Source organism: Pleomorphomonas sp. JP5 (assembly GCF_023721815.1).
Classification (GTDB): domain Bacteria; phylum Pseudomonadota; class Alphaproteobacteria; order Rhizobiales; family Pleomorphomonadaceae; genus Pleomorphomonas.
Genome location: NZ_JAMDLI010000021.1, coordinates 282,736 through 330,281 on the forward strand (window position 1 = coordinate 282,736; position 47,546 = coordinate 330,281).

Consider the following 47,546-nt stretch of genomic DNA (forward strand, 5'->3'; position numbering starts at 1 on the left):
AGAGACGGGACACCTCTACAATCTCGAGGCGACGCCGGCCGAAGGGACGACCTATCGCTTCGCACGAGAGGACAGCAAGCGCTTTCCCGGCATTCTTCAGGCCGGAACGCCGGATGCGCCCTATTACACCAACTCCAGCCAGCTTCCCGTGGGCTTTACCGACGATGCCTTCGAGGCGCTCCGCCGGCAGGAGCCGCTTCAGAGCCGCTACACCGGCGGCACGGTGCTCCATCTCTACATGGGGGAGCGCATTTCCTCGGCCGAGGCTTGCAAGAAACTGGTCCGGCGATCGCTCGAAAACTTCCGTTTGCCCTACATCACGGTGACGCCGACTTTCTCGATCTGCCCAAAGCATGGCTACATCGCCGGCGAGCATGAGTTCTGCCCGGTCTGCGATGCCGAGCGGCTGGCCGAAAAACGTGCCGCCGCCGAGTGACTTCAGCGAGGAGACCCGACATGAACAAGCCGCTTTCCACCGTCGATACCGCCGCCTCCATCCACTTGTCGGATGACGAGCGCCAGCCCTGCGAAATCTGGACGCGGGTCATGGGCTATCATCGCCCCGTCTCGTCCTTCAACAAGGGCAAGAGATCCGAGTTCTCCGAACGCGCGTCCTTCACGGAGGCCAAAAGCCTGAACCATGTCGATCGCTGATCTCGCGGTGGGCGGCTTTTCTCCGCTTTCCACCTGCGATTGGCCGGGCGAGCTGGTTGCCACGGTGTTTTGCCAAGGGTGCCCCTTCGCCTGCCGCTATTGCCATAATAGCGACCTGATCCCGCCCGGCCCTGGTGCCGGGCCGGACTTCGGGGCGATTTTGGCATTGCTCGACAAGCGGCGCGGCCTTCTCGACGGCGTGGTGTTCTCGGGCGGCGAACCGACCCTGCAGAAGGCTCTGCCTGAGGCCGCCGCTGCCGTGAGGGCACTGGGGTTTCGAGTCGGCCTGCACACCGCCGGCCCCTACCCGGAACGGCTCGTCCGGCTGCTGCCGCTCGTCGATTGGGTGGGCTTCGACGTCAAGGGGCCATTCTCCGACTATGGCAGGATCACTGGCGTGCCGGAGAGCGGCGAGCGAGCGAAGGCAAGCCTCGTTGCGCTGGTGGAGAGCGGTGTTGCCGCCGACATCCGCACGACGGTACACGCATCGTTGCTGGGGGAGGGTGATCTCGCTCGTCTCGACGGCGAGCTTGCTTCCCTCGGTCTCGGTCCGTCCCGGCGACAGCCGTTTCGGGCCGAAGGGTGCCGCGATGAGGAGCTGCTTGCCGGCTGACGTGCTGATCGTCTCTCGGAAGGCGGCCTACTTGCGATTGATGTCTGCCTTGCGGCGAGGGCGGTTCGCCGTCGGGCGCCGTGCCAATCGGTCCGCACCGTGTCCGCCGGCTGCGGTATGCCCTATGAAGTCACCATAAAGGGCGGACACCGCGCTGAGGCGCGCTTCCACCTCGGGGCCGAGCTCGGCGAACACCGCATTGACCATCAGGCCGATCAAGCTCGCCATGGCCGACGTCGCGTCCCAGAACTGATCGAAGTCGGTGCGAACGACGAATGCTTCGTCAGCAGCCTCACGGCCCCAGGTGCAGTAGGGATCGGTGATCAGCGTCACGTGGGTTCCGGCTGCTCGGGCGGTGATGCCGAGATGGCGGGCGAGGCGGGAGTAGCGGCGGCCATCGATGATGACCAAAGCCGCTTCCGAGGGAGCGTCGAGCAGGAGGTCTGCGAAGGTGCCGTCGGCGGCGTCCATAAGATGCACCCCCGGCCTGAGATAGGAGAGGCCATGGGCGAGATAGGCGGCATGACCGCGTTCGGTCTGAAAGCCGGCGACGAACACCTGCTCGGCGTGAGCAAGCCGCGCTGCCACCGCCCGGAAAGCGGGGGTCGCCGCCAGCTCGTGATTGGCGACGATCGCCGCGATTTCCTTTTCCAGTGCGCGGCTCTCTCCAGTCCGGCTGCGTTCGGCGAAATCGCGTAACCGTTCGCCGATCAGGAAGGCCCGGTCGCCGAGATCGCCGCGGAGCGAAGCCTTGAGATCCTTGAAATGGCGAAAGCCGATGGCGCGACAGTAACGACCGACCGAGGCCTCGGAAACGCCAATCCGGCGAGCGACCGAGCCGGCGGTTTCGAAAGGCAGGCTGGCAAGGTCGCTCAGGAAGAAGCCGGCGATGGCCGCTTCTGTCCGCGTGGCGGCGGCAAGGCTCTCTTCGATGCGGCGGCGCAAGTCGGCACCCAGTTCCGTCGGTTCCTTTGCGCCGCGTCGCTCCTTCACGCCCAACTCCCTTTCTCCAATACTGATGACGCTGACAGGGAAATTGCGAACTGTCAATCTTGCAAAGAAACTTGCAGCAGCCTAGGGTCCCCAAGCATTTTTGGAGGTCCCGCCATGACCCGTTCCCTCCCGCCGATCGAGCGTGCCGAGCTGAGACTCGTCCGGTTGCCGCTGATCAATCCCTTCACCATCTCGACCGGTACCATGACCGAGCGCGTCTTTCCGCTGGTAACGCTGTCCGCCGCCGGGCTTGAGGGTTACGCCGAAGGCGTGATGGATCCCCTTCCGGATTTTCTCGAGGAGACGATTGTCGGCGCCGTGGATCTTCTCGGCGAAACCGTGCTTCCGTCGATGATGGGGCGATCCTTCGACAATCCTGCGGCTGTGGAGAGATTGCTGTCTCCCTGGCGCGGCAACCGCATGGCGCTCGCCACCGTCGAGATGGCTTTCTGGGACCTGTGGGCCAAATGGCTCGACCTTCCGCTCAAGACGCTGATTGGCGGTTCGGGCGATGCGATCGACGTGGGAGTATCACTCGGCATCGGCCCGATCGACGGCACTCTGTCGCGCGTCGAAAGCCATGTGGCGCAGGGCTACAAGCGGATCAAGCTGAAGATTATGCCGGGCCACGACATCGAACTCCTGGAGGCCGTGCGGCGGGCCTTTCCGAGCATCCGGCTGTCGGTTGACGCCAACAGTGCCTATCGTCTTTCCGATTGGGCCGTTCTCGGCCGCCTTGACGATTTCCAGCTCGAATATATCGAACAACCGCTCGCCCACGACGACATCGCCGATCACGCAACGCTGCAAAGCCGGCTCAGGACCCCCATCTGCCTTGACGAGAGCATCCGGAGTGTCGGCCACGCCCGCCGGGCTCTCCAGGCCGATGCGACCCGCGTCATCAACATCAAGGTCGGCCGCGTCGGCGGCATCGCGGAGGCGATCCGTATCCACGATATCGCCGCCGCCTTCGATGTTCCCGTCTGGTGTGGCGGCATGCTGGAATCGGGTATCGGCCGCGCGCACAACATCCATCTTTCGACGCTGCCCAACTTCAGGAAGCCCGGCGACACATCCTCGGCGAGCCGGTATTTCCATCGCGACATCATCGTCGAAAAACTCGAGACCCGGGATGGTCGCATGCCGGTGCCGGAGGGGGCGGGGATCGGCGTTCATCTCGACCGAGACGCCCTTGACGATGCCACTCGTTCGGTGCGGAGCTTTTCGGCATGAGCGCCGAGACCACGCAGCCTTTCATTCGCGATCTCAAGGGCATGGCGGAGTTTCACGCCGCCGAAGACTTGCAGCGTGATGTCTGGGGTCCGGACGACAAGATCGATCCTGGCGACCTCATGATGGTGATCCAGGCCGAGGGCGGGCTAGCAGCCGGCGCTTTCGTTGGGGATCGTCTGATCGGCTATGTCTTCGCGTTTCCGACGGTGACGCCCGGCGTGCAACACTCGCATCGTCTTGCCGTGCGCGCCGAAGCGCGCGGTCTGGGGCTTGGCTTGAAACTGAAGCTCTACCAAGCCGAATGGTGCCTGGAGCGTGACATTCGGCTTGTGCGCTGGACCTACGATCCGCTCAGGCTTCCAAATGCCGCCCTCAACATTGCTCGTCTGGGTGCTACGGCAGCTACTTACCACCGCGACTACTATGGCGAGATGGGGGGGATTAACGCCGGGACAGCCTCCGACCGCCTCCTTGCCGACTGGCGTCTCGATGGCGAGCGTTACGCGCGTTGCCGGGCCGGAACGGCCATGCTGACCGCTGCCGAGGCCGCCGCCGCTCATCGGATCGCTTTGCCTGCGGATTTTGGCAGCTTGCTCAAGGCTGATTCCGGCGCGGCCAGTGCCGAACGCCTTCGGGTGCGGCACGAGATCGAGGCGGCCTTCTCTGCCGGCCTCGTCATCGTTGGGGTCGATGCGAGGGAACCGGCCTATCTCCTGGGGCGTTCCTCCTCCAACAGGGCGGAGTGACAGGCAACGAGCGAGCATTGCCTCCAGCGATCCGCTAGACTACATAGTTGTTGTGCGAGGTTTTCTTGTTCTTTCGATAGATTCCAACAACTTCCTTCGATTGTCGTCCTCCAGATTGTGAGAAGCCATGTCCGTCAGTTTTGGAACGTCGGGCCTCCGTGGCCCCGCTATTGATTTCACCGGTTCCACGACCGCCGCTTATGTTCGCGCCTTTTTGGAAGTCATTTGTTCGGGCGTATCATCGCGGACGGTTTATCTCGGCGCCGATCTCAGGGCCTCGAGCCCGGAGATCGCCACCTTTGCCGCAGCAGCCATTTCCGCCGCCGGCTGGACCCCGGTCTATGCAGGCAACGTACCGACGCCGGCATTGGCCGCTTACGCGCTTGCTCGCCAGGCGCCGGCGGTGATGGTCACCGGCAGCCACATTCCCGAAGACTATAACGGCATCAAGTTCTATCGCCCTGATGGTGAGTTCCTGAAAGAGGACGAGGCACCGGTGCGCAACCGGGCGGAAGTTCTTCTTGGCGACGGACTTTCCGAGGATGCGGGCGCTCTGCCGCCGGTCGATCCGGCTATCGCAGAGGCCTATGTCGCCCGGTACACCGACGCCTTCGCCGGCCGGCCGCTGAAGGGGCTGCGCATCGGGCTCGATCTCCATTCCGCGGTCGGTCGCGATCTGACGGCCCGTATCATCGAGGGCCTCGGCGCCGAGGTCTTCTCCTATCGTCGTTCCGACCGCTTCATCGCCGTCGATACCGAAGCATTGGATCCGGCAGATCTGACCCGAGCCAAGGATCAGATCTCCACCCATCGGCTCGATGCGGTTGTGTCCACCGATGGCGACGGCGACCGGCCGCTCGTCATCGACGAGGCCGGGAGGCAGGTGAATGGCGACGTACTCGGTATCCTCACCGCCCGTCGGCTCGGTGCGAAGACGGTGGTGACGCCGATTTCCTCGACATCGGCCATCGAGATGACCGGCTGGTTCGAGGCGGTGGTTCGCACCCGCATCGGCTCGCCCTATGTGGTGGCCGGCATGGCCGCGGCGACGGCCGCTCCGGTGGTCGGCTTCGAAGCCAATGGCGGTTTCCTGACGGAAAGCGATATTGCGTTGTCCGGCTGTTCGCTTTCGCGGCTGCCGACACGCGATGCCATTCTGCCGATGGTCGCCGCGCTTGTCGCCGCTGCCGACGCGAAGAGGCCCTTGTCAGCACTGGTGGCCGACTTGCCGCCGCGCGTCATGAAAGCCGACCGACTCAAGAAGATCGCACCGGCCGAAGGGGCGAAGCTTATTTCCGCCCTCGACGCCTCGCGTGAGGCGCGTGTTGCGCTTGATCCGCGTCTCGCGGCGCCGGTGGCGGTGGACCACACCGATGGTCTCCGCTTTGTCCTTCAGAACGGGGATATCGTCCATTTCCGGCAGTCCGGAAATGCGCCGGAGCTTCGCTGCTATGTCGAGACTGACGGCGCCGAAGCGACGGATGCCCTGCTTGGCGACATGCTGGCCGCCCTCAACCGCCATTTCGCAGCCTGAGAGGCCATGATGTCGCAAGGATCCCCGAAGATCGTTCCCGTCATTCTGGCTGGTGGTTCCGGTACCCGCTTGTGGCCGGCATCGCGCGATGCTTTCCCGAAGCAGTTCCAGCCCCTGACCGGCGACCTCTCGACCTATCAGGAAACGCTGAGGCGTGTTGCCGCCCCTGAGCTGTTCGATGATCCCGTCGTGATCACCTCGGACGCCTTCCGTTTCTTTGCCCGTCGACAGGCCGCCGACGTCGGAATCAAAGCAACGGTGGTGTTGGAGCCGGCCCGCCGCGACAGTGCGGCCGCCGTCGCAGCGGCTGCCGCCTACGTCGAGAAGACGCGCCCGGGCAGTGCGGTGCTGGCGCTCGCCGCCGATCATGTGGTGCTCGACGACGATGTGTTTCGCGATGCCGTGCGGCTTGGCCTTACGGCGGCGGAGGCCGGCAAGATCGTGGTGTTCGGCCTCGTTCCGACCGAACCGAAGACCGCCTATGGCTACATCCGCCCCGGCGCGGCGCTGGATGACAACGACGACCTTTGTCTCGTCGATGCTTTCGTCGAAAAGCCGAATGCCGAGACGGCGCTCGATTATCTCCGACAGGGCTACCTCTGGAACTCCGGCAACTTCCTGTTCAAGGCGAGCAAGATGCTGGCCGAGTTCGCCAAGTATGCGCCGGACATCGGTGCCGTCGCTTCTGAAGCCGTCGACAAGGCTTCGGAGGATATCGGCTTCGTGCGCCTTGATCCCGAGGCCTTCTCGGCGGCGCGCAAGACGTCGATCGACTACGCGGTGATCGAGAAGACGACCGAGATCGCCGTGGTCAAGGGCCGCTTCCGCTGGTCGGATGTTGGTGCCTGGGACGCCATCTGGCAGGTGAGCGAACACGACGGGGAGGGTAACGCCATCCATGGGGACGGCGTGATCCTCGCCTCGCGTGATTGCCTGGTTCACAGCCAAGGCATCCTGACGACGGTCGTGGGTGCGGAAGGGCTTCTCGTTGTGGCAACGCCCGACGCGGTGATGGTGGCGCCGCGCGAGCAGGCGCAGGCGGTCAAGGGACTGGTCGACGCGCTGAAGGACGGCGGTCGCAACGAGGCGACGCTGCATCGTCGCGACTATCGTCCCTGGGGCTATATCGAAGCGCTGGTTGGGGGCGCGCGTTTTGCGGTGAAGCACATTGTGGTCGATCCAGGTGGCGTGTTGTCGTTGCAGCGGCATCAGCACCGGGCCGAGCATTGGGTGGTGGTCAACGGCACGGCGACCATCGAGATCGAAGGCGAAGAGCCCCGCCTTCTCACCATCAACCAGTCGGCCTACGTGCCGCTCGGTGCCAAGCACCGCCTCTCCAACCGGGGCAAGATCCCGCTGGAGCTGATCGAAGTGCAGTCCGGCGCCTATCTCGGTGAGGACGATATCGAGCGCCTTGAGGACATCTATCGAAGAGACTGAAAAAGCCGATTGGCGATCAGGTGTGTTTCAGATCACGGGCAAGCGACACGTTTTGGGTCGCTTGCCCGTTGTCTTTTCAGCCTTTCCAGGCCCGGTACCACTCGACGAAGTTTTTGACGCCTGTCGGCACGTCGGTTTGCGGCACGTATCCGGTCAGGGCCTTGAGGAGATCGGGTGCCGCGTAGGTCTGGGGGACGTCGCCCTTCTGCATGGGCAGGAGGTTGCGAACGGCCGGCTTGCTGAGCGCCTGTTCGATCGCCGCGATGAAATCGAGAAGGCCGACCGGCTGGCCGCCGCCGATGTTGACGATGCGGAACGGCGCCTGCTTCGACAGCGTGTCGGTGATGCCTTCGGCCGTGACGCGATTGTCCTCGCTCGGAGCAACTGGCACCAGGCGGATGATCGCCTCGACAAGGTCCTCGACGTAGGTGAAGTCGCGCCGCATGTTGCCTTCGCCGTAGACGTCGATCGCCTCACCCTTCTCGATGGCATCGACGAACTTGAACAGCGCCATGTCCGGTCGGCCCCAGGGACCGTAGACCGTGAAGAAGCGGAAGGCGGTGGTCGGGATCTTCCAGAGATGGGCGTAGGAGTGCGCCATCGCCTCCATCGCTTTCTTGGTGGCGGCGTAAAGGGTCAGCGGCTCGTCGGTCTTGTCGCTTTCTGCGAAGGGAACCTTGTCGTTGGCGCCATAGACCGACGAGGTCGAGGCGAGCATCAGATGCTTGACCTCGCATTGCTTGGCGAGCTCCAGCACGTTCCAACTGCCAACGAGGTTGGCATCGACATAAGCCTTGGGGTTCTCAAGGCTGTAGCGGACGCCGGCCTGGGCGGCGAGGTGGATGATCACCTCGGGCTCGGCAAGCTCGGCAGCCTGCTGCAGCGCCGCCGCATCCTCAAGCTGACCGATCACCGCCCGGAAGCCGTTCGAGCGCTCGAGGAGGGCGTGACGCGCTTCCTTGAGGCGGACGTCGTAATACTGGGTCATGCCGTCGAAGCCGGTGACGAAGTGACCGGCATCGAGCAGACGCTTGGCAAGGTGGAAGCCGATGAAGCCGGCGGTCCCAGTGATCAGGAAGCGCATCACTCGGCCGCCTTGCCTGCGGTGTCGGCATGCGTGGTTCCGCGACCGACGCTGGTGTAGCTGAAGCCGTGCTTTTCGACCTCGTCGGCACGGTAGATGTTGCGGAGGTCGACCAGCACCGGCGCCTTCATCACGGCCTTGAGGCGGGGAAAATCAAGCGCCCGGAACTCGTTCCACTCGGTGACGATGCAGAGCGCATCCGCCCCCTCGGCGGCTTCATAGGCGCTGCCGACATAGGCGATGCCGTCGATCAGCTTCCTGGCGTTGTCCATGCCCTCGGGGTCGAAGCCGCGCACCTTGGCGCCGGCGTCCTGCAAGGCCTGGATGATGGAGATGGCCGGGCTGTCACGCATGTCGTCGGTCATCGGCTTGAAGGTCAGGCCGAGCACGGCCACCGTCTTGCCGCGCACGTCACCGCCCACCGCTTGAACCACCTTGCGCGCCATCGCCCGCTTGCGCGTGTCGTTGACGGCAACGGTGGTTTCGATGAGACGGATCGGGCTGTCGTAATCCTGGGCGGTCTTGACGAGGGCCAGCGTATCTTTCGGAAAGCAGGAGCCACCGTAGCCGGGGCCGGCGTGCAGGAACTTGCCGCCGATGCGGCCGTCGAGGCCGATGCCGCGCGCCACCTGCTGCACGTCGGCGCCCACCTTCTCGCAGAGATCGGCGATCTCGTTGATGAAGGTGATCTTCATGGCCAGGAAGGCGTTGCCGGCATACTTGATCAGCTCGGAGGTGCGGCGCTTGGTGAACAGAAGCGGCGCCTGGTTGAGATAGAGCGGCCGGTAGACCTCGGTCATCACCTCGCGCGCCCGCTCGTCCTCGTAGCCGATGACGATGCGGTCGGGCCGCTTGAAGTCGTCGATGGCCGCGCCTTCGCGCAGGAACTCGGGGTTGGAGACGACGGCGACGTCGGCATCCGGGTTGGTCTCGCGAATGATGCGCTCGACCTCGTCACCGGTGCCGACCGGCACGGTCGACTTGGTGACCACCACGGTGAAGCCCTTCACGGCAGCGGCGATCTCGCGAGCGGCGGCGTAGACGTAGGACAGATCGGCATGGCCATCACCGCGCCGCGACGGCGTGCCGACGGCAATGAACACCACGTCGGCCTCGGCTACCGGACCGGCAAGGTCGGTCGTGAAGGTCAACCGACCCGCCTTGACGTTGGCGGCGACCAAAGCATCGAGACCGGGCTCATAGATGGGGATCTCGCCACGCTCCAGCGCGTCGATCTTTTCCGCAGCCTTGTCCATGCACACCACGTCATGGCCGAAATCGGCGAAGCACGTCCCCGATACAAGGCCGACGTAGCCAGAACCAATCATCACGATCTTCACGGCAAGCTCTCCTGAAACGGCGCGTCGTCTGGCCTTCAGTTCGGCGCCGAAGTGGCTCGGTGTCTATTGCTCTACTTCGGGGCCGTCATTTCACGGCGGACCGTCATTGTCGAGTGGCTTTGGGCAATGTCGCTCTGCCGTTGTGTAGCTTGACCAAACGCTGATGGTCGATGCGAGCCGAAAACGGTAGAGAACGTTTATGGCAAGACGGTCCTGGCACAAAAGCGCCGATACGCGCACCGAAATACTCGACGAGGCAGAGCGCCAACTGCAGGCGGTCGGCTATGCCGCCATGACCATCGGATCGATCGCCAAGGCGCTTGGCATGTCGCCGGCCAATGTCTTCAAGAACTTTGGCAACAAGTCCGGACTGATCGACGCGGTCGCGCTTCGCTGGGTAATGGAAATGGACGCGGCCATCGAGACCACGGCCCATATACCATCGGCGTCGAAGAGGCTTCGGGCGATGGCGCACCTTATTCTCAAGACGCATCTCGATCGGGGCGATACGCCGGCGCGTCTCGCCATCATGATCGGTTTCGGTTCCACTCCGCCGCCAAGTGCGCTCGCTTTCTTTCATCGTTTGCTGCAACGGCTGGAGAGGTTGATCGAGGAAGGCGTTTCCGCCGGCGAGTTCGCGCCCTGCGATGGCCCCGTAACCGCAGCCGCCGTATGTGATTGTCTGATCACCATTCTCGACCCGGCCGCCGTGTTGCGCGGGCGGAGCATTTTCACGGTGGAGGAGATGACGAGAAAGTGTGATCACCTGATCGATTTCGTGATCCGAGGGCTCGCCCATCGCGCTTGAAAAGTGATAATCCGCCGAATATGGTACTTTTTGCCGGTTCGCTACAGTCGGCGGGCGAGGTCGGGCTCCTTGGATTGTTCACATTGTCGTTCTGGCTTTGCTCGCGGATTGACTTTGGGGTCTGGCGAACGTCTTCTCCGATTCCGTATGCAATCACGACTTTTGGTCGCTATCGCCGGCTGGTCGGAGTTTTCTGGCCCTATCATACGAGCGGTCGATCGTGTGGTCGTCTCTTGGTTGTGTTATGACCGTTCGGGGCGCATATCCCGTCGGATGTTTCGTCTTGTGGGGTGGGGGCGTTGATGAGACCGGCTCGGCTTGTTTCTCTTTTTCTGTCGGTGACGATGCTCGCCGGCTGCGCGGTTGGTCCGGATTTCGAGCGCCCCGCGCTTGATCCGGGCGCTGGTTATCTGGGATCGGGTGATGCCACGGCCGGTCGTGCGACCGGTACAAACATCGCTTACGCCGCAGAAGTGCCGGGCCGCTGGTGGGAGCTCTTCCGCAACAAGGATCTCGACGCCCTCATGAAGCAGGCGATCGAGAGAAATCCCGATCTGGACGCGGCAAGGGCGACTCTCAAGCAAGCCAACGAGACGGCACTCGCAGCAGGCGGCAGCCTGTTCCCCAGTCTCTCGCTATCCGGTAGTGCAACGCGCGCCGACTCCACCGGTTCCACGAACGTCGGCATCTACACGCTCTATAGCGTCGCGCCGTCCCTGTCCTATCCCCTCGATATCTTCGGCGGGACTCGCCGATCCGTGGAAGCGGCGCAGGCGGCAGCCGAGGCGCAAGGCTTCACCGCCGAAGCAACCTACCTGACGGTGACTTCCAGTCTGGCGAAAGCGGTCATTCAGGAAGCTTCGTATCGCGAACAGATCGCCGCCTCGCAGGAGGTGATTGCTTCCTACAGGGAGCTGCTCGACGTTCTCAACAATCAGGTCAACGTCGGTACGGCCGCGCGGGCGAACGTCCTGCAGCAACAGGCGGCGCTGGCGCAGGCCCAGGCTTCCTTGCCGGCTCTTCAAAAGGCCTTGGCGCTACAGCAGAACACCATCGCAACGCTGGTCGGCGATTTCCCGAATCAATATGCGTCCCGCAAGTTCCGCATCTCGGGTCTCCGGATGCCGCATGCGCTGCCGCTCAGCGTGCCGTCGGCCCTTGTCGAGCAGAGGCCGGACATAAGGGCGGCGGAGGCGCAGTTGCATCGCGCGTCGGCCGAGATCGGCGTTGCAACCGCCGCCATGTTGCCGCAGCTTACGCTCTCTGCCTCGCTTCCATCGTCGGCCGCGGAGATTGGCGATTTGTTTGCGTCCAGCACGACTGGCTGGAGCATCGCCGCCGGTCTCGCACAGCCGATCTTCCGGGGGGGTACGCTTGTTCACAACAAGCGGGCGTCCGAAGCGGCCTATGAAGCTGCCCTTGCTAATTATCGCTCTTCGGTGCTCGCCGCCTTCAGGGACGTGGCCAACGCCCTCCGTGCCTTGCAGCATGATCGGCAGGCCCTGGCCGGGTACTTCGCGGCCGAAAAAGCAGCCAAGGATAGTCTCGACCTTTCGCAGACCTTGTTCAAGGCGGGGACCGCTTCCTACACCGATGTTCTGACGGCGCAGACGACCTACCAGTCCGCGCGGCTTGCCCGTGCTTCGGCCGAGGCGTCACGCTACCTCGATGCGGTGGCGCTGTTCGAGGCTCTCGGCGGTGGCTGGTGGAACAGGCCGGACAACCTCGCCTCGCTGGCCAATACCGATCCTCAGAAAACGATGCCTTCCGTATCCGGAGAGAAGAAGTGACGAACCTCAAGAAGCTGGCTGGCGGCGTGTTGCTGCTTGGCCTCGCGTTGCCGCTGGTCTCCGGCTGCGAACAGGTAGGCGCCGTTCTGCACAAGGCCGGCGACATGCTGGGTGCCAAGAGCGGTGGCGCGCCCGCCGGCGCACCCGGCGGCGGAATGCCGCCCGGAATGCAGATGCCGACTCCGCAGGTCGGTTTCATCGTCGTTCATCCCACCTCGGCGCCGATCGTCGAGGAAGTGGCCGGTCGCACCACGGCATCCGCTGTGGCGGAGATCCGCCCGCAGGTCGGTGGCATCATCGAAAAGCGGGTTTTCGAAGAGGGCTCACGCGTAAAAGCGGGAGACGTGCTCTATCGGATCGACGCCCGATCGTATCAGGCGACCCTTGATGCCGCCAAGGCAGAGCTCGAACGGGCGGAGGCCAGTGTGCCGAGCGCTCAGGCCAAGTTCGATCGCTACCAGGAGCTCGCCAACGTCAACGGCGTGTCCAAGCAGGACATCGACGAAGCCCGTTCGGCGCTTTTGCAGGCCAAGGCTGCGGCGGCCGCCGCAGCTTCGGCTGTCCGCACGGCGGAGATCAATCTCGGTTATACCGAGGTAAAGGCACCTATCTCCGGATTGATCGGCCGCTCTTCGGTGACCGAGGGCGCCCTCGTCACGGCGGGGCAGGCCACCGCGCTTGCCACCATCCGCCAGATCGACCCAATCTACGTCGACCTCAGCGCTTCAAGCACCAGCATGAGTCACATGCGGCAGGTAATCGAACGCGATGGTGTGTCGGCGGGCAAGGAGGGGCCCAAGGTTACCCTCAAGCTCGACGACAACTCGATCTACGAAAAGGTTGGTCGGATCATCTCGACGGACGCCAACGTCGACGAGACCACTGACACCGTGACTGTTCGGTCGAGTTTCGCCAATCCCAAGCTCTTGCTTCTGCCGGGCATGTATGTGCGAGCCGCCGTCGAGATCGGCACCGAGAACAACGTCTATCTGCTGCCACAACGGGCTGTGAGCCGTAGCGTGACGGGACAGGCTACGGCCTATTTCCTGACGCCCGACAACAAGGTTGAGGCCCGAACCCTGAAGGCCGACCGGGCTATCGGATTCAACTGGGTGGTGGACGAGGACGTGTCGGACGGTGATCGGCTGATCATCGAAGGTGTGCAGAAGATTCGCCCTGGCATGGAGGTCAAAGTTGCCGAGGTGGAACTTGGCGCCGACGGCCTCGTGAAGCCGAAAGCTCCCGAGGCGGCACCGGCCAAGGCTCCCTGATTTATCCATTCGGGTCGGTTGGCGGCCTAGGTCGCCGCCGATCCGACCCGCAGCGCTCGCGATGCGCTCATCGATTTCGCTTCCGGATTCGCCCTGATGCGGCGGACCGACCTCGTCGAGGCAAGACATGGCCCAGTTTTTCATCAATCGTCCCGTCTTCGCCTGGGTGATCGCCATCACCATCATGCTGGCGGGCCTTCTTGCCATATCGACGCTGTCGATCTCGCAATATCCGGAAATCGCACCACCAACGGTGCGCATATCCGCCACCTATCCCGGTGCCAGCGCCGAGACCGTCGAGAATGCCGTGACCAAGGTCATCGAGCAGAACATGAACGGTCTCGACAATCTCACCTACATGGAATCGTCGTCGACATCCGACGGCTCGGCTTCGATCACCCTGACGTTCTCCAATAATGCCGACGGCGACATCGCGCAGATGCAGGTGCAGAACAAGCTGCAACTCGTCGAGTCACAGTTACCCGATGCGGTGATCGATCAGGGGCTCAGAGTCACCAAGTCGACCAGTTCCTTCCTTATGGCGGTGGGCCTGGTTTCCACCGACGGCAAGCTCACCGGCACTGATCTTTCCGACGTCGTTTCCACACGCCTCGAGGATCAGTTGCGCCGCGTTGAAGGTGTCGGTGACCTGATGACCTTCGGCGGTGGCTACGCCATGCGCCTCTGGCTCGATCCGGACAAGCTCAACAAGTTCACGTTGACGCCGAGTGATGTGAGCGCCGCCGTTCGCGCTCAAAACACGCAGGTTTCGGCCGGACAGCTTGGTGGCCGGCCTGCTGCGCCAGGGGTGCAGCTCAGCGCGACCATCACTGCCCAGAGCCAGCTGCAGACGCCCGAGCAGTTCCGCAACATCATTCTGAAGACGCAGAGCGATGGTTCGATCGTCCGCCTGGGGGATGTCGCCCGCGTGGAGATCGGCTCGTCGAGTTATGCGGCCGATGCCTTTTATAACGGCAAGCCGGCGGCCGGCTTTGGCGTCAACCTGCAAAGCGGCGCCAACGCGCTGCGTACCGCGGAGAACGTGCGTACCACCCTCGAGCGGCTGAAGCCGTCACTGCCGCAGAATGTCGATTACGTCTACGCATACGACACCACCCCCTTCGTGCAGCTGTCGATCGACAAGGTGGTCGAGACGCTGATCGAGGCGGTCGTGCTGGTCTTCCTTGTGATGTATCTCTTCCTGCAGAACCTCAGGGCAACGCTGATCCCGGTCATCGCGGTTCCGGTTGTGCTGCTCGGTACCTTCGGCGTTCTGGCGGTGATGGGCTACTCCATCAACACACTGACGATGTTCGCCATGGTTCTGGCCATTGGTCTGTTGGTCGACGACGCCATTGTCGTGGTCGAAAACGTCGAACGCATCATGACCGAGGAAAAGCTGCATCCGAAGGCTGCGACGCAGAAATCGATGCGCGAGATCACCAGCGCGCTGGTCGGTATCGCACTGGTGCTGTCGGCCGTGTTCGTCCCGATGGCCTTCATGGGTGGATCGACCGGCATCATCTACCGCCAGTTCTCGGTCACCATCGTGTCGGCCATGCTTTTGTCGGTCATTGTCGCCCTGGTTTTGACGCCGGCTCTTTGCGCCACGATGCTGAAGCCGACACATGGCGTCCACCGTGGGTTCTTCGGCTGGTTCAATCGTCGTTTTGACGACTCCTCCTCGCTTTTCCAGCGAACGGTTCGGGGCATCATCGGCCGTCCGATTCGTATGATCGTGGTTTTCCTGGCGTTGGTCGGCGGCGCCGCGTTCATGTTCGACAAGCTGCCGAGTTCGTTCATTCCACAAGAAGATCAGGGTGTTCTGCTCGCCATGATCCAGTTGCCCACCGGTGCCACCATGGAGCGCACCAAGCAGGTGACTGACCAGATGACCGACTACTTCCTGAAGAACGAGCCGGACGCAGTTGAAAGCGTCATGGGGATCACCGGTTTCTCCTTCGCCGGTTCGGGGCAGAACGCAGGTCTCGCCTTCATTCGTCTGAAGGATTTCGAGAAGCGCACCGATCCGCGACTGTCGGCCCAAGCGGTCGTCGGCCGAGCCATGGGTGCGCTGTCGCAGATCAAGGACGCCATGATCTTCACGTTGCTGCCGCCGGCCATGCCGGGCCTCGGTATCTCCGGCGGCTTCGACATGTACCTGCAGGACAACGCGGGCAACGGCCGCGCCGCCCTTGAGGCGGCTCGTGACCAAATCCTGATGCAGGCGAATCAGAGTCCCAAGCTGATGGCCGTTCGCGAGAACTCCCAGGCCAATCAGATGCAGCTGCACGTCAACATCAATCAGGAAAAGGCAACGGCGCTCGGCATCAGTCTGGCGGATATCAACTCGATCATCACCACCGCCTGGGCCGGTTCCTACGTCAACGACTTCATCGACCGCGGCGAGATCAAGCCGGTCTACCTTCAGGGTGACGCTCCCTTCCGCATGACGCCCAACGACTTCAATCGCTGGTACGCTCGCAATGCGTCCGGTGAAATGGTGCCGTTCTCGTCCTTCGTCGATACGAACTGGTCCTATGGGCCGCCGAAGCTGTCGCGCTTCAACGGTGTCTCGGCCATCAACATTCAGGGCTCTGCCGGCTTCGGCACCTCCTCGGGCGAGGCCATGAACCAGATGGAGACCCTCGTGGCCGAACAAGGGGGAGGGTACACTACGGGCTGGATCGGGCTTTCCTATCAGGAGCGGCTTTCCGGCGCCCAGGCGAACATGCTTTACGCGGTGTCCTTCCTGGTGGTGTTCCTCTGCCTCGCGGCTCTCTACGAGAGCTGGACGATCCCGTTCGCGGTCATGCTGTCGGTGCCGATCTCTGTTCTCGGCACCCTGCTCGCCGGGTACCTTTTCGATCAGTCCAACGACGTCTATCTCAAGGTCGGCCTGCTGACGACGATCGGTCTTGCGGCGAAAAACGCCATTCTGATCGTCGAGTTTGCCCGCGATCTTCAGCGCCAGGGCGAGGGGCTGATCGAGGCGGCACTGCACGCCGCGCGGATCCGTCTCCGTCCGATCATCATGACGTCGCTAGCCTTCATTCTGGGCGTGACGCCTCTGGCCATTGCTACTGGCGCGGGCTCAGCTGCGCAGAACGCCATCGGCATCGGCGTGATGGGCGGCATGATCGCCTCCGTCACGGTCGGATTGTTCTTCGTGCCGCTGCTGTTCTATATCGTCATGCGAACGAGCGAGCGTCTTGGCTGGAACAACCGACCTCCGGAAGACGAGGCGGCGGCCGAGATCTGAGGTCAAAGAGAGCGATGAACAGAAAACCCCGGCAGTGTCCGGGGTTTTCTTTTGAGTCAGCATGGTTGGTCTCCGAAGAGGGAGTCGGACTCCTCCAAAATCGATGTATGTCGCTCGAAAATGGGTATGCTGCGTACCGGGGAATTTGTGTGATAAATAACCGAAGCCCGGATTGCTTGGGGAGCATGTCGGGTTCGATTTCTGGGAAAGAAGCCGGAGGAGCTCCATGGAATATCGCAAACTCGGTCCAAGCGGCACCGTCGTGTCGGTCCATTGCCTAGGCACCATGACGTTTGGCGCCGAATCCGACGAGGCGACGTCGTTCCGCCTGGTCGATGATTTCTTCTCCGCTGGAGGCAACTTCATCGATACGGCGGACGTGTATTCGGCCGGCGTTTCGGAAGAGATCGTCGGACGCTGGCTCAAGGCCCGGCCGACCGAGGCCCGGCAGGCGGTCATTGCAACCAAGGGGCGCTTTCCGATGGGAGCGGGCCCCAACGACGTAGGCCTGTCGCGCCGCCATCTTGGTGACGCTCTCGATGCCTCACTGCGCAGGCTCGGCGTCGAGCATGTCGACCTCTACCAGATGCACGCCTGGGACGCACTGACCCCGATCGAGGAGACGCTGCGCTTTCTTGACGACGCAGTCAGCGCCGGAAAGATCGCCTACTATGGTTTCTCCAACTATGTCGGCTGGCATATCGCCAAGGCGTCCGAGATCGCCAAGGCAAAGGGATACAGTCGGCCGGTGACGCTGCAACCGCAGTACAGCCTGCTGGTTCGCGACATCGAGCTGGAGATCGTCGATGCCTGTCTCGATGCCGGCATGGGAATGCTGCCTTGGTCGCCGTTGGGTGGTGGCTGGTTGTCGGGCAAGTACAAGCGCGATCAACTGCCTTCCGGCTCGACGCGCCTCGGCGAGAATCCCAACCGAGGCATGGAAGCCTATGGTCCGCGCAATGCCGAAGAGCGTACATGGGCGATCATCGGGGCGGTCGAAGAGATTGCCAAGAGCCTTGGTGTCTCGATGTCACAGGTGGCGCTGGCCTGGCTCGCGGCTCGTCCGGCGGTCACGTCGGTCATTCTAGGGGCTCGCACGCCGGAGCAACTCGCCGACAATCTTCGCGCGGCGGACCTTCGTCTTGCCGATGAGGCAATGGAGCGCCTTACCGCCATCAGTGCGCCGACGCCGCCCGATTATCCGTACGGTGTTCAAGGCGTCGCCCAACGCCATCGCAAGCTTGTCGGTGGCCGTTGAAAACTCCGGGGTCGGGCGGGTGAGGCCCATCCGACCCTTTGGTTTCATTCCACCTGCTGGATTGGCCGGCTCTGCGCGAATCCGAGAGCAAGGATCAGCAGCATCATCAGGACGATGGCCGGAATCTGCAGGCTGAAATCGACCAGCGAGTGAACGCTTCCGGCGAGCACGACGGCTGCCGCCGCTGCCGGGATCGTCCAGTTCTCGCGTCGCATGGCGGCGATCGCGGTGGTGCCTGCAAGAAGCAGAACCGACAGCACCACGGCGATCATGGCGGGGATGCCGAGTTCCGCAGCAAGTTCGAGATAGAGGTTGTGGGCGGCGTCGAATGTCACGTCCGGGCTGATGGGGTCGGATTTGACCGCACGGAATGCGTCCTCATAAGTGCCGCCGCCATAGCCACTCATCGGTCGTGCCGCGATCAGGTCGAGCGTCTGCTCGTAGACCGCCAACCGGACGTCCGCATCGCGATCGACCGAGGCCATGCGCTCGAACAGGATACCGCTCGTGTTGGCGAGTACGGCGCCTGTGACGAGACCGGCGACGATCAGCATGCCGGCGAGAATGCGCCGCGCGCCAGTCGCCCTGAAGACCGCGATCAGGGCGACGAATCCGGCGCCCAGAGCGGCGACGAACATGCCCATGCGCGAGTGCGAGAAGGCCAGCGCCAAGCCGATCAGGGCAAGTGGCGCCACGTTGAAGCCGAGCTGCGTCAGAATGCGGCTGAGCTGCGAGCGCGATACGTCGTCCTCGTCAACTCCGAAGATCAGCGCTACGCCCATGATGGCGCCGAAGGCGGCAAAGGTGGCGAAGCTGTTGCGATTGACGAAGGTGCCGGTGGCATCGCCGATGTAGGCTTCCTTGGGTAGGAACAGCAGAACATCGCCAAAGAAGCTCAGCGAAGCCAAGGCGATGAGCGCATGGGCGGCAATGCCCAGATAGATCACCCGAAACAGGGTCTTCGCCCGCTTCTTCTCCACCGCGACCTGCAAGGCCAGCACGAAGAACAGACCGTAGGTCAGATACCGTACCAGCATGTCGAAGGTGGCGCCTGGCCCGATGCTGATCCGCCCCGTCAGATCGGCCAAGGGTGAAAGCGCCGCCCATTCGGGCGCGGCAGCGAGCCCGAGCGGCAGCAGTGTTACCAGCATCCAGACGATGACCAGACTGAACAGGATGACCGGAACCGCAAAGGCGGACAGTGGCAAACGCGGCCGAACGTGACCCCGATAGAGGCCGATGGCGTAGGAAAGGCCCAACACGGCAACGACGACCGCATAGAGCATGAAGAAGAACGCGCGAATGCCGCCCCAGGGCATGGGGGCCAGCAGCGCCGTTACCACCAAGGCCCATCCGAGATAGTCGTGGCCTTTCGATCGGCGGGACATGCTGCTCCGGTGTACCCTGTGCTGACGGTTGGCCAAGTTCGGCGATCCTCCTCAATGACGGCGGCACTCTAGCGATTTCGCCAATCGGGAGCTAGAGGAGCGATCTTGATAGTTGCAGCCTTCTCGACGGCAAACGTTCGTGCCGTGACGATACTTTGTGTGGTCGGAGGTTCTGTTTTCTTGGCCATACCGGTCATTGACCCCTACGACTCCCGGAGCGCCCCGGCCGCCTTCAAAGCCGCCGAAGATCGGTTCTCGACGCCGAGCTTCGCATAGATCTGTTCGAGGTGCTTGTTGACGGTCCGAGGCGACAGGCCGAGGATCTCGCCGATGTCCTTGTTGGTCTTGCCGCGACCGATCCAGAGAAGCACCTCCGCCTCACGCGCCGTGAGGCCGAAGCTGGATTTCAGGAGATCGGCTTCGCCCGCTTCGCTGCGGGCGAGCCGGTAGAGACGTTCGCCGGGCCCGGCGGACCCCACCGGTGCCAGGAGAATGGGAGGAGCGCCCGGTATTTCCACCTCGAGAGGGCCTTCGCCGTTGGCGGCGACCGCTTCAATGGCATCGGCAACTCCGAGATCGTCGATGAGACGGCTTGCCTGGGGTGTCGCCCAGACAACGCGGCCATCGATGCCTAGCGCCACGAGGTGACGGCCTGCCGCGTCGAGAGCCGATTGCGCGGAGAGACTGGCGCGGGCGTTGGCAAGATGGACCCGGATGCGTGCCTTGAGCTCGTCGAGATCGATGGGCTTGGTGAGATAGTCGACACCGCCGGAGGCAAGGCCACGGACGATATGTTCGGTCTCGGTCAATCCCGTCATGAAGATCACCGGCACATGGGCGAGCGCGGGCATGGACTTCAACGACCGGCAAGCTTCGAAACCGTCCATTTCCGGCATCACTGCATCCATGAGGACAACGTCGGGCGTCACCCGACCGGCGATCGCCAGTGCCTGACGGCCGGACGTGGCAACCAGCACGATGACGCCCTCGGCTTCCATGGCTTCTGTCAGGAAGCCGAGCGTCTCAGGGCTGTCGTCGACGACGAGCACGGTGTCGCGGGTTTGGGTCATGACGAGGTCATTTTCTCAAGGGTGGCGGAGAAGCTGGCAAGGTCGAAGGTGGCAAGATGGGCGCCGAGAGCCGCGATCGCCGCCGCGTCGGCATCGGTCTCGGCGAGCGCGGCAAGCTTGCTTTCCAGACCGCGCACGTAGCCGATTTCGGCCAACGATTTGAGCTCGGCGAGGTCGGCGGCGGAGAACGTCACTTTGTTCGTGCTCGTCTCCCTGGACGCGCCCTCGGCCAGGTCGTTCGCCTCGATGAAAGTCAGGTCCAGGTGACGGCTCAGCCGGTCCAGAAGGTCGGCGAGCGAGAAGGGTTTGGCCAAGAGATCGTCGTGACCGAGATCGCTGGCTGGCATCGCGCCATCGCCGATGTTGGCCGATAGCATGACGATCGGCGTCCTGATGCCTTCGGCCCTGAGCCGGCCAACGAGCTCCCAGCCCGTCATGCCGGGCATGCGAATGTCGACGAAGAGGATGTCCGGCCGAGTCGTTTCCAGGAAGGCGATGCAATCCTCGCCGCTGGCGACCGTCAGGACGGCAAAGCCGAGCGGCGCGAGCATTTCCACCATCATGTCGCGATGATCGGCATTGTCGTCGACCACCAATATCGTCCGACGCGGTCCGACATAACCGGTCACGGGGCGGTCGCCGTCGACGGCCGCCGCTCCAACCACAGCGCCGAGCATCAGACGAACACGAAATGTGGTGCCCGTGCCGGGCGTCGAAGTGAAGGCGATGTCGCCGCCCATGGTCTCGACGAGCAGGCGGGTGATGGTGAGGCCAAGCCCGAGACCCGGCACATTGGTCGAAGCCGCCTGCCTGCCGCGCTCGAATGGCTCGAACACGCGCCGCTGATCGTCTTCCGGAATTCCCATGCCGGAGTCCGCCACCGTGAACCGCGCCACCTGATTTCGGTAGTCGACCGTGAGGGTGACCGTGCCGCTCGGCGTGAACTTGATGGCGTTGGACAAGAGGTTGACCAGGACCTGACGCAGACGCTTTTCGTCGGTACGGACCACGGCTGGCAGGTCGGCGGCGCGGCTGGCGTGGAAGGCCAGTCCCTTGGCTTCGGCCTGTAGGGCGAACATGCCTTCGATCTGGTCGAGGAGATCGTGGATGCGCACGTCGGTCAGGCGGATGCGGAAGCGACCAGCTTCAATGCGGGAGATGTCCAGGAGGCCGTCGATTAGGCCCGACAGGTGCTCGGCCGAACGCCGGATCACGCTCACGGCGTTGCGCCGCCCGCTTTCAATGGCGGGATCGCGTTCGAGGATCTGGGCGTAGCCGAGGACGGCATTGAGCGGCGTACGCAACTCGTGACTGAGACCGACGACGTAGCGGCTCTTGGCATCGCTGGCCGCTTCCGCCTTCTCCTTGGCTTTCTGAAGCTCGGCGTCGGTTCGTCTGTGCGCGGCGATTTCCTGAAAGAGGGCCTGGGTCTGGCGGGCGCTTTCCTCCTCGGCGACGGCGCGCGAATCGCGGGCCAGCACGAAGAACCAGACGACTATCCCGATGACGACCGAGAAGACGAAGAACACCACCGCGAGCGTTCTGCCGATCAGAGCCGCCTCCTGGGGATGATCGATCGCCGCCTGATGGTAGACGAACCACATGATGAGACCGGACAATGCCGCCCAGAGCGACAGTTCGGTCAGGTAGCGGCCGAGGCGGGTGTTGGCGGCCGCGATGAGCGGCCGGGGCAGCAGACGCTCCAGCACGGCGCGGGTCTGTGCGCCGAGCCGCGCCTTTGGCTTGCAGCGGTCGTGGCAACGGGCATCGAGCGAACAGCAGAGCGAACAGATCGGAGCCTGATAGGCCGGGCAGTAGGACATGTCCTCCGCCTCGAAGTCGTGCTGGCAGACCGAGCAGGTCAGCGTCGGCGCCAGCGCATAGGACCGGCGAGGCTTGCGGGCGAGATAGAAACGTCCTCCGGTCAACCAGGCGATCAACGGCGCGACAACGAAAGCGACGCCGAGTGCCACGAACGGAGCGAAGGCCTCCGCTACTGGCCCGGTGAGACCGACATGAGCGAGCAGCCCAGCAAGGGCCGCCACCGTCATGGCGCCGACGCCGACCGGATTGACGTCCCAGAGATGCGCCCGCTTGAACTCGACGCCGGGCGGGCTGAAACCGAGCGGCTTGTTGATGAGGAGGTCGGCGGAAATGGTCGATAGCCAGGCGACGGCGACGATCGCGAACACGGCTAGCGTCTGCTCGAGTGCCTGGTAGATGCCGATTTCCATCAGCAGCAGGGCGATAGAGACGTTGAACACCAGCCAGACCACGCGACCGGGGTGGCTGTGGGTGAGGCGCGAGAAAAAGTTCGACCAGGCGAGCGATCCCGCGTAGGCGTTCATCACATTGATCTTGAGCTGCGACACCACCACGAAGGCGGCGGTCAGCAAATAGAGCCAGGTTCCCTCCGGTAGCACGTAGCCGAAGGCGACGGCGTACATGCGCGCCGGCTCGGCCGCGTGCTCGACCGGCACGCCGCTTTCCAGCGCCAGCACCGCGAGGAAGGAGCCGGCGATCATCTTGGGAACGCCAAGCACCACCCAGCCGGCGCCGGCAAGGAACACCGCCACGAGACGCCGCCGACCGGATCCGGGCAAACGCGCCGGCAGAAAGCGGAGAAAATCGACCTGTTCGCCGATCTGCGCCGTCAGCGCCAGTATTACGGCGCTTGCTGCGCCAAAGGCGACGAGATGGAACCCACCGGCGGCTTCTCCATCCCGACCGGGAAAGGTTGCCCAGTCGGCGAAGCTGGCGCCGTCGGAAAAGGCGATGAAGACGAAGGGCAGGATGTTGAGGACGATCCAGACCGGTTGCGTCAGGATCTGGAAGCGGCTGATCCAGGCAATGCCGTGGGTGACCAGCGGAATCACCAGAAGCGTGGAGACGATGTAGCTGATCCAGAGTGGCAAGCCGAGCGCCAGTTCCAGCGCCGTCGACATGATCGACGCCTCGATGGCGAACAAGATGAAGGTGAAGCTGGCGTAGATCAGCGATGTGATCGTCGATCCGATGTAGCCGAAGCCGGCGCCGCGGGTCAGAAGATCGATGTCGACGCCGTGGCGGGCGGCGGTGCGGGCGATCGGCCATCCCACGACAAGCATGGCGAGGCTGGCTGCGACGATGGCGGCGACGGCGTTCACCGTACCGTAGGATAGCGTGATGGCCCCCCCGATTGCCTCCAGCGCCAGAAAGGAGATGGCGCCGATGGCCGTCTGGGCGACGCGCTCCTGCGACCAGCGCCGGGCCGACTTTGCCGTAAAGCGGAGCGCATAGTCTTCCAGCGTTTCGTCGGCGACCCAACGGTTGTACTGGCGCCGGATCGGAATGATGCGCTGCCGCGCCGCCATGCGCTCCGTTCCCCTCTTCTGCGCCACCATATGCGGCAAACTGCCCGCTTTTCCGGCAGATGGTTCGGCGCGATCGTGATCATTTCGCCCGTCTGCCGGCCTTCGAGGCGGCGGGCGGTCCTCCCTGCGAGTGGTGTGCAGGGTTCGTGCCGGTTCGGCGGCGGGTTTACGTCAATCGACGTATAGGGTGTCCGGCCGGCTTGGTCGAAAGTCGAAGCGAAGGCCAGATGGGGCAAGGGGCCTCGGCCGACAGACAAAAACGGGGAACCACAGATGTCGCAGATCTTCGATCGGCGTCGCATGACGCTTGCTGCCGTTCTCGGCGCTCTTCTCGCTTCCACGGCGTCCGGCTACGCCGCCGAAGACACCATCAAGGTCGGCGTGCTGCACTCGCTGTCCGGCACGATGGCCATTTCCGAAACGACCCTCAAGGACACCGTCCTCTATCTCATCGACGAGCAGAACAAGAAGGGTGGCGTACTCGGCAAGAAGCTTGAAGCGGTGGTTGTCGATCCGGCGTCCAACTGGCCGCTGTTCGCCGAAAAGGCGCGCGAACTGATCTCGCAGGACAAGGTCTCGGTGGTGTTCGGTTGCTGGACGTCGGTCAGTCGCAAGTCGGTGCTGCCGGTGTTCAAGGAGCTCGATTCGATCCTGTTCTATCCCGTCCAGTACGAGGGCGAGGAATCGGAGCGCAACGTCTTCTACACGGGCGCAGCTCCCAACCAGCAGGCCATTCCCGCCGTCGACTACCTGATGAACGAGGAGGGCGTGGAGCGCTGGGTGCTGGCCGGCACCGACTATGTCTATCCGCGCACCACCAACAAGATTCTCGAGGCCTATCTCAAGGCCAAGGGTGTTGCCGCCGACGACATCATGATCAACTACACGCCGTTCGGTCACTCCGACTGGCAGTCGATCGTCGCCGACATCAAGAAGTTCGGATCGGCTGGCAAGAAGACAGCCGTCGTCTCGACCATCAACGGCGACGCCAACGTGCCCTTCTACAAGGAGCTCGGCAACCAGGGCATCAAGGCCGAGGACATCCCGGTCGTCGCCTTCTCCGTTGGTGAAGAGGAGCTCGCCGGCATCGACACCAAGCCCTTGGTCGGCCATCTCGCCGCCTGGAACTATTTCCAGTCGGTCGACAGTGAAGCCAATGCCACCTTCATCGACGGCTGGCACAAGTTCATCAAGAACGACAAGCGCACCACCAATGATCCGATGGAAGCCACCTACATCGGCTTCAACGCCTGGGTGAAGGCGGTCGAGGCGGCCGGCACCACCGACGTCGATCCGGTGATCGACACGCTGGTCGGCACCACCGTGCCCAACCTCTCCGGCGGCTACGCCACCATCATGCCGAACCACCACATCACCAAGCCGGTGTTGATCGGTGAGATCCAGGATGACGGCCAGTTCGAAATCGTCTCCGAAACGGCGCCGGTGGTTGGCGACGAATGGTCGGACTACCTCGAAGGGTCCAAGGATCTGATCTCCGATTGGCGCAAGCCTCTGTCCTGCGGCAACTTCAACGTTGTCACGGGCAAGTGCGGCGGCAGTTCCTGACTTCTGCGCCTCCCGTCCGGGGCTGCCCCTGGCCCCGGACGGATCTTCGCCGACGGGAGCGTCCGACGATCAGGTTGCGTTCATCCAACCGACGGCGGCCGCTCAAGCGGACCGAAACGGATTTGCCATGAGTTTCCTGCGCCTCCTCGCCATTCTCTCGGTCTTGGCTATCGGGCTTCAGCCAGCGTTTGCCGGTCGTGTCGACGATGCCGAGCTGTCGTCGCGCGTCACCGCGCTTGGCTCCGGCGGGTTCGATGAAGTTGAAAAGGCCATTGCCGACCTCGCTGCCACCGGTGACGACCGAGTGCCTGCGATCCTCGACCACCTCGGTGAAGGCGAGTTGATGGCGCGCAAGGCCGACGGTGCGGTGTTCCTGGCCGAGAAGGCGGGAAAGGACTATCGCCTCACCGATCCGGTGACCGGCGCCGACGCCGGGCTGACGCCCAAGGCGACCGTCGAGAAGATAAGGGTCAACAACCGGCTCCGGCGCGCCATTTCATCGGCGGTGGGAGCCTTGACGCTGATGAGCCCCGATTCGGCGGTGCGAAGGGCAGCGGCCGAGGCGGTGATGAAGTCGGCTGACGTCGCGGCGATTCCGGCGCTTGATCGGGCGATCGCCGAGGAGACGGTGGCCGACATCCGTGCGACGATGCTGGCGGCCAAGGCCACGGCGTTGCTTGCTTCCGATGCTTCGGAGGCCGAGAAGCTGGACTCCATCGCCGCCATTGCCGATCTGGGTGGCCGCGATGCCCTTGGTTTCCTGTCCGGCTACACGTCCGCCGATGGGGCGGTCGGCGAAGCTGCCCGCAAGGCCGCGGCGGCGATCGAAAGTCGGCTCATGTTGTGGGATGTCGGCCAGAATCTCTGGTACGGCCTTTCGCTCGGCTCGGTGCTTCTGCTCGCCGCCATCGGACTTGCCATCACCTTCGGCGTGATGGGCGTCATCAACATGGCGCACGGCGAAATGGTGATGCTCGGCGCCTATGCCACCTTCACGGTGCAGGAGGCGATCCGCACCTTCTGGCCGGGTCTCTTCGACTACTCGCTATTGATCGCCCTGCCGGCCGCCTTCCTGACCGCCGCGCTCGCCGGCATCCTGATCGAACGGTCAATCATCCGCTGGCTTTATGGTCGCCCCCTCGAAACGCTGCTCGCCACCTGGGGCGTGTCGCTGATCCTGCAGCAGGCGGTACGCTCGATCTATGGCGCCAACAATCGCGAGGTCGGCAATCCCTCTTGGATGTCCGGCTCCTTTGCTCTGGGCGACATCCAGATCACCTGGACAAGGCTCTGGATCATCCTGTTTGCGCTTGCCGTTTTCCTGGCGCTGCTCGCCGTGCTGAAGCGTACCCGGCTCGGTCTCGAAATGCGGGCCGTGACGCAGAACCGGCAAATGGCCGCTGCCGTCGGCATCCGCACCCCGCTGGTCGATGCGCTGACCTTCGGTCTCGGTTCGGGCATCGCCGGCCTCGCCGGCGTGGCGCTCAGCCAGATCGACAACGTGTCGCCCAACCTTGGGCGCGGCTACATCATCGACAGCTTCATGGTCGTGGTGTTCGGCGGCGTCGGCAATCTCTGGGGTACCCTGGTGGGGGCGCTGACGCTCGGTGTCGCCAACAAGGTACTGGAGCCCTATGCCGGCGCGGTGCTCGGCAAGATCATCCTGCTGCTGGCGATCATCCTGTTCATCCAGAAGCGGCCGCGCGGTTTGTTCGCCCTCAAGGGCAGGGCGGTGGAAGCATGATCACGTCCTTTCTCATCGACAGCCTGGATCGGCGAGGGCGCGTTGTCGTGGCGCTGCTCGTCGCGCTGGCCCTCCTGGTTCCGGCAGGCAATCTCCTTGTTCCGCAAGAGAGTGCCTTTCACGTCTCCACCTATCAGCTCACGCTCTGCGGAAAGTACCTGACCTATGCGCTCCTGGCGCTGTCGGTCGATCTCGTCTGGGGCTATTGCGGCATCCTGTCGCTCGGACACGGCGCTTTCTTCGCGCTCGGCGGCTACGCCATGGGCATGTATCTGATGCGGCAGATCGGCTCGCGTGGCGTCTACGCCGACCCGGTGCTGCCCGATTTCATGGTCTTTCTCAACTGGAAGGAGCTGCCCTGGTTCTGGCAGGGCTTCGACATGGCCTGGTACGCTTTCCTGATGGTGGCGCTGGTACCGGGTGTTCTTGCCTTTCTGTTCGGCTGGCTGTCATTTCGCAGCCGTGTCACCGGCGTCTATCTGTCCATCATCACCCAGGCGCTCACCTATGCGCTGCTGCTTGCTTTTTTCCGCAATGACATGGGGTTCGGCGGCAACAACGGCCTGACCGACTTCAAGGATATCCTCGGCTTCCCGATCCAAGAGCCCGGGACCCGGGCGGCGTTGTTTTCCGCGTCGGCGCTGATGCTGGCGCTCGGCTTCGTCATCGCCTCGGCCGTCGTCCGTTCCAAGCTCGGCAAGGTTTTGATTGCCATCCGCGACGCCGAGAGTCGTACGCGATTCATCGGCTATCGGGTCGAGCGCTACAAGCTGTTCGTCTGGACGCTCTCCGCCGTGATGGCCGGCGTTGCCGGGGCGCTCTACGTGCCGCAGGTCGGCATCATCAATCCTTCCGAGTTCGATCCTGCGGCCTCGATCGAAGCGGTGATTTGGGTGGCGGTTGGCGGTCGGGGAACGCTGGTCGGCCCGCTGATCGGGGCCGTGGCGGTCAATTTCGGCAAGACCTGGTTTACCGGCGTTCTTCCCGAGGTCTGGCTCTATGCGCTTGGTGCGCTGTTCGTGGTGGTGACGTTGTTCCTGCCGCGCGGCATCGTCGGCCTGTGGGAGACGATGGTGGTCGGACGACCGAAACCGGCAAAGGAAATCGATGAGGCGGGCGAGAAAGCGGGAGAGGCGGCATGACCGGCAAGGCGGAAGGTTCGCTTCTCTATCTCGATGACGTTTCGGTATCCTTCGACGGCTTCAGGGCGATCAACCGGCTGTCGCTGGTCCTGGAGCCGGGCGAAATGCGGGCGATCATCGGACCCAACGGGGCCGGCAAGACCACGATGATGGATATCATCACCGGCAAGACGCGCCCCGACACCGGCGACGTGCTGTTTGACGGTTCCGTCGACCTTACTCGCCTCGACGAGGCAACCATCGCCAACCTCGGCATTGGCCGCAAGTTCCAGAAGCCCACGGTTTTCGAGAGTCACACCGTCGAGGACAATATCGCGCTGGCGCTAAAGGGCCGGCGTGGTGCCTTCGCCTCGCTGTTTCATCGCCGCTCGGTTGCCGAGCAGGGTCGCATCGACGCTTTGCTCTCTACCATCCGGCTTTCCGACAAGCGCGATCTTCTGGCGGCTCGCCTGTCGCACGGCCAGAAGCAATGGTTGGAAATCGGCATGCTGCTGGCCCAGGAACCGCGCCTTCTCCTGGTCGACGAGCCGGCCGCCGGCATGACCGACGCCGAGACGGCAGAAACGGCGATCCTGCTCAAGGAGATCGCCAAGACGCAGTCGGTGGTGGTGGTCGAGCACGACATGACCTTCGTTCGCGCCCTTGGCGTCAAGGTGACCGTGCTACACGAGGGCTCGGTGTTGGCGGAGGGATCGCTCGATGCCGTATCGGCCAATCCGAAGGTGATCGAGGTCTACCTTGGGCGGTGAAGGACCGGAAACAATGCTGAACGTCGAAACCGTCGACCTCCATTATGGCGCCGCCCAGGCGCTCAGAAAGGTGTCGCTGTCCGCCGCCGCGGGGCGCGTCACGGCCGTGCTCGGCCGCAATGGCGTCGGCAAGACCTCCCTGATGCGAGCGATCGCCGGCCTGCAAGCGATCTCGGCCGGTGCGATTCGCCTGGATGGCGGTGACCTGACGGGTCTGTCGCCCTACGAAAGGGTGAGGCGCGGCGTTGCGATCGTTCCTCAGGGGCGCGAGATCTTCCCTCTCCTGACCGTGGAGGAAAATCTTCAGACCGGGTTCGCCATGCTGAAACGGGCCGATCGCTACGTGCCCGACATGATCTATGACCTGTTTCCGGTCCTGAAGGACATGCTGCGTCGGCGTGGCGGCGATCTTTCCGGCGGGCAGCAGCAGCAGCTCGCCATCGGCCGGGCGCTGGTGACGCGGCCGCGTCTTCTCGTGCTCGACGAACCGACCGAGGGCATCCAGCCGTCGATCATCAAGGACATCGGCCACGCCATTTCCTTCCTGCGCCGCCAGGGTGACATGGCGATCGTGCTGGTCGAGCAGTATTTCGATTTCGCCAGGGATCTCGCCGACGATTTCGTGGTCATGGACCGCGGCGAAATCGTGATGTCCGGCAATCGCGACAACATGGACGAGGAAGCGGTTCGCGGCAGAATCGCCGTGTGATCGTCGCCTAAGACTGACGCGGTCTTGAAAAGCAGCCCGGAGCGTGCGATTCCCTGCATGGACATCCCGATGCAAGCGGAAGCCCGGGGGCGTTATGCGACTGACTAGCTATTCCAACTATTCGCTTCGGGTGCTGCTGGCAGCCGCCGCTCGTTCGCCACGCCTGACCACGATCAGGGAAGTCTCCGAGGCCTTCGATCTGCCGCAGTCGCATCTCGTCAAGTGCGTCCATCAGCTCGGGACCTGGGGTTATCTCGAGACCGTGCGGGGCAATCGAGGCGGCTTCCGCCTCAATCGGCCAGCCGAGTCGGTGGTGATTGGCGAGGTGGTGCGCCTTACCGAGGATGGCCTTTCGGTGGTGGAGTGTCTCGACCCTGAGACCAACACCTGCCCGCTGACCGATCGCTGTCGCATGAGCCAGGTGCTCCGCCGGGCCACCGACGCTTTCCTCGATGTGCTCGATCGGTTGACCCTCGCCGACGTCGCCGGCAACGAGGCGGAGTTCAGGGCTCTGCTCGATGGCGCTTCGTCGGCGAAGCCGGTTCGGGGTGCCGCATGTGGCGACGAGCTGCTCGTCGCTCGCGCCTGACTGTTTTGCTCGCCCATGGGGCGGCTTTCCCGGACTTACGCGATCTCCGGCGCATGCTGGTGGGTGTGATCTATCAGGATGTCCGCGACGGAAATGGCCGCCAGTTCGTCCCTCATCGCCTGGTAGGCTTCGGTGCATGCGGCGGCGAAGGAACAGTTCCGGCAGGCGGTTGCATCGACTCGTCCGCAGATGCGCATGTCGTCTTCCGGTTCGAACAGGTCGATCACCGATAGCACTGAAATCTTCTCCGCCGGCCGTCCGAGGCGATAGCCGCCGCCGCGCCCTCGACGGCCGACCAGAAGACCCGCGCGGGCAAGCGCATTGCAGGAACGGGTGACACGCGCCTCCGGCATGCCGAGCCGGTTGGCCATCTCCGGAAGCGTCACCGGCTCGCCGTCACCGCAGATCATCAGGATTCGAAGGGCGCCGTGGGTCACGGCGTTGATTTTCATGGCGACCTTCCTCCAAAGGTATATTGACTGTATAGCTTTATATCGCTAGTTCTGTCCATGTCGATTGTCGGAGGGGGAATCCGACGGTCCGCCGGTACCAACCGGCCACGGGGGTCGCAAAGATGATGGTCGTTCACGCCGTCGCTGTCGGTGATTGTTGCCGGAAGCGAGCGGTCGACGCTGCCTGTTCGCCCTCCGGATCGATGAGTTCTGCCCTCCGCCGGCCTGCCGGCGACGCGGCGAGCCCTTGAGGAAGAACACGGCGGTCCGAGCGCGGCAGGCGCTCGCGGACTGCCTTCGCTGAGAGGATGTCGACCATCATGTTCGATCAGACATTCGTGGAGTTGTCGCGCTGGCAGTTCGCCGCCACGGCAATGTACCACTTCATCTTTGTTCCGCTGACGCTGGGGCTCACCTGGCTGCTGGTCATCATGGAAACCGTCTATGTGATGACCGGCAAGGAAATCTACCGGGACATGACCAAGTTCTGGGGCAAGCTGTTCGGCATCAATTTCGCCCTCGGCGTCACGACCGGCCTCACCATGGAGTTCCAGTTCGGTACGAACTGGTCCTACTATTCGCATTATGTGGGCGATATCTTCGGTGCGCCGCTGGCCATCGAAGGCTTGATGGCCTTCTTCCTCGAATCGACCTTCATCGGCCTGTTCTTCCTCGGATGGGACAGGCTTACCAAGCGGCAGCATCTCGGGGTCACGTTCCTGACCGCGATTGGCTCGAACCTGTCGGCTCTCTGGATTCTGGTCGCCAACGGCTGGATGCAGAACCCGGTGGGTTCCATCTTCTCTCCCGAGACGATGCGCATGGAGATGCAGTCGTTCGCCGAGGTGCTGTTCAATCCGGTGGCTCAGGTCAAGTTCGTCCACACTGTCGCGGCCGGTTACACCACCGCTTCGATGTTCGTCCTTGCCATTTCCTCCTGGTATCTCCTGAAGGGGCGTGATGTCGCCTTCGCCAAGCGTTCGTTCGCCGTCGCTGCCGGCTTCGGCCTTGCTTCCTGCCTTTCGGTCATCGTGCTCGGTGATGAAAGCGGCTACGAACTCGGCGACGTGCAGAAGGTCAAGCTTGCCGCGATCGAAGGCGAGTGGGAGACGCAGCCGGCTCCGGCGGCCTTCAACCTGATCGGCTTCCCCTCGCAGGAGGAGAAGACCACGAACGGGGCGATCGAGATCCCGTATGCCCTCGGCCTTATCGCCACTCGGTCACTCGACAAGCCGGTGCTTGGCCTCAACGATCTGCGTGAGCAGCATCTCGCCCGAATCCGTTCGGGTCAGGAAGGCTACGCGGCGATGATGAAGATCCGTGGCGGCGACACGACGCCGGAAACGCGCGCCGTGTTCGACGCTCATGCCAAGGACATCGGCTTCGGACTGTTGCTGAAGCAGTTCGTCGAGGATCCGGCCACCGCTACCGAAGAGCAGATGCAGGCTGCCGCCGACAGCACCATTCCCAAGGTCTGGCCGCTGTTCTGGGCCTTCCGCTTCATGGTTGGCTTCGGCTTCATCATGCTGATCATCTTCGCTTCGGCCTTCTACGTCAGCGCCCGGCGCAGCCACGAGAAGAATCGCTGGTTGCTCAAGACCGCGTTGTGGGCCCTGCCATTGCCTTGGCTTTCCTGCGAACTTGGCTGGTTCGTCGCCGAGTTTGGTCGCCAGCCCTGGGCAATCGGCGAAGTGCTGCCGACCTTCCTCGGGACATCGAGCCTCACCACCACCGACCTGATCTTCTCGTTGACCGGCTTCCTGGTGCTCTACACCGGCCTTCTGGTGATCGAGGTCTATCTGATGTTCAAGTTTGCCCGCCTCGGCCCGAGCTCGCTCGGCACTGGCCGCTATCACTTCGAAACTCAGATGCCGGACTCGATCCGCGTCGCTCCGGCAGAATGAGGAAACCACCATGTTCGATTATGAAATCCTGAAGTTCATCTGGTGGATTCTGGTCGGCGCCCTGCTGATCGGATTTGCCATCACCGACGGCATGGACATGGGCGTGGGCTCGCTCCTGCCCTTCGTCGCCAAGACCGACGCCGAGCGGCGAATCGCCATCAACACCGTCGGCCCGCACTGGGACGGCAATCAGGTGTGGCTGATCACCGCCGGCGGTGCCATCTTCGCTGCCTGGCCCGCCGTCTACGCAGCCGCCTTTTCCGGCTTCTACATGGCGATGCTCCTGGTGCTGTTCGCCCTGTTCTTCCGGCCCGTCGGCTTCGACTACCGCTCGAAGCTCGACAATCCGAAGTGGCGCAGCGCCTGGGATTGGGGTCTGTTCGCCGGTGGCGCCATTCCGGCGCTGATCTTCGGCGTCGCCTTTGGCAACCTGCTGCAGGGCGTGCCGTTCCATCTGGACGAACTTCTGCGCGCTCATTACCAGGGCTCGTTCATCTTTGCCCTGCTGCCGCTGCTCAATCCCTTCGCGCTCTTGGCCGGCCTGATCTCGCTGGGCATGCTCGTCGTACACGGGGCCATCTGGTTGCAGCTGCGTGCTTCCGGAGACGTCGCTGCGCGGTCGCGGGCTCTGGCGGTTCGGCTGTCGCCCGTGGTTGCGGTGTTGTTTGCAGTCGCTGGCGTCTGGGTCTGGCTCGGCATCGACGGCTATCGCATCGTCTCGCAACCGCCGCTCGACGCCATGCCCAACCCGCTCAACAAGCAGGTCGTGGTGGCGTCCGGCGCCTTGCTGGACATCTACACGACGATGCCCATCGCGATGCTGGCTCCGGTCATCGGTCTGCTCGGGCCGCTCCTGACCGCCCTGCTGGCGAAAGCCGACCGCTCTGGCTTTGCCTTCGTCACGTCGGCGCTCGGCATGGCGGGCATCATCGGCACTGCCGGCCTCTCGATGTTCCCCTTCGTGATGCCGTCGAGCCTCGACCCGAACTCCAGCCTGACCGTGTGGGACGCCACATCCAGCCACCTGACGCTCAACGTCATGTTCTGGGCCGTGGTGATCTTCCTGCCGATCGTGCTCGCCTATACCGTCTGGTGCTACTGGCGGATGTGGGGACGCGTCACGGCGGAGGAAATCTCCACCCGCTCGCACTCGGCCTACTGACATAGGAGAACGGACAATGTGGTATTTTGCCTGGATCCTCGGTGTCACCGCTGCTGCTGCGATCGGCGTGATCAACGTGATGTGGTTCGAATTCCAGGACGGTCTCGACATCGACGCGTCCAAATGACACAGCCCGGCGCGGCGGCCCTCCCGCCGCGCCACCGGGCCGGCGCGGTTGTCCCGCCCCCGTGCCGGCCACCTTTCCAGTCGCGCCCATGTGAAAGCAGCCACCCTTGCGGTTTCGGTCGGCGCATGGCAATCCGGCTTGGCCCATTTCAAGCTCCGGTCCATTCCTTTTCGCATGAGCAAACCCGAGACCCTTCTCGAAGACCTTTCGGCCAGCGTGCGAAAGGAGACGGCGCTGCTTCTTGCCGCTGCCGTTTTCGAAGGGCTGTTGGGGGTGGGCGCTGCTTTCCTTACCGCCCGTGTCATCGATGCCGCGGTCTTTCACGGCGCCGACCTTGCCGCCGTCCTTCCCACCTTGGCTCTGCTTCTCGCCATCGCCTTGCTTAAGGCGCTCCTGGGCTATGCCGGCGCGCAGATCGGTTTCACCGTTTCGGCCAGGGCCAGGCAGAGCCTGTTCGCCCGGTTGCTCGATCACGTCGCGGCACTGGGACCGGTGCGACTCTCCGGCACGGCCACCGGTGATGTCGCGACGACGCTGACGGATGCCGTTTCCGGCATCGAGCCCTATTGGCGGCAGTGGTTGCCCGCGACCGCGACCGTCGCGGTGCTGCCGGTCGCGATCCTTCTTGTGGTCCTGCCTGTCGACTGGAGATCGGCGGTGGTTTTTGCCGTGACCCTGCCGTTGCTGCCCCTGTTCATGGTGCTGGCCGGGCGCTCGGCCGAACGGGCCAACCAGCGGCAGTGGGCTTCGATGGCTCGGCTCGGCGGCCATCTTCTCGACGCGGTTGCCGGCCTTGCCGATCTTGTGCTGCTCGGCGCTGCCAAGCGCGAGGTGGCGCTAGTCGCTCGAACGGCCGAGGGTTACCGGCGCGAGACCATGAAGGTCCTGCGCCTCGCTTTTCTGTCGGCGCTGGTTCTTGAGTTTTTCGCTACCGTTTCCATCGCTGTGACGGCGGTGCTGATCGGCTTCCGGCTTCTCTGGGGTGAGATCGCCTTTGTGGACGGCCTTACCGTGCTTTTGCTCGCTCCGGCGTTCTATGCGCCACTCAGGACGCTGGGCACCGAACGGCATGCGCGGATGGAAGCGGTGGCCGCCGCCGAGCGACTTGCCGATTTTCTGGCGCGTCCGGCGTCTGGGCGATCCGGCAACGAGCCTTTCGCCGCCGCCGCCGCGGTTTCGGTTCGCTTCGAAAACGTCTCGGCTGGCTACGGAAATGGGCGTCTTGCCCTTGATGGGATCAGCTTCGAGGTTCGGGCGGGCGAACAGGTTGCGCTCGTCGGTGAGAGTGGCGCCGGCAAGTCGACGATACTGTCGTTGATCGCTGGATTCCTGGAGCCCACGTCGGGGACGATCCTGATCGACGGTCGCCCGCTCGCATCCCTTGATCTCGACGATGTCCGGCGTCGCATCGCCTTTCTGCCGCAGCGCGCCTTCCTGTTCGACGCTTCCGTCGCCGACAACATCGCGATGGGTCGCTCCGGCGACGTCGGGGCCGCGCTGCGGGCGGCCCGTGCCGACGAGTTCGTTGACCGACTTCCCAATGGCGCAGATAGCCGGCTGGGTGAGGGCGGGGCCGGCCTGTCGGGCGGGGAGATGCAGCGGTTGATGCTGGCCCGTGCCTTCTTTGCTCCGGCACCGCTTGTCTTGATGGATGAGCCGACCGCTCACCTCGACGCCGCCACCGAGGCGGTGGTGGGTGAAGCGATCGCCAGACTGTCCGATGGCCGCACGCGGCTTACCATCGCTCATCGCCTCAAGACCGTGGAGGCCGCCGATCGGGTGTTGGTGCTCTCCGCCGGGCGGCTTATCGAAGAAGGAAAACCGGACGAGCTAAGGGCGCGAGGCGGAGCATTCGCCACCATGCTGGCAACGCTGGATGGCGGAGGCTCGGCGTGAGAGATCTGTTCCGCCTCCTCGGTCTCTATCGGCGACATGTCGGATGGATCTTGCTGTCGATGCTGGTATCGCTCATCGCGACGCTCGCCAACGTCGGACTGATGGCGGCATCCGGCTGGTTCATCACCGCCATGGCTGCTGCCGGCCTTGCCGGCGTCACGATGAACTATTTCACCCCGGCGGCGATCATCCGGGGGCTGGCCATCCTGCGCACCGGCGGCCGCTACATCGACAGGGTGATCGGACACGAAGCAACGCTGCGCCTTCTCGCCGACACCCGTACCCATCTGTTTGCCAAGATGGTGCCGCTCGCCCCGGCAGCGCTCGACGACCTCCGGTCGGGCGACCTGCTTGCGCGGCTCAAGGCCGACATCGACCGGCTGGAGCTGACGTTCCTGCGGCTTCTGTCGCCGTTGGCGGTCGCCGTGCTGACGCTTGCCGCTGTTGGACTGGTGCTCTTCCTGCACGACGGGATACTATCGGTGGGCGTCATTGCGGTTCTCGCCGTGTGCGGTCTTCTGGCGCCAGCGCTTGCCGCCGTGGCGGCGGCCGGTCCGGGACGCGCACTGACAGCGCGCTCCGCCGACCTTCGTCGCCTGGTCGTCGACGATCTTTCAGGCCTGATGCCCCTCATGATCGTGGGCGCGTTCGCCGAGCATCGCGACCGACTTGTTGAGGCGATGGCTTCGCTGGTCGAGGTCGAACGCCGCCTTGCCCGTCGGGCGGCTTTCGGGCAGGCGTTGGGCCGGCTCTCGGGGGATCTGGCGCTGATCGTGGCGCTTGTCATAAGCGTGCCGCTTGTGGCTGCAAGCCGGATGGACGGGCCGAATCTGGCTATGGCCGCGCTGTTGTCCCTGTCGGCGGCCGAGGCCTTCATGGGGTTGCCGGCGGCTTTTCTCGGCGTTGCGTCGACGCTGGCGTCGGCGCGGCGGCTTTTCGCCATTCTCGACCGCAAGCCGCCAGTCATCGAGCAGGCCATTCCCCGGGAGTTACCCCAACGGCGTGATCTCCGTCTTGAGGGCCTGACGCTCCGTTATCCCGGAAGCGCACGACCGGCGCTCGATCGCATCACTCTCGACATCCCCCAGGGCAGCCGCGTGGCGCTTGTCGGAGAAAGTGGCGCCGGTAAGTCCTCAGTGGCGGCCCTGCTCGCTCGGTTGCGGGATCCCGACGCCGGCGAGATCCTGCTGGGCGGTGTCGCGATCAAAGAACTCACACTGGCCGACGTTCGCCGGACGATCGGGGTGGTGGCCCAGAAACCGCACCTCTTCACCGCGACGCTCGAGGACAATCTCCGCCTTGGCCGTCCTTCGGCGACAGCTGAGGAGCTCGCCGCCGTTCTCGAGGCAGCCGGGCTGACCGATTTCGTCGCCCGGTTGCCGCAGGGACTTGCGACGCCCATCGGGGTCGCGGGAACAACGCTATCGGGAGGAGAGGCGCGTCGCGTCGCCATCGCCCGCGTTCTGTTGCTTGCGCCGGACATTCTCGTCCTCGACGAGCCGGGCGAAGGGCTCGATCCGGAGACGGAGGCCGCCGTCCTCGATCGTGTGCTCGACCGGATGGTCGGCCGAACGGTAGTCCTGATCACCCATGCTCGCGCCGCGCTTCACCGCATGGACAGCGTGGTGGAGCTCGACCGCGGCCGGATCGTCGGGAATCGAACGACCGTCACCGTCTGACGGAGGATCTGGCGCTTGTGCGCGCATCTCCGTCATGCTATGGGGCGACGAACCCTTTGGGAGAGTTGCATGCTCTTCGGCCACGATCAGCGACGACGACGCGACGAACGCGCTTTTGAGCGTGCTTTCGTGTTTTCCTGCGCCTGATCGATCGAACTCCATGGGGGACTGCGGATCGATGGCGCCGCACCCCGATTTCCCACGGTTCGACATGACCGCCATCGATCTCTCGCTTGCTCGTTCTATCGACGCCTTTGCGCTTGAGGATGTGACCTTTCGCCCCGAGGTGGCCGAGGACGCCGCCGCCATCGACGCCATCCACGACGTCACTTTCGGTCCCGGCCGCTACAGCCGCACGGCGTTCCGTCTGCGCGAGGGCCACGCTCCCGACGGTCCGACGAGCCTCGTCGCCGTTTACAGGGGGAGCGTTATCGGTTCGGTGCGACTGACCGCGATCGCGGTGGGCGAAACGCCGGCGCTGCTGCTTGGCCCGCTTGCCGTACTGCCGGCGCTCAAGAGCCTCGGCGTCGGCAAGGCGCTGATGCGGCTTTCCATGGAGGCGGCACGGCAGCGGCACCATAGGCTGGTCGTCCTGGTCGGCGACTTTCCCTACTACTGGCCGTTCGGCTTTCGCGTCGTGCCGGCAGGGCGGGTGGAGTTGCCGGGACCGGTCGATCCGGCTCGCTTGCTATGGGCCGAGTTGACGCCGGGCGCCTCGGAGGGGGTTGCCGGGTTGGTCAGGGCAATCGGTCCTGCTGTCTGAGGCTGACCGATTATCGGCTTTCGCGCCACCAGAGGCCGCCGAGCGCCAACAGCAGCAGGGCGCCGGCGAGCAATCCCAGATAGACCGGCACGGTTTCGATGCCTGCGACCTCGTAGGCTTTCGACGCCTTGAAGCCGATCCAGCCACTTCCCGAAAAGGTGCTCGCGGCTGGTTGGCGGAGCGCGACCGTGGGAATGTTCAATGGCCCGTTGGCTTCTGCCCGGAGCCGGATCGACGCGCCGCCGGTTGCTTCGGCGATGGACCGTGCCGGTTCCGTTGTTGAAACGAGGGCTCGGAACTCGCGCGGATTGGCGGGACCGACGTGGGCGAGGGCCGTGAGTGTGCCGTCCGTCGCCTTGTAGAGACCGGGCATCGGTGTGGCGATCGTTGCCCCGAAGCGGCCGGGGCCGAGAGGGGAGAGGTCGGACAACCGGCGTTCCGAGCCGTCCGGAAAAGTCACGGTTACCGGTTCGGCGCTGTCCTTCAAGGTGCGCCGTTCGACGGTGAGGTTGCCACCTTCGCCGGACAGGCGAAGCGCCTCCTCCTCAAGCTCGGGTTCGCCCATCAGCCAGTGGGCAACGTTGCGCAACAGTTCGGCGTGCGGGCCTCCGCCCTCGAAACCGCGCGCCCACAGCCAAACCTCATCGCTGAGCAGCATGGCGACGCGACCCTTGCCCTCGCGGGACAGCACGAGCAGGGGCTTTCCGTCCGGCCCCGACATCAACGCGTCGCCCCGATTTTCGCGCGTTTCGACGAGACGGAACCAGCGCGACCAGCGGGGCGGATCGACCTCTCCACCCGGCAGGTTCGCCGTCACCGGATGGCGTGCGCCAAGAGGGGTGATGGCGGGGCGGAACGGCGTTTCGATCACGTTGCCGTCGGGAATGGCCGGCAGAAGCGGCGCAAGGGGACTGTCGTAGACGCTGTCGGCGTTGAGTGGATCCGGGCCGGCCGCCATCAGCAGGGCCCCGCCGTCGGCGACGTAGCGGGCGATGTTGTCGAAGTAGAGAAGCGGCAGCACGCCGCGCTTCTCATAGCGGTCGAAAATGATCAGATCGAAGTCGTCGATCTTCTCGTCGAACAGTTCGCGGGTGGGGAAGGCGATCAGCGACAGCTCGTCGATCGGTGTGCCGTCCTGCTTCTCCGGAGGCCGAAGGATGGTGAAGTGAACGAGATCGACCGACGCGTCCGACTTCAGAAGGTTTCGCCAGGTTCGCTCACCCGCGTGCGGTTCGCCTGACACCAGAAGGACGCGCAGCGCTTGACGTACGCCGTCGATGACGGCGACCTCGGTGTTGTTGAGCGGCGATATCTCGCCAGGGAGTGGCGGAGCTTCCACTTCGATGATGTTGTCGCCCGCGTGGGGTATGCCGATGTCGACGGTGCGCTCCTCGCCCGGCGCCATGGTCACCGTGGCCACGATCTCGCCGTCGCGGCGCACGATCACAGGCACCGCCGCGCCATCTGGCGACCGGCCGTCGTCGAGGAGGCGAAAGCTGAGGCGCTGCGTCGAACGGACAAGCGCAAACTTGGGGCTGGACGTCAGCTCGATGCGACGGTCGTACTCGCCTGGATCTCCGGTGACGAGGACATGAACGGGAGCCGAGAACCCGAGTCCGGCGACATCCTTCGGCACGTCGTGGATCCGCCCGTCGGTGACGACGGCCACGCCGCCGATCCGATCGGCCGGCACGTCGGAGAGCGCGCGGCCGACATCGGCGAAAAGGCGCGTCCCGTCGGCGTTGTCGGTGGCAGCCGCCGGCACTTCGCGCAACTCCACGTCCGGGAGGTGGGACAGTCGCTGCTTGAGCGCCGCGTAGGCGGCGTCGGTATCGGCTGGCCGGCCGGCCAGCGACTGCGAGGCGCTGCGGTCGGCAACCAAGGCCACCACGGAGGGGAGAGCCTTGCGATCCTCGGCGACGAGCTCGGGCTTCGCCGCGCCAAGCAGCAGGAGAGCGAGGGCAAGCGTCCTGAGGAGTATGCCGGGTCGACGGCGGAAAGCCATCAGGGCGAGAACGGCGAGCGCCATGACACCGCCGACGACGAGAACCGGGATAGGTAGAAGGGGGGTGAAGGACAGCGACCAGATCATGACGGCCTTATTCCCCCAGCCGTTCGAGGAGGGCCGGCACGTGCACCTGGTCCGCCTTATAGTTGCCCGTCAGGACGTACATGACGATATTGACGCCGGCGCGGAAGGCGAACTCCCGCTGGCGAGGGGTACCGGGTACCAGAGGATGCAGGAAGGCGCCGCCTTCGTCCGCCGCCCAGGCGCCGGCCAGGTCATTTCCTGTGATCAAGAGCGGGGACACACCGTCGGCGGGCCGTACCGGCCGCTCCGTGTCGTCAGCTTCGTTCTCGCTGTCGTCGAGCGCCTCGACCCAAAGCGGCGATCCTTCGGTTCGGCCGACGAAAGCACCAAGCAGGTAGAAGGACTTGGTAAGCACATGGTCTGACGGTACCGGTTCGAGAGGCGGCACGTCGATCATCGCCAACATGTCGCGCAGACGCACGGTGTTGGGTGACTCGGCCGAGAATTCGGCGTCGTCACGGCTATCGAACAACACGGTACCGCCGTCCTTCATGAAGGCTTCTATGCGGGTCATGGCGGTGGCCGATGGCATCGCCGCCGCTGAGTCGATAGGCCAGTAGATCAGCGGAAAGACCGACAGTTCGTCGTGTTCCGGGTCGGCCGCCATCGGTTCGCCCGGCTCCAGCGAGGAATGCGAGGCAATGAAGCGGGAAAGCGTCGACAACCCGGCTCGACTGGTCTCATCGACGTCGACTATGCCGGTCTCGACATAGGCGAACCGGGTCGCGGAGAGAGCTTCGAGGAGCCGAGCGTCGTCGGCGGCATGGGCTTGAGGCGGGGTGCCGAGGAGGGTGATGCCGATCAGGAAGATGGCGGCCACCGATCCACGCCACCGGAACCCGCCGGCAAGGGCAGTGACGGCAAGCCCATCGACGAGAAGGAGAAGAAAGGCGAGGGCGAAACCGAAGGGGGACAGGTCGATCGCGGTTTCGGCGACGAGGCTGATCCGGCGCACGCCATCTCCCAGGGCGCCAAGACCAGGGGAGGTGTAGATCATGTCCGGTCTCATCGGATTGAGGGCGCGGAAACCGTCATCGCTGCCGTAGAGCCCGGGCGGCGTCGAGCGCGAAGGACGGAGCGTCGCGATGTCCGTTGCGCGGATGCCGGTAACGCCGGTGGTTGGCGCGGAAGCGCGACCGTAGCCATCGAGAAGGGAAAGCGGTGGCAATATGGTGGCGCCGCCGATCTCACGCGCTCCGCCATCGGCCGCGCCAAGGGCTACGGTCCGACGCAGCATCTCCACGAACACGCCCGATATGGGCAGGTTGGACCAGCGCGTGTCGGCGGTGACGTGGAAGAGAACCAGCCAGCCGTCGCCGACGGGAGCGGCCGTGACCAGCGGCGTGCCATCGGACAGGCTGGCCCACGTCCGGTCGGCGAGATCGATACCGGGTTCGGCCAGGACCTGCCGGTTCACCGTCACGTCGTTGGGAACCGCGAGGCCGGCATAGGGGCCGCCATCGGCAAAACTGCCGAGCGATTGGGGCCGGCTCCAGGACAGGGAGCCGCCGAGGGCGCGGTCGCCCCGACGAAGAGGGGTTGGAACCTCTGTCTCGTCGGACGCAGCGAGCCGGGGACCGGCAAACCGAACGAGCACGCCGCCTTTCTCCATGAAGGCGTGGGCGAGCTCCGCCTCGGTCGCACTCAAGCGACCGACGTCGGCGACCAGAATGGCGCTTGGCCGCGTTGCGATCGCCGCCTTGAATGCGTCGGCGAGGGCGCCCTGAGCGGGAACGGTCACTTCGGCGAATGGTGCAAGTGCTCTCTCGAGGAAATACTCGGGAGCGATCAATGGCCGCGCCGCTTCGCTGCCGGTGGCGGTGACGATGGCGACCGACCGTCTCCGCCAACGATCGTCGAGGAGCCGAACGCCAAGCGCCGAGTTGCCGCCCGCCACTTCCGCACGGGCGATGTCGTTTCGAATCTCCAGCGGCAGTTCGAAGCGGGCGTCGCCTCGGGTCGCGTCACCCGTAATTGCAAATGGGCGCTCGTCGAGAAGTCGGCCCTTTCGATCAAGCAGTCGGAGTTTGCCTTCGTCCGATAGACCGGCATTCGGCCGCCTAAGGTGGACGGTGACGGCTGCGCCGTCCTGATCGACGCTATCGATGGCGACGGGCGCCGGCCGGCTGGACGTTGCGATCGTCATCGGCGCTGTGGTCGAGAGGCGTCCGAGATTGGCAAGGAAGTCATGGGCCGTGCCGTTGTCGCCCGGCTCCGGCAGGACGACGACCTCTCCCGGTGGCGTTTCGGCAGCCAGGCGGGTGAGAGCAGGCAACAAGGGAGCGCGATCCGGCAGGATTGGGCGCGGAACAAGTGCGTTGACACGCCGAAGCGCTTCGGTCGCCGAGGTTTGCGCTCCGACAGCGGCGGCTCCATCGGCGGTGGCGACGAGCAATACCGGCCGTCCGGCGTCGCCGGCTTCCCCCAGGATGGTGGCTGCGGTGGCGCGGCGTTCCGGCCAGTCGGGCGCGGCGCTGGCGCCGTTGTCGATGAGGAGCCACAGCGGGCCTTGTCCGCGAATGATGCGCTCGGCCGGCTGAAGCACCGGGCCGGCGACAGCCAGTACGACCAGGCCGGCAATCAGCAGGCGCAAGGCGATCAGCCACCAAGGCGTACGAATCGGTGTTTCCTCATCGCGCTTCGGACGGGCGATGAGGGCGAGCGGTGGGAAGACGCGCGTCACGGGGCGGGGTGGCGTCGCCTTCAGGAGCCACCAGATGGCGGGTAGCGCCAGGAGACCAAGGAGGGCCAGCGGCGCCGCGAAGGAAAGGCCGCTCATGCTCCGGCTCCTTCCGGCGCAGAAAGCTGGCCGCAGAGGGCGATCAGCGTCTCCGTGGCGGGGCGGTCGGTTCGCGCGACCTTGTGGCTCCAGCCGGGGCGACAGGCGGCGACGAGACGCGCCCGATGCTCGGCGCGGCTGTTGAGATAGGCCTCGCGCCAGGCCTCGGCCCGGCCTGCGGTCAGGTGGCTTCCGGTCTCGGGGTCGACGAAATCGACGCGCCCCGCAAAGGGAAAGGTCTCCTCGACCGGGTCGGCGATCTCGACCAGGTGGACACGGCTTTCAAGCGCCGCAAGGTCGGAGAAAAGCGAATCGCGTTCCGCTCGCGATCCGAGAAAGTCGGAGATGAGCACCGCGTCGTCGCGGCGACGCATCGTTGCCACCCCCTGATTCGGGGCGACCGAGTCGAGGCGGGCAAGCTTCATGGCAATTACCTCGGCACCGTCGCGCCGGGTGGTCGGCTCGGCGTCGCCGACGACGCCGACGCGTTCGCCGGCGCGCGCCAACAGTTCGGCGATCGCCAGCGCGAGGGTGAGCGCAAGGTTGCGCTTGCTGGTGTTTGCAAGCTCGGAACGGAAGTCCATCGATGGTGTGAGATCGACCCACAGCCAGACGGTGTGAGCATTCTCGTGCTCGCGCTCGCGCACATAGAGCGTCTCGTCACGGGCCGACCGTCGCCAGTCGATGCCGCGCATGGGCTCTCCGGAGAGAAAGGGGCGGAACTGCCAGAAGTCCTCGCCGGGGCCGGCCCGGCGGCGGCCGTGCCAGCCCGCGGCGACCGTGGCCGCCACTCGCCGTGCCTCGATGAGGAGGTCGGGCAGGGCGGCGGCAAGTCCGCGCGCCGAGGCGACGCCTTTCGGCGTCAGGGCATCGTGCCCCGTCATGCTCAGATCACCTTTGCGAGGATGAGGCCGATCACCTCCGCGACGGCGCGGCGGCGGGCGCGAGCCTCGAAGGTCAGCGCCATGCGATGCTTCAGCACCGGCACCGCGAGCGCTGCGACATCGTCGAGCGATGGTGCATAGCGGCCGGTCAGGAGCGCACGAGCGCGAACGGCCAGCATCAGCGACTGCGCGGCGCGGGGACCGGGGCCCCAGGCGATGTCGCGGGCTGCCTCGGGCACGAGGTCGGCGCCCGGGCGGGCGCCACGCACCAGATCGAGAATCGCCTCGACGATTCGATCGCCGACCGGCATGCGCCGCACCAGAGCCTGCAGTGCCTGTAGTTCTCCATCGGCCAGCAGTCGCTCTGCCGTCGCTTCGTCACGACCGGTGGTCTCGATGAGGATGCGGCGTTCGGTGTCTCGGTCGGGATAGTCCAGGTCGATTTCCAGAAGGAAGCGGTCGAGCTGCGCTTCGGGCAGCGGGTAGGTGCCTTCCTGTTCCAGAGGGTTCTGCGTCGCGAGGACATGGAATGGAGCCGGAAGGTCGTGGCGGACGCCCGCCACGGTGACGTGGTGTTCCTGCATGGCCTGCAAAAGCGCCGATTGTGTTCGCGGCGATGCGCGGTTGATTTCGTCGGCCATGACGAGCTGGGCGAACACCGGCCCACGGATGAAGCGGAAGGAACGGCTGCCGTCGGTCGCCTGATCCAGGACTTCCGAACCCAGGATGTCGGAAGGCATCAGGTCGGGGGTGAACTGAATGCGCCGTTCGCTGAGGCCGAGCACGATCGCGAGCGTCTCGACCAGCTTGGTCTTGGCGAGGCCCGGTACGCCGACGATCAGGCCGTGCCCGCCGGAGAGCAGGGTCACCAGCGCTGCCTCGACGGCCGCCTCCTGCCCGAAGATGACGCGGGCGACGGCGGCGCGGACCGCCGAAAGCCGCTCGAAGGCGACATCCGCCTCGGCGACGGCGTCGGTGGCCGTCTTGATCTCTGCGTTCATCGCAGGTTGCTCCTTCTTTGCCTCAGTCGCCGGCGGGCCTCCGGCCCTTGGCTTTCGCTTCGCCAGCGCCGCGTGACGCCGGAACCCGCTCTCGTGGCTTATCGTTTCCGCTTCGATCTTTGACCGGTTTGCGCCCAACGGTCGAGTTTGACATCTCCCGCTGCGCGGCGCATCACCTTTCGGCGATGGTGCCGGATCTGGTTTCAACCTATGAGGCAAGCAAAATCAAGGCAGGCGCGGACCTCCGGGAGGCGGGCGTGATCGCGGAGGAAGTCGGCCCCGCCGAAATACTTGCCAGGGCGGCCCGGATGCGGCCGCTATCCACCGCCGGTGCGTTGCGCGCGTCGGGCGAGGGACGCGTGGCTGCCAGCCTCGCCGCTTCCACCCAACCGTTGCGAGATGCTGCTGTGCTCATCGGTCTCGTCGAGCGGCGGGGTGCCCGCGGCCTTGAACTCATCATGATCCGACGCACGGAAGGCCTGAGAGTCCATTCCGGCGAAGTCGCGCTGCCGGGCGGCAAGATCGAACCGGACGACGCTTCGCTGGTCGACGCGGCGCTGCGCGAGGCCGAGGAAGAGGTTGGTCTCGATCCGTCGGTTGTCAAGCCAGTCGGCCTGCTCACCCCCTATCCGACGCCGTCCGGTTTCCGAGTCTTTCCGGTGATCGGGCTCGTCGGCGGAGCGCCGGCTTTGGTGCCCGATCCGGGGGAAGTGGCGGAGGTGTTCTTGGTGCCGCTCGATTTCGTGCTCGACCCCGGAAACCACCGCGAGGAGTTCATCGATCACGCAAGCGGACGCCGGCATTTTTTCTCGCTGCAGTATGGCAGACATCGAATCTGGGGCGTTACCGGCAATATCCTGCGCCGTTTCTATGAGGAAGTTTTCCGATGAGCCTGCCCGTCTCGATCGTCGGTGCGCCGTTCCTTGGCGACCCAGCTTTTCGGCGCGTGATCGCTGCGATCGAGATGGATGGTGACAGGGCTCGCGTGGTTGGTGGTGCTGTGCGCAACACTCTGATCGGGGTGCCGGTCGATGATGTCGACATTGCCACGACGGCAAGGCCGGAGGTGGTGGCCGCGCGGGCGACGGCCGCCGGGTTGAAGGCGGTGCCGACCGGGATCGCACATGGCACGGTGACGATCGTCTCTTCAGGGCGACCGTTCGAGGTGACGACGCTCCGGACCGATCTCGAGACAAATGGCCGGCATGCGGTCGTCGCCTTCACACGTGACTGGGCCGGTGACGCCGGACGACGCGATTTCACGATGAATGCGATCTATGCCGATGCGGATGGCAGTCTCCATGATCCGGTCGGCGGCATCGCCGACGCGCTTGCCGGCCGCGTCCGTTTCATTGGCGACCCCGTCGAGCGAATCGAGGAGGATTACCTCCGCATCCTGCGCTTCTTTCGTTTCCATGCCCGCTATGGACGTGTCGAGCTCGACAAAAGAGGGCTGGAAGCGGCCGTCGGCCTGCAGGAGGGAATCGGCCAGTTATCGCGTGAGCGAATCGGCGCGGAGATGCGCAAGTTGGTGACGGCTGTCGGCGCCGAGCCGGCGCTCACCGTCATGGACAGGACGGGTATTCTTGCCAAGATTCTGCCCGGTGGTGGCGTCCTGGCTCGTTTTTCGACGACAATCGACCTGGCACTCCGGCACGATCTGCCTTTCGGACTGGAAGCAAGGCTCGCCGCGCTGGCGGTCGATCGGCAAGGCCTTGCCGGAGCGTTGCGCCTGTCGGGACGGGAAGACAAGCGGGTCGAGACGATCGTTCAGTGGGGGGGCGAGCTCGCCGCGAGAATGGATGAAGCGACCGTCCGTCTCGTCGTCGTTCGGGCCGGCAACGAAGTGGCGTCCGCCGCATTGGTTCTGGCGGCGGCCGAACAGGGATGCGATCCCAAGGCGAATCTCGTTCAGATCGCCCGCGATTTCCGTCCTCCGGAATCGCCTGTGACAGCTGCCCGCTTGATGGCTGAAGGCTACGTGCCCGGACCGGGACTCGGAGCCGAACTGCGTCGCCGAGAGGCCGCCTGGATCGCCGCTGGCTGCCCGGACAAGTTCAACGGCGGCGTTTGAGACGGCTTGGCCAAGCCTTTTGAAGCCCGGCAGAAATTTTCTGGAATTTTTTCGGCGTCGACCGCGCCCATGACGGATTTTTGACCGTTTGGAAAATCGCTAATTATTTGAAAATAAATAACTATATGGCTTATCGGATGTAATTTCACCGCCGGTGAAGACGGTGTTGACAGGGCAAGAATGACCCCCTATAAGCACGTTCATCGACGGCGGCGCTGCGGCGACGTGGTGCCGGCGAGTTTCTGTTGCCTGGTGCTGGTGTTAAACTGGCGGTCTAGAGCGGCGGGTTTGAAGGGCTGGTACCCTTCGGTTCTTTGACAAGTGAATAGGAAGAAAGAGAAACGTGGCCGGCGCTTAGGGCATTCGGCACGTGACTGACCTGAGAGGGTTGGTCGGG

General features: G+C 64.3%; 37 protein-coding genes (1 of these 37 running past the window's edge). 26 read left to right on the forward strand and 11 right to left on the reverse strand.

Annotation, left to right across the window (positions count from 1 at the left end):
• The 3 genes in view from M4J40_RS19275 to M4J40_RS19285 are tightly spaced (at most 20 nt apart) and all read left to right on the forward strand, a layout consistent with a single transcriptional unit that may run on beyond the window.
• Positions 1 to 436, forward strand: the 3' portion of a protein-coding gene (locus M4J40_RS19275) for a ribonucleoside triphosphate reductase (RefSeq protein ID WP_251756026.1). The gene continues 1,583 nt to the left of window position 1, outside the view; the window shows 436 of its 2,019 coding nt (coding positions 1,584–2,019); the start codon falls outside the window, past its left edge; its stop codon occupies positions 434 to 436.
• Between the two features lie 20 nt (positions 437 to 456).
• The gene (gene nrdD / locus M4J40_RS19280) at positions 457 to 654 is read left to right on the forward strand and encodes an anaerobic ribonucleoside-triphosphate reductase (protein ID WP_251756027.1); all 198 of its coding nucleotides are present in this window, start codon (positions 457 to 459) and stop codon (positions 652 to 654) included.
• Positions 641 to 1,267: an anaerobic ribonucleoside-triphosphate reductase activating protein gene (locus tag M4J40_RS19285; RefSeq protein WP_251756028.1), complete on the forward strand. Its 627-nt coding sequence runs from the start codon at positions 641 to 643 to the stop codon at positions 1,265 to 1,267. Before nrdD ends, M4J40_RS19285 begins: the two co-directional genes overlap by 14 nt.
• Before the next feature lie 27 nt (positions 1,268 to 1,294).
• Here M4J40_RS19285 and M4J40_RS19290 read toward each other — a convergent pair whose 3' ends face one another.
• Positions 1,295 to 2,260, reverse strand: coding sequence for a MurR/RpiR family transcriptional regulator (locus tag M4J40_RS19290; RefSeq protein WP_251756029.1), 966 nt, complete (start codon positions 2,258 to 2,260; stop codon positions 1,295 to 1,297).
• Between the two features lie 114 nt (positions 2,261 to 2,374).
• Here M4J40_RS19290 and menC point away from each other — a divergent pair, with 114 nt between their 5' ends.
• From menC to M4J40_RS19310, 4 genes are all read left to right on the forward strand, one after another.
• Positions 2,375 to 3,493, forward strand: coding sequence for an o-succinylbenzoate synthase (gene menC, locus M4J40_RS19295; RefSeq protein ID WP_251756030.1), 1,119 nt, complete (start codon positions 2,375 to 2,377; stop codon positions 3,491 to 3,493).
• Positions 3,490 to 4,239 carry a GNAT family N-acetyltransferase gene (locus tag M4J40_RS19300; protein WP_251756031.1) on the forward strand — a complete coding sequence of 250 codons (750 nt, stop codon included), beginning with the start codon at positions 3,490 to 3,492 and terminating at the stop codon, positions 4,237 to 4,239. The genes menC and M4J40_RS19300 overlap by 4 nt, the downstream gene beginning before the upstream one ends.
• Before the next feature lie 127 nt (positions 4,240 to 4,366).
• Complete coding sequence (locus tag M4J40_RS19305; RefSeq protein ID WP_251756032.1) at positions 4,367 to 5,773, forward strand: phosphomannomutase; 1,407 nt, start codon at positions 4,367 to 4,369, stop codon at positions 5,771 to 5,773.
• A gap of 9 nt (positions 5,774 to 5,782) precedes the next feature.
• Positions 5,783 to 7,213, forward strand: coding sequence for a mannose-1-phosphate guanylyltransferase/mannose-6-phosphate isomerase (locus M4J40_RS19310; protein ID WP_251756033.1), 1,431 nt, complete (start codon positions 5,783 to 5,785; stop codon positions 7,211 to 7,213).
• 76 nt (positions 7,214 to 7,289) lie between these two features.
• Here M4J40_RS19310 and M4J40_RS19315 read toward each other — a convergent pair whose 3' ends face one another.
• A complete protein-coding gene (locus tag M4J40_RS19315) occupies positions 7,290 to 8,297 on the reverse strand; it encodes an NAD-dependent epimerase (protein ID WP_251756034.1) in 1,008 nt (335 codons plus the stop codon).
• Positions 8,297 to 9,637 carry a UDP-glucose/GDP-mannose dehydrogenase family protein gene (locus M4J40_RS19320; protein WP_251756035.1) on the reverse strand — a complete coding sequence of 447 codons (1,341 nt, stop codon included), beginning with the start codon at positions 9,635 to 9,637 and terminating at the stop codon, positions 8,297 to 8,299. Before M4J40_RS19320 ends, M4J40_RS19315 begins: the two co-directional genes overlap by 1 nt.
• A gap of 199 nt (positions 9,638 to 9,836) precedes the next feature.
• Here M4J40_RS19320 and M4J40_RS19325 point away from each other — a divergent pair, with 199 nt between their 5' ends.
• The 5 genes from M4J40_RS19325 (at position 9,837) to M4J40_RS19345 (ending at position 18,026) form a co-directional block, all read left to right on the forward strand.
• Complete coding sequence (locus M4J40_RS19325) at positions 9,837 to 10,445, forward strand: TetR/AcrR family transcriptional regulator (protein ID WP_251756036.1); 609 nt, start codon at positions 9,837 to 9,839, stop codon at positions 10,443 to 10,445.
• Positions 10,446 to 10,747: 302 nt separating this feature from the next.
• Positions 10,748 to 12,235, forward strand: coding sequence for an efflux transporter outer membrane subunit (locus M4J40_RS19330; protein ID WP_251756037.1), 1,488 nt, complete (start codon positions 10,748 to 10,750; stop codon positions 12,233 to 12,235).
• A complete protein-coding gene (locus tag M4J40_RS19335; protein WP_251756038.1) occupies positions 12,232 to 13,506 on the forward strand; it encodes an efflux RND transporter periplasmic adaptor subunit in 1,275 nt (424 codons plus the stop codon). The genes M4J40_RS19330 and M4J40_RS19335 overlap by 4 nt, the downstream gene beginning before the upstream one ends.
• Positions 13,507 to 13,633: 127 nt before the next feature.
• Positions 13,634 to 16,768 carry an efflux RND transporter permease subunit gene (locus tag M4J40_RS19340; protein ID WP_251756039.1) on the forward strand — a complete coding sequence of 1,045 codons (3,135 nt, stop codon included), beginning with the start codon at positions 13,634 to 13,636 and terminating at the stop codon, positions 16,766 to 16,768.
• Between the two features lie 226 nt (positions 16,769 to 16,994).
• A complete protein-coding gene (locus M4J40_RS19345) occupies positions 16,995 to 18,026 on the forward strand; it encodes an aldo/keto reductase (protein ID WP_251756040.1) in 1,032 nt (343 codons plus the stop codon).
• Positions 18,027 to 18,070: 44 nt separating this feature from the next.
• On the opposite strand, the gene M4J40_RS19350 is transcribed toward M4J40_RS19345, so the two are convergent.
• From M4J40_RS19350 to M4J40_RS19360, 3 genes are all read right to left on the reverse strand, one after another.
• On the reverse strand, positions 18,071 to 19,414 hold the full coding sequence (locus M4J40_RS19350) for an O-antigen ligase (protein WP_251756041.1): 1,344 nt from the start codon (positions 19,412 to 19,414) through the stop codon (positions 18,071 to 18,073).
• A gap of 203 nt (positions 19,415 to 19,617) precedes the next feature.
• Complete coding sequence (locus M4J40_RS19355; protein WP_251756042.1) at positions 19,618 to 20,484, reverse strand: response regulator transcription factor; 867 nt, start codon at positions 20,482 to 20,484, stop codon at positions 19,618 to 19,620.
• Positions 20,481 to 23,837 (reverse strand): ATP-binding protein, encoded by a 3,357-nt coding sequence (locus M4J40_RS19360; RefSeq protein WP_251756043.1) that lies wholly within the window; start codon positions 23,835 to 23,837, stop codon positions 20,481 to 20,483. The genes M4J40_RS19355 and M4J40_RS19360 overlap by 4 nt, the downstream gene beginning before the upstream one ends.
• A 300-nt stretch (positions 23,838 to 24,137) precedes the next feature.
• On the opposite strand from M4J40_RS19360, the gene urtA reads away from it, so the two are divergent.
• The 6 genes from urtA (at position 24,138) to M4J40_RS19390 (ending at position 30,336) form a co-directional block, all read left to right on the forward strand.
• Positions 24,138 to 25,403, forward strand: a complete 1,266-nt coding sequence (urtA, locus tag M4J40_RS19365) for an urea ABC transporter substrate-binding protein (protein ID WP_405030773.1) — start codon at positions 24,138 to 24,140, stop codon at positions 25,401 to 25,403.
• 127 nt (positions 25,404 to 25,530) lie between these two features.
• A complete protein-coding gene (urtB, locus tag M4J40_RS19370; protein WP_251756045.1) occupies positions 25,531 to 27,147 on the forward strand; it encodes an urea ABC transporter permease subunit UrtB in 1,617 nt (538 codons plus the stop codon).
• Positions 27,144 to 28,289 (forward strand): urea ABC transporter permease subunit UrtC, encoded by a 1,146-nt coding sequence (gene urtC, locus M4J40_RS19375; protein ID WP_251756046.1) that lies wholly within the window; start codon positions 27,144 to 27,146, stop codon positions 28,287 to 28,289. Before urtB ends, urtC begins: the two co-directional genes overlap by 4 nt.
• A complete protein-coding gene (urtD, locus tag M4J40_RS19380) occupies positions 28,286 to 29,038 on the forward strand; it encodes an urea ABC transporter ATP-binding protein UrtD (protein WP_251756047.1) in 753 nt (250 codons plus the stop codon). The genes urtC and urtD overlap by 4 nt, the downstream gene beginning before the upstream one ends.
• Positions 29,039 to 29,051: 13 nt before the next feature.
• A complete protein-coding gene (gene urtE, locus M4J40_RS19385) occupies positions 29,052 to 29,747 on the forward strand; it encodes an urea ABC transporter ATP-binding subunit UrtE (protein ID WP_251756048.1) in 696 nt (231 codons plus the stop codon).
• A 94-nt stretch (positions 29,748 to 29,841) separates the two neighbouring features.
• Positions 29,842 to 30,336: an Rrf2 family transcriptional regulator gene (locus M4J40_RS19390; protein ID WP_251756049.1), complete on the forward strand. Its 495-nt coding sequence runs from the start codon at positions 29,842 to 29,844 to the stop codon at positions 30,334 to 30,336.
• A gap of 35 nt (positions 30,337 to 30,371) precedes the next feature.
• Here the strand turns inward: M4J40_RS19390 and M4J40_RS19395 are convergent, their stop codons facing one another.
• Complete coding sequence (locus tag M4J40_RS19395) at positions 30,372 to 30,788, reverse strand: Rrf2 family transcriptional regulator (protein WP_251756050.1); 417 nt, start codon at positions 30,786 to 30,788, stop codon at positions 30,372 to 30,374.
• A gap of 320 nt (positions 30,789 to 31,108) precedes the next feature.
• Here M4J40_RS19395 and M4J40_RS19400 point away from each other — a divergent pair, with 320 nt between their 5' ends.
• The 6 genes from M4J40_RS19400 to M4J40_RS19425 all read left to right on the forward strand — a co-directional run bounded on the left by M4J40_RS19400 (position 31,109) and on the right by M4J40_RS19425 (position 38,319).
• Positions 31,109 to 32,692, forward strand: a complete 1,584-nt coding sequence (locus M4J40_RS19400) for a cytochrome ubiquinol oxidase subunit I (protein ID WP_251756051.1) — start codon at positions 31,109 to 31,111, stop codon at positions 32,690 to 32,692.
• Positions 32,693 to 32,702: 10 nt separating this feature from the next.
• The gene (gene cydB / locus M4J40_RS19405; protein WP_251756052.1) at positions 32,703 to 33,854 is read left to right on the forward strand and encodes a cytochrome d ubiquinol oxidase subunit II; all 1,152 of its coding nucleotides are present in this window, start codon (positions 32,703 to 32,705) and stop codon (positions 33,852 to 33,854) included.
• A 16-nt stretch (positions 33,855 to 33,870) separates the two neighbouring features.
• Entirely contained in the window at positions 33,871 to 33,981 is a 111-nt protein-coding gene (gene cydX, locus M4J40_RS19410) for a cytochrome bd-I oxidase subunit CydX (RefSeq protein ID WP_026791399.1), read from the forward strand.
• A gap of 174 nt (positions 33,982 to 34,155) precedes the next feature.
• The gene (gene cydD, locus M4J40_RS19415; RefSeq protein WP_251756053.1) at positions 34,156 to 35,877 is read left to right on the forward strand and encodes a thiol reductant ABC exporter subunit CydD; all 1,722 of its coding nucleotides are present in this window, start codon (positions 34,156 to 34,158) and stop codon (positions 35,875 to 35,877) included.
• Positions 35,874 to 37,556: a thiol reductant ABC exporter subunit CydC gene (gene cydC / locus M4J40_RS19420; RefSeq protein ID WP_251756054.1), complete on the forward strand. Its 1,683-nt coding sequence runs from the start codon at positions 35,874 to 35,876 to the stop codon at positions 37,554 to 37,556. The genes cydD and cydC overlap by 4 nt, the downstream gene beginning before the upstream one ends.
• A gap of 178 nt (positions 37,557 to 37,734) precedes the next feature.
• Entirely contained in the window at positions 37,735 to 38,319 is a 585-nt protein-coding gene (locus M4J40_RS19425) for a GNAT family N-acetyltransferase (RefSeq protein ID WP_251756055.1), read from the forward strand.
• A gap of 10 nt (positions 38,320 to 38,329) precedes the next feature.
• On the opposite strand, the gene M4J40_RS19430 is transcribed toward M4J40_RS19425, so the two are convergent.
• The 4 genes from M4J40_RS19430 to M4J40_RS19445 are packed head-to-tail and all read right to left on the reverse strand — an operon-like array spanning position 38,330 to position 45,075.
• Complete coding sequence (locus M4J40_RS19430) at positions 38,330 to 40,411, reverse strand: hypothetical protein (RefSeq protein ID WP_251756056.1); 2,082 nt, start codon at positions 40,409 to 40,411, stop codon at positions 38,330 to 38,332.
• A gap of 7 nt (positions 40,412 to 40,418) precedes the next feature.
• Positions 40,419 to 43,190 carry a DUF4159 domain-containing protein gene (locus M4J40_RS19435; protein WP_251756057.1) on the reverse strand — a complete coding sequence of 924 codons (2,772 nt, stop codon included), beginning with the start codon at positions 43,188 to 43,190 and terminating at the stop codon, positions 40,419 to 40,421.
• Complete coding sequence (locus M4J40_RS19440; protein ID WP_251756058.1) at positions 43,187 to 44,074, reverse strand: DUF58 domain-containing protein; 888 nt, start codon at positions 44,072 to 44,074, stop codon at positions 43,187 to 43,189. Before M4J40_RS19440 ends, M4J40_RS19435 begins: the two co-directional genes overlap by 4 nt.
• Before the next feature lie 2 nt (positions 44,075 to 44,076).
• Positions 44,077 to 45,075, reverse strand: coding sequence for a MoxR family ATPase (locus tag M4J40_RS19445; RefSeq protein WP_251756059.1), 999 nt, complete (start codon positions 45,073 to 45,075; stop codon positions 44,077 to 44,079).
• A 257-nt stretch (positions 45,076 to 45,332) separates the two neighbouring features.
• Between M4J40_RS19445 and M4J40_RS19450 the strand changes: the two genes are divergently transcribed.
• Together M4J40_RS19450 and M4J40_RS19455 are read left to right on the forward strand one after the other, a co-directional pair.
• Entirely contained in the window at positions 45,333 to 45,965 is a 633-nt protein-coding gene (locus M4J40_RS19450) for a CoA pyrophosphatase (protein WP_251756060.1), read from the forward strand.
• A complete protein-coding gene (locus tag M4J40_RS19455) occupies positions 45,962 to 47,149 on the forward strand; it encodes a CCA tRNA nucleotidyltransferase (RefSeq protein WP_251756061.1) in 1,188 nt (395 codons plus the stop codon). Before M4J40_RS19450 ends, M4J40_RS19455 begins: the two co-directional genes overlap by 4 nt.
• Positions 47,150 to 47,546: the final 397 nt, after the last annotated feature.

Coding starts and splice junctions, on each gene's coding strand:
- nrdD (WP_251756027.1), top strand. CDS start 457: ATGAACAAGCCGCTTTCCACCGTCGATACCGCCGCCTCCATCCACTTG.
- M4J40_RS19285 (WP_251756028.1), top strand. CDS start 641: ATGTCGATCGCTGATCTCGCGGTGGGCGGCTTTTCTCCGCTTTCCACC.
- menC (WP_251756030.1), top strand. CDS start 2,375: ATGACCCGTTCCCTCCCGCCGATCGAGCGTGCCGAGCTGAGACTCGTC.
- M4J40_RS19300 (WP_251756031.1), top strand. CDS start 3,490: ATGAGCGCCGAGACCACGCAGCCTTTCATTCGCGATCTCAAGGGCATG.
- M4J40_RS19305 (WP_251756032.1), top strand. CDS start 4,367: ATGTCCGTCAGTTTTGGAACGTCGGGCCTCCGTGGCCCCGCTATTGAT.
- M4J40_RS19310 (WP_251756033.1), top strand. CDS start 5,783: ATGTCGCAAGGATCCCCGAAGATCGTTCCCGTCATTCTGGCTGGTGGT.
- M4J40_RS19315 (WP_251756034.1), bottom strand. CDS start 8,297: ATGCGCTTCCTGATCACTGGGACCGCCGGCTTCATCGGCTTCCACCTT.
- M4J40_RS19325 (WP_251756036.1), top strand. CDS start 9,837: ATGGCAAGACGGTCCTGGCACAAAAGCGCCGATACGCGCACCGAAATA.
- M4J40_RS19330 (WP_251756037.1), top strand. CDS start 10,748: ATGAGACCGGCTCGGCTTGTTTCTCTTTTTCTGTCGGTGACGATGCTC.
- M4J40_RS19340 (WP_251756039.1), top strand. CDS start 13,634: ATGGCCCAGTTTTTCATCAATCGTCCCGTCTTCGCCTGGGTGATCGCC.
- M4J40_RS19345 (WP_251756040.1), top strand. CDS start 16,995: ATGGAATATCGCAAACTCGGTCCAAGCGGCACCGTCGTGTCGGTCCAT.
- M4J40_RS19350 (WP_251756041.1), bottom strand. CDS start 19,414: ATGTCCCGCCGATCGAAAGGCCACGACTATCTCGGATGGGCCTTGGTG.
- M4J40_RS19355 (WP_251756042.1), bottom strand. CDS start 20,484: ATGACCCAAACCCGCGACACCGTGCTCGTCGTCGACGACAGCCCTGAG.
- M4J40_RS19360 (WP_251756043.1), bottom strand. CDS start 23,837: ATGGCGGCGCGGCAGCGCATCATTCCGATCCGGCGCCAGTACAACCGT.
- urtA (WP_405030773.1), top strand. CDS start 24,138: ATGACGCTTGCTGCCGTTCTCGGCGCTCTTCTCGCTTCCACGGCGTCC.
- urtB (WP_251756045.1), top strand. CDS start 25,531: ATGAGTTTCCTGCGCCTCCTCGCCATTCTCTCGGTCTTGGCTATCGGG.
- urtC (WP_251756046.1), top strand. CDS start 27,144: ATGATCACGTCCTTTCTCATCGACAGCCTGGATCGGCGAGGGCGCGTT.
- urtD (WP_251756047.1), top strand. CDS start 28,286: ATGACCGGCAAGGCGGAAGGTTCGCTTCTCTATCTCGATGACGTTTCG.
- urtE (WP_251756048.1), top strand. CDS start 29,052: ATGCTGAACGTCGAAACCGTCGACCTCCATTATGGCGCCGCCCAGGCG.
- M4J40_RS19390 (WP_251756049.1), top strand. CDS start 29,842: ATGCGACTGACTAGCTATTCCAACTATTCGCTTCGGGTGCTGCTGGCA.
- M4J40_RS19395 (WP_251756050.1), bottom strand. CDS start 30,788: ATGAAAATCAACGCCGTGACCCACGGCGCCCTTCGAATCCTGATGATC.
- M4J40_RS19400 (WP_251756051.1), top strand. CDS start 31,109: ATGTTCGATCAGACATTCGTGGAGTTGTCGCGCTGGCAGTTCGCCGCC.
- cydB (WP_251756052.1), top strand. CDS start 32,703: ATGTTCGATTATGAAATCCTGAAGTTCATCTGGTGGATTCTGGTCGGC.
- cydX (WP_026791399.1), top strand. CDS start 33,871: ATGTGGTATTTTGCCTGGATCCTCGGTGTCACCGCTGCTGCTGCGATC.
- cydD (WP_251756053.1), top strand. CDS start 34,156: ATGAGCAAACCCGAGACCCTTCTCGAAGACCTTTCGGCCAGCGTGCGA.
- M4J40_RS19425 (WP_251756055.1), top strand. CDS start 37,735: ATGGCGCCGCACCCCGATTTCCCACGGTTCGACATGACCGCCATCGAT.
- M4J40_RS19430 (WP_251756056.1), bottom strand. CDS start 40,411: ATGATCTGGTCGCTGTCCTTCACCCCCCTTCTACCTATCCCGGTTCTC.
- M4J40_RS19435 (WP_251756057.1), bottom strand. CDS start 43,190: ATGAGCGGCCTTTCCTTCGCGGCGCCGCTGGCCCTCCTTGGTCTCCTG.
- M4J40_RS19440 (WP_251756058.1), bottom strand. CDS start 44,074: ATGACGGGGCACGATGCCCTGACGCCGAAAGGCGTCGCCTCGGCGCGC.
- M4J40_RS19445 (WP_251756059.1), bottom strand. CDS start 45,075: ATGAACGCAGAGATCAAGACGGCCACCGACGCCGTCGCCGAGGCGGAT.
- M4J40_RS19455 (WP_251756061.1), top strand. CDS start 45,962: ATGAGCCTGCCCGTCTCGATCGTCGGTGCGCCGTTCCTTGGCGACCCA.